Annotated in this window: 57 protein-coding genes (1 of these 57 running past the window's edge); 27 read left to right on the top strand and 30 right to left on the bottom strand. The window is 71.1% G+C overall.

Annotation, left to right across the window (positions count from 1 at the left end; translation table 11 throughout):
* The 6 genes from fni to XM48_RS08815 all read right to left on the bottom strand — a co-directional run.
* On the bottom strand, nucleotides 1-682 hold the 5' portion of the coding sequence (gene fni, locus XM48_RS08840) for a type 2 isopentenyl-diphosphate Delta-isomerase (RefSeq protein ID WP_046455439.1). Its footprint begins 452 nt before the window's first position; only the first 682 of its 1,134 coding nucleotides appear in the window; it begins with the start codon at nucleotides 680-682; its stop codon lies off the left edge, out of view.
* On the bottom strand, nucleotides 672-1,766 hold the full coding sequence (locus XM48_RS08835) for a phosphomevalonate kinase (protein WP_046455438.1): 1,095 nt from the start codon (nucleotides 1,764-1,766) through the stop codon (nucleotides 672-674). Before XM48_RS08835 ends, fni begins: the two co-directional genes overlap by 11 nt.
* Nucleotides 1,763-2,716 (bottom strand): diphosphomevalonate decarboxylase, encoded by a 954-nt coding sequence (gene mvaD / locus XM48_RS08830; RefSeq protein ID WP_046455437.1) that lies wholly within the window; start codon nucleotides 2,714-2,716, stop codon nucleotides 1,763-1,765. The genes XM48_RS08835 and mvaD overlap by 4 nt, the downstream gene beginning before the upstream one ends.
* Nucleotides 2,713-3,726, bottom strand: a complete 1,014-nt coding sequence (gene mvk, locus XM48_RS08825) for a mevalonate kinase (protein ID WP_046455436.1) — start codon at nucleotides 3,724-3,726, stop codon at nucleotides 2,713-2,715. Before mvk ends, mvaD begins: the two co-directional genes overlap by 4 nt.
* Nucleotides 3,727-3,920: 194 nt before the next feature.
* Nucleotides 3,921-4,769: a phosphosulfolactate synthase gene (locus XM48_RS08820; RefSeq protein ID WP_046455435.1), complete on the bottom strand. Its 849-nt coding sequence runs from the start codon at nucleotides 4,767-4,769 to the stop codon at nucleotides 3,921-3,923.
* A 31-nt stretch (nucleotides 4,770-4,800) separates the two neighbouring features.
* Nucleotides 4,801-6,201: an MmgE/PrpD family protein gene (locus XM48_RS08815; protein ID WP_046455434.1), complete on the bottom strand. Its 1,401-nt coding sequence runs from the start codon at nucleotides 6,199-6,201 to the stop codon at nucleotides 4,801-4,803.
* Nucleotides 6,202-6,390: 189 nt separating this feature from the next.
* Between XM48_RS08815 and XM48_RS08810 the strand changes: the two genes are divergently transcribed.
* Nucleotides 6,391-6,594 carry a hypothetical protein gene (locus XM48_RS08810; RefSeq protein WP_046455433.1) on the top strand — a complete coding sequence of 68 codons (204 nt, stop codon included), beginning with the start codon at nucleotides 6,391-6,393 and terminating at the stop codon, nucleotides 6,592-6,594.
* Here the strand turns inward: XM48_RS08810 and XM48_RS08805 are convergent.
* A complete protein-coding gene (locus tag XM48_RS08805; protein ID WP_046455432.1) occupies nucleotides 6,591-6,806 on the bottom strand; it encodes a hypothetical protein in 216 nt (71 codons plus the stop codon). The genes XM48_RS08810 and XM48_RS08805 overlap by 4 nt on opposite strands.
* Nucleotides 6,807-6,911: 105 nt before the next feature.
* Between XM48_RS08805 and XM48_RS08800 the strand changes: the two genes are divergently transcribed.
* The 9 genes from XM48_RS08800 to XM48_RS08760 all read left to right on the top strand — a co-directional run bounded on the left by XM48_RS08800 (nucleotide 6,912) and on the right by XM48_RS08760 (nucleotide 15,422).
* Nucleotides 6,912-7,106, top strand: coding sequence for a hypothetical protein (locus tag XM48_RS08800; protein WP_046455431.1), 195 nt, complete (start codon nucleotides 6,912-6,914; stop codon nucleotides 7,104-7,106).
* Between the two features lie 168 nt (nucleotides 7,107-7,274).
* On the top strand, nucleotides 7,275-7,745 hold the full coding sequence (locus XM48_RS08795; RefSeq protein ID WP_052961401.1) for a MarR family winged helix-turn-helix transcriptional regulator: 471 nt from the start codon (nucleotides 7,275-7,277) through the stop codon (nucleotides 7,743-7,745).
* The gene (locus tag XM48_RS08790; protein ID WP_197074174.1) at nucleotides 7,742-8,509 is read left to right on the top strand and encodes a HEAT repeat domain-containing protein; all 768 of its coding nucleotides are present in this window, start codon (nucleotides 7,742-7,744) and stop codon (nucleotides 8,507-8,509) included. The genes XM48_RS08795 and XM48_RS08790 overlap by 4 nt, the downstream gene beginning before the upstream one ends.
* A gap of 267 nt (nucleotides 8,510-8,776) precedes the next feature.
* On the top strand, nucleotides 8,777-9,754 hold the full coding sequence (locus XM48_RS08785) for a helix-turn-helix domain-containing protein (RefSeq protein ID WP_046455458.1): 978 nt from the start codon (nucleotides 8,777-8,779) through the stop codon (nucleotides 9,752-9,754).
* Between the two features lie 170 nt (nucleotides 9,755-9,924).
* Nucleotides 9,925-10,752, top strand: coding sequence for a MoaF C-terminal domain-containing protein (locus XM48_RS08780; RefSeq protein WP_156174986.1), 828 nt, complete (start codon nucleotides 9,925-9,927; stop codon nucleotides 10,750-10,752).
* A 43-nt stretch (nucleotides 10,753-10,795) separates the two neighbouring features.
* Nucleotides 10,796-11,974 carry an ABC transporter substrate-binding protein gene (locus tag XM48_RS08775; protein WP_046455430.1) on the top strand — a complete coding sequence of 393 codons (1,179 nt, stop codon included), beginning with the start codon at nucleotides 10,796-10,798 and terminating at the stop codon, nucleotides 11,972-11,974.
* Between the two features lie 136 nt (nucleotides 11,975-12,110).
* Nucleotides 12,111-12,986 (top strand): inner-membrane translocator, encoded by an 876-nt coding sequence (locus tag XM48_RS08770; protein WP_046455429.1) that lies wholly within the window; start codon nucleotides 12,111-12,113, stop codon nucleotides 12,984-12,986.
* Nucleotides 12,973-14,730, top strand: coding sequence for an ATP-binding cassette domain-containing protein (locus XM48_RS08765; protein ID WP_046455428.1), 1,758 nt, complete (start codon nucleotides 12,973-12,975; stop codon nucleotides 14,728-14,730). The genes XM48_RS08770 and XM48_RS08765 overlap by 14 nt, the downstream gene beginning before the upstream one ends.
* Nucleotides 14,727-15,422, top strand: coding sequence for an ABC transporter ATP-binding protein (locus tag XM48_RS08760; RefSeq protein ID WP_046455427.1), 696 nt, complete (start codon nucleotides 14,727-14,729; stop codon nucleotides 15,420-15,422). Before XM48_RS08765 ends, XM48_RS08760 begins: the two co-directional genes overlap by 4 nt.
* A 124-nt stretch (nucleotides 15,423-15,546) precedes the next feature.
* On the opposite strand, the gene XM48_RS08755 is transcribed toward XM48_RS08760, so the two are convergent.
* Entirely contained in the window at nucleotides 15,547-16,374 is an 828-nt protein-coding gene (locus XM48_RS08755) for an SDR family NAD(P)-dependent oxidoreductase (RefSeq protein WP_046455426.1), read from the bottom strand.
* A 198-nt stretch (nucleotides 16,375-16,572) separates the two neighbouring features.
* On the opposite strand from XM48_RS08755, the gene XM48_RS08750 reads away from it, so the two are divergent.
* Nucleotides 16,573-18,210, top strand: coding sequence for an amidohydrolase (locus tag XM48_RS08750; protein ID WP_046455425.1), 1,638 nt, complete (start codon nucleotides 16,573-16,575; stop codon nucleotides 18,208-18,210).
* 58 nt (nucleotides 18,211-18,268) lie between these two features.
* Here XM48_RS08750 and XM48_RS08745 read toward each other — a convergent pair whose 3' ends face one another.
* From XM48_RS08745 to XM48_RS08725, 5 genes are read right to left on the bottom strand one after another with little or no spacing between them, the layout of a single operon-like run.
* Nucleotides 18,269-20,584, bottom strand: coding sequence for a sulfatase-like hydrolase/transferase (locus tag XM48_RS08745; protein WP_046455424.1), 2,316 nt, complete (start codon nucleotides 20,582-20,584; stop codon nucleotides 18,269-18,271).
* 3 nt (nucleotides 20,585-20,587) lie between these two features.
* Nucleotides 20,588-21,379: an ABC transporter ATP-binding protein gene (locus XM48_RS08740; protein ID WP_084821075.1), complete on the bottom strand. Its 792-nt coding sequence runs from the start codon at nucleotides 21,377-21,379 to the stop codon at nucleotides 20,588-20,590.
* On the bottom strand, nucleotides 21,376-22,212 hold the full coding sequence (locus XM48_RS08735; RefSeq protein ID WP_084821074.1) for an ABC transporter permease: 837 nt from the start codon (nucleotides 22,210-22,212) through the stop codon (nucleotides 21,376-21,378). Before XM48_RS08735 ends, XM48_RS08740 begins: the two co-directional genes overlap by 4 nt.
* Nucleotides 22,212-22,991 (bottom strand): ABC transporter permease, encoded by a 780-nt coding sequence (locus XM48_RS08730; RefSeq protein ID WP_046455423.1) that lies wholly within the window; start codon nucleotides 22,989-22,991, stop codon nucleotides 22,212-22,214. Before XM48_RS08730 ends, XM48_RS08735 begins: the two co-directional genes overlap by 1 nt.
* A gap of 9 nt (nucleotides 22,992-23,000) precedes the next feature.
* Entirely contained in the window at nucleotides 23,001-24,011 is a 1,011-nt protein-coding gene (locus tag XM48_RS08725) for an ABC transporter substrate-binding protein (RefSeq protein WP_046455422.1), read from the bottom strand.
* Between the two features lie 211 nt (nucleotides 24,012-24,222).
* Here XM48_RS08725 and XM48_RS08720 point away from each other — a divergent pair, with 211 nt between their 5' ends.
* Nucleotides 24,223-24,855: a TetR/AcrR family transcriptional regulator gene (locus XM48_RS08720; protein WP_046455421.1), complete on the top strand. Its 633-nt coding sequence runs from the start codon at nucleotides 24,223-24,225 to the stop codon at nucleotides 24,853-24,855.
* Nucleotides 24,842-25,846 (top strand): formylglycine-generating enzyme family protein, encoded by a 1,005-nt coding sequence (locus XM48_RS08715; protein WP_052961400.1) that lies wholly within the window; start codon nucleotides 24,842-24,844, stop codon nucleotides 25,844-25,846. The genes XM48_RS08720 and XM48_RS08715 overlap by 14 nt, the downstream gene beginning before the upstream one ends.
* 22 nt (nucleotides 25,847-25,868) lie before the next feature.
* On the opposite strand, the gene XM48_RS08710 is transcribed toward XM48_RS08715, so the two are convergent.
* The 3 genes from XM48_RS08710 to XM48_RS08700 form a co-directional block, all read right to left on the bottom strand.
* Nucleotides 25,869-26,609 carry an SDR family NAD(P)-dependent oxidoreductase gene (locus tag XM48_RS08710; RefSeq protein ID WP_046455420.1) on the bottom strand — a complete coding sequence of 247 codons (741 nt, stop codon included), beginning with the start codon at nucleotides 26,607-26,609 and terminating at the stop codon, nucleotides 25,869-25,871.
* A gap of 7 nt (nucleotides 26,610-26,616) precedes the next feature.
* Entirely contained in the window at nucleotides 26,617-28,203 is a 1,587-nt protein-coding gene (locus XM48_RS08705) for a GMC family oxidoreductase (protein ID WP_046455419.1), read from the bottom strand.
* A gap of 135 nt (nucleotides 28,204-28,338) precedes the next feature.
* On the bottom strand, nucleotides 28,339-30,057 hold the full coding sequence (locus XM48_RS08700) for a sodium:proton antiporter (protein ID WP_046455418.1): 1,719 nt from the start codon (nucleotides 30,055-30,057) through the stop codon (nucleotides 28,339-28,341).
* A gap of 101 nt (nucleotides 30,058-30,158) precedes the next feature.
* Here XM48_RS08700 and XM48_RS08695 point away from each other — a divergent pair, with 101 nt between their 5' ends.
* The 4 genes from XM48_RS08695 to XM48_RS08680 all read left to right on the top strand — a co-directional run bounded on the left by XM48_RS08695 (nucleotide 30,159) and on the right by XM48_RS08680 (nucleotide 32,674).
* Entirely contained in the window at nucleotides 30,159-30,815 is a 657-nt protein-coding gene (locus tag XM48_RS08695; protein ID WP_046455417.1) for a TMEM175 family protein, read from the top strand.
* A gap of 31 nt (nucleotides 30,816-30,846) precedes the next feature.
* A complete protein-coding gene (locus XM48_RS08690; RefSeq protein WP_084821073.1) occupies nucleotides 30,847-31,731 on the top strand; it encodes an arginase family protein in 885 nt (294 codons plus the stop codon).
* A gap of 101 nt (nucleotides 31,732-31,832) precedes the next feature.
* Entirely contained in the window at nucleotides 31,833-32,135 is a 303-nt protein-coding gene (locus XM48_RS08685) for a hypothetical protein (protein WP_046455415.1), read from the top strand.
* 8 nt (nucleotides 32,136-32,143) lie between these two features.
* On the top strand, nucleotides 32,144-32,674 hold the full coding sequence (locus tag XM48_RS08680; RefSeq protein ID WP_046455414.1) for a GNAT family N-acetyltransferase: 531 nt from the start codon (nucleotides 32,144-32,146) through the stop codon (nucleotides 32,672-32,674).
* On the opposite strand, the gene XM48_RS18595 is transcribed toward XM48_RS08680, so the two are convergent.
* Together XM48_RS18595 and XM48_RS08675 are read right to left on the bottom strand one after the other, a co-directional pair.
* The gene (locus tag XM48_RS18595) at nucleotides 32,656-32,778 is read right to left on the bottom strand and encodes a hypothetical protein (protein ID WP_255350851.1); all 123 of its coding nucleotides are present in this window, start codon (nucleotides 32,776-32,778) and stop codon (nucleotides 32,656-32,658) included. The genes XM48_RS08680 and XM48_RS18595 overlap by 19 nt on opposite strands.
* Before the next feature lie 41 nt (nucleotides 32,779-32,819).
* Entirely contained in the window at nucleotides 32,820-33,308 is a 489-nt protein-coding gene (locus XM48_RS08675; protein WP_231580848.1) for a maleylpyruvate isomerase family mycothiol-dependent enzyme, read from the bottom strand.
* Between the two features lie 106 nt (nucleotides 33,309-33,414).
* On the opposite strand from XM48_RS08675, the gene XM48_RS08670 reads away from it, so the two are divergent.
* From XM48_RS08670 to XM48_RS08660, 3 genes are all read left to right on the top strand, one after another.
* The gene (locus tag XM48_RS08670; protein ID WP_046455413.1) at nucleotides 33,415-34,698 is read left to right on the top strand and encodes a hypothetical protein; all 1,284 of its coding nucleotides are present in this window, start codon (nucleotides 33,415-33,417) and stop codon (nucleotides 34,696-34,698) included.
* The gene (locus tag XM48_RS08665) at nucleotides 34,695-35,321 is read left to right on the top strand and encodes an N-acetyltransferase (RefSeq protein ID WP_046455412.1); all 627 of its coding nucleotides are present in this window, start codon (nucleotides 34,695-34,697) and stop codon (nucleotides 35,319-35,321) included. Before XM48_RS08670 ends, XM48_RS08665 begins: the two co-directional genes overlap by 4 nt.
* Before the next feature lie 123 nt (nucleotides 35,322-35,444).
* Nucleotides 35,445-36,083: a hypothetical protein gene (locus XM48_RS08660; protein ID WP_046455411.1), complete on the top strand. Its 639-nt coding sequence runs from the start codon at nucleotides 35,445-35,447 to the stop codon at nucleotides 36,081-36,083.
* A 16-nt stretch (nucleotides 36,084-36,099) separates the two neighbouring features.
* On the opposite strand, the gene XM48_RS08655 is transcribed toward XM48_RS08660, so the two are convergent.
* Nucleotides 36,100-36,894, bottom strand: a complete 795-nt coding sequence (locus XM48_RS08655) for an alpha/beta fold hydrolase (RefSeq protein WP_231580847.1) — start codon at nucleotides 36,892-36,894, stop codon at nucleotides 36,100-36,102.
* Between the two features lie 237 nt (nucleotides 36,895-37,131).
* On the opposite strand from XM48_RS08655, the gene XM48_RS16945 reads away from it, so the two are divergent.
* Nucleotides 37,132-39,423, top strand: a complete 2,292-nt coding sequence (locus XM48_RS16945; protein WP_052961399.1) for a cell wall-binding repeat-containing protein — start codon at nucleotides 37,132-37,134, stop codon at nucleotides 39,421-39,423.
* A 72-nt stretch (nucleotides 39,424-39,495) separates the two neighbouring features.
* Here the strand turns inward: XM48_RS16945 and XM48_RS08645 are convergent, their stop codons facing one another.
* Nucleotides 39,496-39,819 (bottom strand): helix-turn-helix transcriptional regulator, encoded by a 324-nt coding sequence (locus tag XM48_RS08645; protein ID WP_046455409.1) that lies wholly within the window; start codon nucleotides 39,817-39,819, stop codon nucleotides 39,496-39,498.
* A gap of 106 nt (nucleotides 39,820-39,925) precedes the next feature.
* Between XM48_RS08645 and XM48_RS08640 the strand changes: the two genes are divergently transcribed.
* Complete coding sequence (locus XM48_RS08640; RefSeq protein WP_084821072.1) at nucleotides 39,926-41,188, top strand: MFS transporter; 1,263 nt, start codon at nucleotides 39,926-39,928, stop codon at nucleotides 41,186-41,188.
* On the opposite strand, the gene XM48_RS08635 is transcribed toward XM48_RS08640, so the two are convergent.
* Nucleotides 41,185-42,120, bottom strand: a complete 936-nt coding sequence (locus XM48_RS08635; RefSeq protein WP_052961398.1) for an endonuclease/exonuclease/phosphatase family protein — start codon at nucleotides 42,118-42,120, stop codon at nucleotides 41,185-41,187. The genes XM48_RS08640 and XM48_RS08635 overlap by 4 nt on opposite strands.
* A gap of 86 nt (nucleotides 42,121-42,206) precedes the next feature.
* Between XM48_RS08635 and XM48_RS16940 the strand changes: the two genes are divergently transcribed.
* The 4 genes from XM48_RS16940 to XM48_RS08615 all read left to right on the top strand — a co-directional run bounded on the left by XM48_RS16940 (nucleotide 42,207) and on the right by XM48_RS08615 (nucleotide 44,128).
* The gene (locus XM48_RS16940; RefSeq protein WP_156174985.1) at nucleotides 42,207-42,650 is read left to right on the top strand and encodes a hypothetical protein; all 444 of its coding nucleotides are present in this window, start codon (nucleotides 42,207-42,209) and stop codon (nucleotides 42,648-42,650) included.
* The gene (locus XM48_RS08625; RefSeq protein ID WP_046455408.1) at nucleotides 42,647-43,084 is read left to right on the top strand and encodes a helix-turn-helix transcriptional regulator; all 438 of its coding nucleotides are present in this window, start codon (nucleotides 42,647-42,649) and stop codon (nucleotides 43,082-43,084) included. The genes XM48_RS16940 and XM48_RS08625 overlap by 4 nt, the downstream gene beginning before the upstream one ends.
* Nucleotides 43,085-43,111: 27 nt before the next feature.
* Entirely contained in the window at nucleotides 43,112-43,519 is a 408-nt protein-coding gene (locus XM48_RS08620; RefSeq protein WP_046455407.1) for a VOC family protein, read from the top strand.
* 96 nt (nucleotides 43,520-43,615) lie between these two features.
* The gene (locus XM48_RS08615) at nucleotides 43,616-44,128 is read left to right on the top strand and encodes a flavin reductase family protein (RefSeq protein ID WP_231580846.1); all 513 of its coding nucleotides are present in this window, start codon (nucleotides 43,616-43,618) and stop codon (nucleotides 44,126-44,128) included.
* A gap of 6 nt (nucleotides 44,129-44,134) precedes the next feature.
* On the opposite strand, the gene XM48_RS17880 is transcribed toward XM48_RS08615, so the two are convergent.
* The 9 genes from XM48_RS17880 to XM48_RS08570 form a co-directional block, all read right to left on the bottom strand.
* Complete coding sequence (locus XM48_RS17880; RefSeq protein WP_046455405.1) at nucleotides 44,135-44,341, bottom strand: hypothetical protein; 207 nt, start codon at nucleotides 44,339-44,341, stop codon at nucleotides 44,135-44,137.
* A 13-nt stretch (nucleotides 44,342-44,354) separates the two neighbouring features.
* The gene (gene ppk2, locus XM48_RS08605; RefSeq protein WP_046455404.1) at nucleotides 44,355-45,311 is read right to left on the bottom strand and encodes a polyphosphate kinase 2; all 957 of its coding nucleotides are present in this window, start codon (nucleotides 45,309-45,311) and stop codon (nucleotides 44,355-44,357) included.
* Between the two features lie 85 nt (nucleotides 45,312-45,396).
* Nucleotides 45,397-46,320, bottom strand: coding sequence for an ROK family protein (locus XM48_RS08600; protein WP_046455403.1), 924 nt, complete (start codon nucleotides 46,318-46,320; stop codon nucleotides 45,397-45,399).
* Nucleotides 46,317-47,516, bottom strand: coding sequence for a glycoside hydrolase family 3 N-terminal domain-containing protein (locus tag XM48_RS08595; protein ID WP_231580849.1), 1,200 nt, complete (start codon nucleotides 47,514-47,516; stop codon nucleotides 46,317-46,319). The genes XM48_RS08600 and XM48_RS08595 overlap by 4 nt, the downstream gene beginning before the upstream one ends.
* The gene (locus tag XM48_RS18490; RefSeq protein WP_231580850.1) at nucleotides 47,444-47,851 is read right to left on the bottom strand and encodes a hypothetical protein; all 408 of its coding nucleotides are present in this window, start codon (nucleotides 47,849-47,851) and stop codon (nucleotides 47,444-47,446) included. Before XM48_RS18490 ends, XM48_RS08595 begins: the two co-directional genes overlap by 73 nt.
* Nucleotides 47,848-48,732, bottom strand: coding sequence for a carbohydrate ABC transporter permease (locus XM48_RS08590; RefSeq protein ID WP_046455402.1), 885 nt, complete (start codon nucleotides 48,730-48,732; stop codon nucleotides 47,848-47,850). Before XM48_RS08590 ends, XM48_RS18490 begins: the two co-directional genes overlap by 4 nt.
* Complete coding sequence (locus XM48_RS08585; RefSeq protein WP_046455401.1) at nucleotides 48,729-49,649, bottom strand: carbohydrate ABC transporter permease; 921 nt, start codon at nucleotides 49,647-49,649, stop codon at nucleotides 48,729-48,731. Before XM48_RS08585 ends, XM48_RS08590 begins: the two co-directional genes overlap by 4 nt.
* 253 nt (nucleotides 49,650-49,902) lie before the next feature.
* Nucleotides 49,903-51,252, bottom strand: coding sequence for an extracellular solute-binding protein (locus tag XM48_RS08575; protein ID WP_046455399.1), 1,350 nt, complete (start codon nucleotides 51,250-51,252; stop codon nucleotides 49,903-49,905).
* A gap of 95 nt (nucleotides 51,253-51,347) precedes the next feature.
* Complete coding sequence (locus XM48_RS08570) at nucleotides 51,348-52,508, bottom strand: ROK family transcriptional regulator (RefSeq protein WP_046455398.1); 1,161 nt, start codon at nucleotides 52,506-52,508, stop codon at nucleotides 51,348-51,350.
* A 259-nt stretch (nucleotides 52,509-52,767) separates the two neighbouring features.
* On the opposite strand from XM48_RS08570, the gene XM48_RS08565 reads away from it, so the two are divergent.
* Nucleotides 52,768-54,081, top strand: coding sequence for a M23 family metallopeptidase (locus XM48_RS08565; RefSeq protein ID WP_052961396.1), 1,314 nt, complete (start codon nucleotides 52,768-52,770; stop codon nucleotides 54,079-54,081).
* Nucleotides 54,082-54,137 lie beyond the last annotated feature (56 nt).

Raw genomic sequence — 54,137 nt, 5'->3', positions numbered from 1 at the left:
TCACGTCGGCGAGGCGCACGCCGATGTCGGAGAGCCGGCGCAGGGTGGCCCGGCTCAGGCCGAAGCCGACCTCCTTGACGACCACGGGCACGGGCGACGCGGCCGCGAGCTGCTCGACCGAGGACAGCCAAGAGGAGAAGTCCCGGGAGCCCTCGGGCATCACCGTCTCCTGCACCGCGTTGACGTGCACCTGCAGCGCGTCGGCGCCGAGCAGCTCGACTGCGCGGGGCGCGTCCGCGGCGGGCCGACCGACGCCGACGTTCGCCATGACGAAGCCGTCGGGGTTCTCGGTGCGGATCACGGCGAAGCCGCGGGCGGCATCGGGATCGTCGAGGGCGACCGAGACGGAGCCGCAGGCCATCGGCATGCCGGTCTCGCGCGCGGCGATCGCGAGCTCGCGGTTGATCCGCGTGGTGCGCTCGGTGCCGCCCGTCATGCCGTTCACGTAGAACGGGGTCCGCCAGTGCCACTCGCCGGCGTCGTGCCGGGCACCCGCGCCGAAGGGGATCGTCACCCCGAGGTCGATGCGGTCGGCGTCCACCCCGCCGAGCGCCTGGTGCACGAAGTCGAGCTCGTCGAACTCGTTGCGCGTGGCCGCGCCGCGCTGGTCGAGGGCGAGGTCGACGTGCTCGTCCTTGCGGGCGGCTCGGGATCCCGGGATCTCGCGGTGATCAGAATGCATCGATGCCTCCTGATGCGGGGTGCGGGGCGAGGCTGAGGCGACGGATGTCGTTCGCCTCCCACTCGCGCAGGACCGGATCGGTCGAGAGCTCTGCGTTCGCGAGCACGATACCGCAGTCGCCGCCGCCGGCGCCGGACGGCTTGCCCGCCGCACCGTGCCGCTCGGCGATGTCGCAGAGCGCGCGCAGCTGCGAGGTCTCGATCGTGATCCCCGACGTCTCGCTCAGGCGCTGCAGCACCCGGCGGGCCCGGCTGATCACCGCGGGCGCTCCCGCGCCGCGCTGCTCGAACGCGGCGACCAGGTCGTCGACGCAGGCCCGGCTGTCGGTGCTGAACTCGGGGTACGGCTGCAGCGGGCGGCGCCCGTCGGAGTGCCGCACCTGCTCGACGAGGCGCTCGGTGGAGGCCGGGGACCCGGTCCAGCCGACGAGCAGCTGCAGGGAGTCCGGGTTCGGCAGGCGCGTGACCCCGCATCCCGCCCACTCGGCCGTCGCCGCGAGCGTCGCGGCGACCCCGTGCACGGCGCGGTGGGTGCGGAGCGCGCCCCGGTCGGGCGAGGAGTAGCGGATCCAACCGCCGAAGGTGCTCGCCGCGAGGTCGCCGCCGGAGGCCGCGGGCGCGACCTCGCAGGTCGCGAGCAGGGCGAGCTTGAACCGCTCGGTGCGGGTGAGGTCGAGGCCGTAGAACTCGTCGAGCGCGGCCACGACGGCGACGGTGACCGCCGCGGAGGACCCGAGGCCGAACTTGCGGCCGCTCACGTCGTCGAGCTCGCTGCCGATGTCGAGATCGTAGTAGCGCGGCGGCAGCCGCAGCTCGGAGCGCAGCTGCTCGACCACGGTGATCGCCGCGAAGACGTAGTCCGACGGCTGGTGCTCGATCACGATCCGGTCGCTCGCGTCGTCGCGCACCCAGACGAGCGGCGAGCGGCCGTACGCGCTCGAGCGCACGCGACCCACCTCGGAGCCCTCGGTGAGACGCACCGTGATGTAGCGATCGACGGCGACGATCACGGCGGGCTGCCCCGGATCCACGACGGCGTACTCGCCGGCGATGTAGAGCTTGCCCGGCGCGCGGTGCTCGATCACGCGAGCACCTCCGCGCCCGCACCCGGGCCCACGAGGCGCACCGAGCCGAATCCCTGCAGCGCGGCGACCAGATCTTCCGCCTGCTCCGGGCGCACGATCACGGCCACGTTGGGGCCCGCGTCGGCGGTCGAGTACGCCTCGAGGCCCATGTCGCGCAGCGCGGCCACGGCGTCGAAGATCGCGATGCTCGCGGGCGCCAGGTAGCGGATGGGCGGATCGCAGGCCTGGATCACGGCGTGCATGCGCAGCGCGTGCGACTCGGTGATGCGGCCCACGCGCGTGAAGTCCTCGGCCGCGCAGGCCTCGAGCATCGCCGCGAGCGACTCCTCGGTCGACGAGATCCACGCGGGGAAGAACGGGGAGGTGAGCGCCGAACGGCGCATGGCCGCGCGGCTCGAGACGGCCTTCTGGGCCGTATCGACCGTGACGATGACCATGCGCATGTCGGGGCCCGTCACGGCCTCCGCGTACGAGCTCGCGTCTTCGCCCGCGTGCCAGACGGCGAGACCGGGCACGAGACTGCGCGAGGCGGAGCCGGATCCGCGGCGGGCCAGCCGGCTGAGGTCGCGCTGGTCGAGGTCGAGTCCGTAGGCGCTCGCCGCGGCGGTCGCGAGCGCGGCGAAGCCCGATGCGGAGGAGGCGAGACCGGCGCCGGTGGGCGCCTCGTTGGTCGAGACGACCGAGGCACGGGTCTCGGATCCCGCGAGCTCGCGCACGCGGTCGAGGAAGCGGGTCACCCGACCGGTCGCGTCGGCGGAGGCCGCGGCCCCGTTCAGCGTGAAGGCGTCGTCGTCCGCCGCGTCATCGAGCGAGACGGTCGTGGTGGTGGGGAACGCATCGAGCGTCAGCGACAGGCTGCCCGCGACGGGGAGGATCAGGTCCTCGTCCTGCTTGCCCCAGTACTTGACCAGGGCGATGTTCGGGAAAGCGCGAGCTGTAGCGGTCGTCATGCGGCGGGTACCTCCACGGTCCAGGTGCGTTCGGCGCCGGCGCGGCGCATGGCCGCCCCGATCCGGTCGGCGTGCGCGGCGTCGTCGGCGACCGCGATCACGCAGCCCCCGAGCCCGCCGCCGGTGAGCTTCGCGCCGGCCGCGCCGGCCTCGCGCGCGGCCTCGGTGATCGCGTCGAGCCGCTCGGAGCTGACGCCCACACGGTTCAGGATCCCGTGCGCCTCGGTCATCGCCGCGCCGATCGCTGCGCGGTCGCCCGCGGCAAGGTCGGCGATCGAGCCCTCGGCGATCTCGGCGAGGCGGGAGAGCAGCGCATCGGTCGTCTCCGGCTCGCGTTCGCGCAGGGCCTGCACCGAACCGACGGCTTTCGCGGTCGAGCCCGGGTGGCCGGAGTCCGCGAAGGCGAGGGTGAGCGGTGCGCCGATGCGGATCGGGGCGACCGCGCCGCGGTTGAAGCGGATGGCGCCCGTCGCCGCGACGGTGCGGGCGTCGATGCCGCTCGGGGTGCCGTGGGCGACCTTCTCGGCGGTCTGGATCAGTTCGAACAGGGTCTCGTCGTCGAGCTCGCTCCCCGCGAGGTCGAATGCGGCGCGCGTGATCGCCGCGGCCACCGCCGCGCTCGAACCGAGCCCGCGCTCGTGGGGGATCGTGCTGCGGATCTGCACGGTGGCGCCCTGCGCGTCGACGCCGCTCGCGAGTCCGCCGAGCCCGGCGCGCTCCAGCGAGGCGCGGATCGCCGTGACCACCGGGGCGAGGCGCGCGGGCGCGTCCTCGACGGGGCCGGTGAAGAGGGAGCTCTCGATGCGGAGGCCCGGTGCGCCGCGCTCGATCACGGACTCCGCGGTCAGGCTGTCGACCGGGATCGCGATCGCCGGAGCCCCGTAGACCACGGCGTGCTCGCCGAACAGGATCGCCTTGGCGTGCGATGCGCCGACCCCGCGGAGCGGTGCGCGTGAGGGGGACGGGGGCGCCGGGGCGTCGCTCGTCTCCGCATCGGGGGTCAGGGGCATTCGGATCCGTTTCAGTCGACCCGGAAGCGCGATTTCACCCCCGGGCACACGTGAAGAGGGCCGGACTGCCCCGTCCCTCTCCGCCTCAAATCTCTTACGATACGCCCGTCTGCCGAAAGATGCGACCCGGCCGGCCACCCCTGCGGGGTAGCCGGCCGGAAAATGCCAGGTCGATGCGGATTTCTCCGACTCGATCAGCTCTCGGCGGACGGGGCCGGATTGATCACCCTGCCCCAGGTGCTCGTGTTGCCCCAGATGTTCTGCCGCAACCCCTCGAGCTGCAGCACCTGGCTGTGGTCGACGAAGAGGTTCACCTCGTTGCCGTAGTTCTTGACGTACCACTCGAACACGGGGCCGTCGGCGGCCTCGAACATCACGTTCTCGAGCCCGAGCCCGTTGATCACGGACGCCGCCGCGCCCGTGTTCCACTCGCGCACGTTCTCGGTGATGCCCTCGGATTCGATCATGATGATCGAGGCGCCCGCGTCGAGCGCTCGGCGGCCGCGGTCGATGAGGTCGCCGATGTCCTTCGCGCCCTCGACGGCGAGTTCGGCCTCACCCGAATCGCCGCCGGATCCGATCTGGATCCCGAGCTCGGGCTTCGCCTTCAGACCGGCCTTCACGACCTTGTCGACGAGACGGAGCAGACCCGAAGTATTGAGCATGATGAAGCCTGTGGAGATCTCGATGACGTCGAATCCGACCTCCTTCGCCTCCTTCAGGTAGTGATCGACCGCGTCGTCGCCGTAGCGGAGCACGGTCTCGATCCAGCCGCCCGACGAGACGTAGGAGCCGTGCTCGTGGGCGATGTCGCTGAAGGCGCGGACCTGATCCTGCGGCAGCAGGGCGAAGGATCCGCCCGCCCATTTGATGCCGTCGACCCACTGGCCGGCGACGTCGAACACGTCCTGCAGGTGCCGGGTACCGAAGGTGTCGTAATAGGGGGCGCGGATCTCGGTGATGCCGAAGTTGCGTGGCTTCGCCGGGCGGTAGGCGCGGGGGACGAAGTTGAAGGAGACGTCGTGGGGGACTGCGGTGCTCATGGGAGCTCCTTTCTGCGGTGGGTCGAGTCGGTCAGTGGGCGCCGCCGGCGCTGTGCGCGCCGCTGCGGGTGCGCGGGACGCGGGCGAGCGCCGCGGTCAGCTCCCGGGTGCTGCGGCGGTCGAGCTCGCGCACGATCCCGGCGATCTCGTCGCGCAGCGCCGCGGGCGCGAAGGGGGAGGCGAGCGCGTCGAACTTCGCGCGTGCGGCCTCCCAGTCGAGCGGGTCGTCGTGGAAGCCGTGGTAGCTGTCCTGCGAGGAGCGGAACACCGTGCCGTCGACCAGCTCGACCTCCAGGTCGGCGGGCATATGCGCGGGGAACCGGGCCGAGAGCTCGTCGCTGGGCGTGATCACGACGCGGGTCATGAGGCCCTGAACGTCGGCCGCGACGATGCGCTCGGGTGCGTACTGCTCGGGCGTCAGCCGGCCGTCGAGCAGCACGACGGCGAGCATCCACGGCAGCGAATGGTCGGCCTCCTCCTTCGTGCGCACCAGCCGCTTGTCGCCCTCCTCGCCGCCGCCGATGATGGAGTGCGCGACGTCGAAGGTCGTGAGCCGCACCTGCGCGATGGCCCGCGGAGTGAAGCCATCCTGTGCCCGGATGTCCTGCGCCGCGTCGAGCGCGGACTGCGAGTGGATCTCGGCGTTGTGCTTCTTGACGATGGTGCGGCGGACCCGCTCCAGGTCCTCCTGCGACCAGTCCAGGTCGAAGGGGCCCGAGACCGAGTCCTCGAAACCCTTGTTCCCCTCGAACACGGCCTCGGGGCCGGTGATCCCGCGACCGGCGAGCAGCGCCGCGAAGGTGCCCGTCTGCGAGACGTGCGGGTAGGCGAGTCCCTTCCAGTGGCTCAGGTTGCCGGTGCGGGTGACGCGGAGGGCGACGTTCGCGGTGCCGGCGATGGCGACCGCGTTCGCGGTCTGCTCCTCGGTGAGGCGGAGCGCCTTGGCCGCGCCTGCGGCGACCGCGAACGCACCCTGCGTGGTGTGGTCGAAGCCGCGGGCGCGCACCGGTGCTTCGTCGGAGAGGCGCGTGTGCACCTGGTAGGCGACCGCGAGCGCCGTGAGGAATTCGGCTCCGGTGGCGTCGACGGATTCTGCGGCGGCGAGCACCGCGCCCAGGTTGTCGGAGGGGTGGTTCGTCTCGCCCGGGGCGAGATAGGAGTCCATGAAGTCGAGGTAGCGGCTGAGCGCGCTGTTGAAGAACGCGGCGCGCTCGGGGCTGGTCGCGCCGCCGCCGATGAGCGTGGCGGTGGGGGTGCCGCCGAGATCCTCGAGCAGCCCGCGGATCGCTGCGATCGGTTCGGCGTCGAGCGCTCCGATCGCGACCCCGAGGGTGTCGAGCACCCGGATCTTGAGCTGTTCGAGCGCCTCCGCGCTCAGGTCCTCGATGCGCGCGCGGCCCACGAAACGGGCGAGATCCTGCACTTCGGTCATGCCTCGACTCCAATCATCCGATGAAAGTTAGGTTTACCTTCATTAGACGCCGAAAGTATCTCGACGTCAAGATACTTTTGCTGTGAGCGCACTCGGGTTCGAGGCGTAGGGAAGAGGCTTCGGTGTGCTCGCCGGATGAAACCGGATGTGGATCTTGCATCGCCGGCCCGGTCGCGAGATGATCGGGGCATGAGTCGGGGTGGCACGCTGGAATCGATCGTGTGGGGGATCTGCGCCTACTTCTGGTTCCTCTGGGTGACGGGGGCCGGTGCTCCGACGGCGCTCTGGCTCGCGCTGGTGTTCTTCGTGCTGGTGGAGCTCGCGAGCCGGACCAGGTCGCAGCCGAGCGCGGTGCGCCCGGTCGTCGTCCAGCGCGTGCGGGCTACGGCCTAGAGCTCCGTCTCCCAGCGCCGCGACCGCCGGGTCGGGGTGGTCGTCGCTTTCAGGAAGAGCCGCACCAGGCTCTGCTTCTTCTCGAAGTAGGCGTGCCGATCGATCTCGCCGGCGGCGTACTGCGCGTCGAGTTCGGCGATGGTCTCGGCGGCGCTTCCCGCGTCGAAGCGGGAGCGCTCGGGGCCGAGGTCGTGCCTCTCGCGGATGCTCACGGCATGGAGTGTAGAGCGCGGATCCGACATTCCTCGCCCCCCAAGGGGTATCCCTGAGAATTCAAGGGGGTGATGCTGAGCCGCGGCGCCCTTAGCGTAGGGCGCATGAACGACACGAGCGAACCCACAAAGCAGCCCGCCGACCGCGACCCGAAGACTTCCGAGACCGTGGACGAGCCCGTCCTGGATGGCGCGACCGAACACGAGGGCGAGAACGTCGACCCGCGCAAGGGCTTGGCCGATCCCGCACTCATCCGCGATATCGACGCCGACAAGAAGACCGCCAACCCCTACGGGTGATCGCCGCCGCATCCGGATCGGTTCGAGTCGGCTTCGGACGGAGATCCGCGTTCAGTCGGACGAAAACGCCCAGAATCTCCGTTTGAGCGCGAATTTCCTTCTCAGCAGCGACCGTGGCAGTGTGAGCAGTAAGTCAGTCACCTGATAGTTTGGTGGCTAATGAACGCGATGATCGACACCAAGCACGCCCTGCTCCTCGAGCGCGCGGGCGGCGGGCTCGCAGCGGAGCTGGTGATGGGACTGCTCACCACGGCGCGCCGCATCGACGCCGAGTGCGCTGCACTCCTCGAACCGTACGGACTCTCCGAGGGGCGCTTCGCCGCACTCCTCGCGATCTCGGCGGAGCCGGGGGCGGCACCCGCGAGGATCGCCGAGCGGTTGGGAGTGACCCGGGCCACGGTCACGGGACTCGTCGACGGGCTCGCCCGTGCGGGGTGGGCGGCCCGCGAACCCGATCCGAGCGACCGCCGCGCGCTCATCCTGCGTTCCACCCCGGCAGGGGAGGCGCTGCTGGCCGAGCTCGCCCCGCGCTACGGGACCTGGCTCCAGCGGCTCACGGATGGCATCGGATCCGATACCGCGACCGTCTGCGTCGATGCCCTCGCCACGATCCAGCGCAACGCGGCGGCCACGGCGTGAGCCTGGCGACCGGATCCCGGAACCGCCCGTCCGCGCCGCGCGACGAGGTGCAGCGCGGCCTCATCGAGTCGCGCACGCTCGTCGAGATCACCGCGCTGGACCATGCGGTGCTGCTCGCGCACGCGATCCCGGACGCGTCCTCCGAGCTCGTGGCCGAGGTGCGAGCGGCAGGAGAGCTCGGCATCCTGGCTCGGATGCGCGCCATCGGCGCAGCGCTCCGCGCCCACCTCGAGGCATCGGCCTGCTCCGACCTCACGCGGCACCCTTCGGACACGGTGCGCGGGTGGGCCTGGTTCGCCCTCGCCGCGGAGCCGGGATCCCCGCGCGAACTCGTCGCGCTGATCCTGCCGGCAGCCGACGACTCGCACTTCGGGGTGCGCGAGTGGGCCTGGATGGCCGTGCGGGATCGGCTCGCCGCCGAACTCGAGGAGGGCATCGCCGCGCTCGCCGAGCTGACGAGCGATCCATCGGAGCGGATCCGCCGCTTCGCGAGCGAGACCCTGCGTCCGCGCGGGGTGTGGGCGAAGCGCATCGCGGTGCTCGGAGCGGAACCGGATCGGGGCCTGCCGATCCTGGAGCCGCTGCGCGCCGACCCGTCGACGTACGTGCAGGACTCGGTCGCGAACTGGATCAACGACGCGGCGAAGTCGAGTCCCGAGTGGGCGCGCGATCTCGCGATCCGATGGGTGCGGGAGAGCCCCGGGCCCGAAACCCGTCGGATCCTGCGCCGCGGTCTCCGCTCGCTCGACGACGCGCGACCGTGACGCTCTTCGGGAGGAGATCCGCGTTCAGAAGGACGAAATCGCTCAGAATCTCCGTTTGAGCGCGAATCTCCTTCCGAACCCGAACCCGCCGCACCCTTGCCTCTCCACGCCGACCCCTTGACCCAGCGGCCCCGGTCCGGCCGCAGCCGCAGACACCGCGGTCGCGTGCGTGTACGCTCGCGTGCACAGCGGCTCCGGCGCCGCGAGGACGCGCGTCGGCGACCCCGCGCCCGCCCTCGGGCGGCGGCCCGAAGGCGGGTGGAGCAGATGCAGCGCACGACCGCACCGCACGGCGCGTGGGGCGGGTCCGGCGTCGCCCAGACCGACAGCCTCGCCGCGTTCCGCAGCATGGTCTCCGCGTCGTTCGTCCCGCTGCGGATCACCACGGAGCGGGAGACGCCGTTCGCGGCGCGCATGCACTCCGTCTCGGCCGGCGACATCGTGTTCACCGAGGTGACGGCGTGCCCGCACCTCGTCGAACGCACGCCCGAGACGATCGCGAACGGCGGCAGCGGGTACTACAAGATCGGGCTGCTGCAGCAGGGCAGCGGGATCCTGGTGCAGGACGGTCGCGAGGCGGCGCTCGGGCCGGGATCCCTGACCATCACCGATACCTCACAGCCGTACTCGCTGCTGCTCGACGAGAGCTTCCGCAACCTCGTCATGATGTTCCCGAAGCACTTGCTGCCCGTGCCGTACGCCGAGCAGCTCACCGCGGTGGTGCTCGGCGAGCGGCATCCCGCGCTCGCCTCGGTCGCGACGGCGTTCCTCGCGCAGTTCCCCGCCCAGCTGACCGCGATGAGCGATCCGCTGCGGGGCAAGCTCGCCCGCACCGCGCTCGACCTCGTCACCACGCTCGTCTCGGGGATCGCCGACACGGATCCGGTGCAGCGGGACCCGCACCACCAGCTGCTGCAGCGCATCTACGCCTACATCGACGACCATCTCGCGTCGCCGGACCTCTCGCCCGGGCGCATCGCGGCGGCGCACTACGTCTCGACGAGCCACCTGAGCGCGGTCTTCCGTCGCACCGGCACCACCGTGTCCGCCTGGATCCGGTCGCGTCGGCTCGACCGCTGCCGCGCCGACCTGCTGGATCCCGTGTTCGCCGACCGCACCGTCGCGAGCATCGCGGCGCGCTGGGGCTTCACCGAGGCCGCCTACTTCAGCCGCACGTTCAAGGCGGCGTTCGGCGTCTCGCCGAGCGAGCTGCGTCTCGGGGAGCGCTCCGCAACCGCTTCGTGACCCGGATTGACCGGAGCGCCACGCCCCTTGTCGCTGCGCGAGCGGTGCGGTCCGGGTCGGCTCACCGCTCCCTACAGTGAGCGCAAGACGAGCATCGAAGCTCTCCAGTCGACGGCTGGGCGCGCGATGCGACGTCCTCATGACCGACGCGCTGAAAGGACCCCGGGACGATGACGACCCCCGCAGCAGCACCCACCGCAGCCGAGCTGACCGCCGCGGATCCGAACGAGTGGCGGAGCTACGACGAGTTCGCGGCCGGGATCGACACCTACCGCCTGCCGAGCATCGATCTCGACGGGCAGACGCTCGCCCTGCTGCTCGACGACGGTACCGAGCTGCGCCTCGCCTTCGAGGACGGCGAGGTCGCCTGGTCGGCGAGCGGCTCCATCACGACCGCGGGCGAGCTGCGGGATCCCTACGACGCAGTGCGGGTGCGCGATGACGTCGTGTTCCTCAACCTGCCCGTCGAGACGCGCGAGCGCGAGGCGATCACGGTCGTCTACTCCGAGCGCACCCACCGGGCGCTCGTGACCCGGTCCGAGATCGCCGAGTCCGAGACCGAGGGGGAGCCCCGGGTCGGGCAGACGTTCTGGGCCGCGACGACCGACCGCGGCACCGCCACCGGCGAGGTCCCCGGCCCGTCGCGCGACCTCATCGGCCGCCGCAACCTGTACCGCTACAGCCCCGAGCACCTCTACGAGCACATGTACGTGTCGAGCGAGCGCTACGCCTGGCAGTGCGTCCAGGGCGTGCAGCGCGGCCACGGCGACATGGACCTGTCGACCGTGTGGAAGTTCGCGGACGGCCTCTACCTGTTCTGCTTCCGCGAGTTCCGTATCGCGGTCGCCAGCGTCTGGCTGCACGACCTCGGCACCCAGCTCATGACCACGGGGATCTTCCTCGGGATCACGGGCGACGGCCGCGCCGAGCACTCCCGCGCCGGCGGGCACATCTACCCCCTCGGATCGGTCGCCTACCCCGACGTGCAACCGGTCTGACTCCCGCATCACCTCACCCTCACCTGTCCCGAGAGGAACCGACATGAAGAAACGACTCCTGGCGGCTGCGGCCCTGACCGCGGCCGCAGCGCTCGCGCTCAGCGGCTGCGCCGGAAGCGACGGCGGCGGTGGCGGGCCGATCAAGCTCGGCTCCGTCAACACCATCAGCGGCCCGGCCACCTTCCCCGAGGCCTCGCAGGCCGCGAAGGCCGTCTTCGACGAGGTCAACGCCAAGGGCGGCATCAACGGCCGCAAGATCGAATACAAGATCACCGACGACAAGGCCGACCCCGCGACGGCCACGGCATCGGCCCGCCAGCTGATCGGCAGCGACGAGGTCGTCGCGCTGGTCGGATCGGCATCGCTGCTCGACTGCGAGATCAACGCGAAGTACTACGAGCAGGAGAAGGTGCGCTCGATCCAGGGCATCGGCGTCGATCCCGGCTGCTTCAAGTCGCCGAACATCGCGCCGGTCAACATCGGCCCCTTCAACGACACCACGCTGACGATGCTCTACGGATCCGAGAAGCTCGGCCTCGACAAGCTCTGCGTGTTCACGAGCGTCATCGGTTCGACCGGCCCCGCCTACAAGGCCGCCGTCGACCGCTGGAGCTCGATCACCGGGAAGAAGCCCGTGCTCGTCGACGACACCGTGCCCTACGGCGGCGCCGACTACACCCCCTACATCGTGAAGGCGAAGAAGGCCGGCTGCACGGCCATCGTGAGCAACGCCGTCGAGCCCGACGCGATCGGCCAGATCAAGGCCGCGAACCAGCAGGGCTGGGACGACGTCACCTTCCTGTTCCTCACCTCGACCTACAGCGAGAGCTTCGCGAAGGCCGTGTCGAACAGTGCGGCCGGCGTCTACGTCCCCGCCGAGTTCTACCCCTTCACCGAGGACAGCGACATCAACGCCGATTGGAAGGCGCTGATGAAGAAGAACGACATCACCCTGACCTCGTTCAGCCAGGGCGGCTACCTCTCGGCGACCTTCATGGTCGAGGTGCTCAAGAGCATCAAGGGCGACATCACCCGCGAGAGCGTCGCCAAGGCGCTCGACGAGATGAAGCCGATCGAGAACAAGATGATCGCCTACCCCTACCAGTTCAAGCAGGTCGCCGCGCAGGACTACGAGCCCGGCGGCTGGCCGGTCGTGCTGAAGTCCGGCACGAACGCCTGGGCCAAGGCCGCGGACGACTGGCTGAAGCTGCCGTCGAAGTAACCGCTCCGCTCCCGCGCCCGGTGCGGCAGAACCTCGGGTTCCGCCGCACCGGGCGCTCCGGTCCCATCGATCCCACCGCAGAGGTTCCCATGCACCACACCCCCGCATCGCGCGGCCCCCGCACCCGGGGGCGCGCATGAACGGCGGCGCGCTCCTCCAGGGCGCGCTCTCCGGACTCGCCGCGGGCGGCGTCTACGCCGTCTTCGCCGTCACGCTCACCCTCATGTCCCGTCTCGTGCGCGTCGTCAACTTCGCGCAGGCGGCCACCGGCATGTTCGCCGCGTTCATCTCCGTCTGGTTCGCGAGCAAGCTCGGGATCCCCGTCTGGCTCGCGACGATCGCCGGCGTCATCGTCGGCGCCCTGCTCAGCGCACTCATCGGCTGGATCGCGGCGACCTGGCTCGCCGAGGCCGACCTGTCGACCCGATCGGCCATGACCGTCGCCCCGTTCCTGCTGCTCATGTCGCTCTCGTACATCATGTTCGGCAACAAGCCCCAGCCCTTCGCCCCGATCTTCGACGGCGCCGCGTTCAGCGTCGCCGGAGTGGTCGTGAGCTGGGTCACCGTCGTCACCGTCTCGCTCGCGATCCTCGTGGCGCTCGCCGCCGCGATCGTGCTGCGCAGGACCACCATCGGCACGAAGCTGCGCGCGCTGTCGGACCGCCCCACCACGGCGGAGCTGATCGGCATCGCGTCGAAGCCGCTGTCGATCGGGGTCTGGGCCGTCACCGGCGCGGTGAGCGCGGTCACGGTGCTGATCATCGCTCCGACGCAGTCGAACGATGCGGTGAGCCTGTCGATGCTCATCATCCCCGCCGCGGCCGCGGCGCTGCTCGGCGGCTTCAAACGGCTCGACCTCGCGGTCGTCGGCGGTCTGCTGCTCGGCCTCGTCGGTGGCATGGTGGCGCAGGTGTCCGAGCTGACGCTCGTGCGCAGCTTCGTGCCGCTCGTGTTCATCGTCGTCCTCCTTCTGTGGTCCCAGAGAAAGGCGGTGTGGGATGCTGCTCGCTAACCGCTCCCTCCGCGTCGCGCTGCCGTTCGTGGTGGCGGTGCTCGCCCTCGGCGTCGGCTGGGCTCTGAGCGTCGGGCTCTCGGGCTACGTCGTCTACCTCGCCATCAGCATGGTGACGGCGACGATCGCGATCCTCGGTCTCGGCATCGTCACGGGCTCGGCGGGCATCATCGCGCTCTGCCAGCTCACCTTCGGCGCGATCGGCGCCTGGATCGTCTCCTGGCTCAACGTGTCGCACGCTCCCGGCGGCTTCATCGTCTGGCTCGTCGCGGGCGGCATCGGCGCCGGCATCGCCGGCGTGATCATCGGCCTGCCCGCCCTGCGCCTGCGCGGTGTGAACCTTGCGGTCGTCACCCTCGGCTTCGCGGCGGCGTTCGACGTGCTGCTCGTGCAGACGCAGTTCCCCGGCCAGGCCGACGGCGCGCAGATCGAGCGGCCCGCCATGTTCTCGAGCGATCGGCAGTTCTTCTTCTTCGCGATCATCGTGCTCGTGATCTGCGCGCTCGGCGTGTTCCTGCTGCAGCGCAGCCGCATCGGCAGCAGCTGGAAGGCCGTCGCGTTCTCGGAGCGCGGCACCGCGGCCGTCGGCCAGAGCGTCAGCGCGGCCAAGCTGTCGGCGTTCGCGGTCAGCGCCGCGCTCGGCGGCATCTCGGGCGGTCTGCTGGCCGGCCAGGTCGGGATCCCGTACGCCTCGAGCTTCACTCCGATCCAGTCGCTCGCCCTCTACATCCTCGCGATCATGAGCGGCGCCTACCTGATCGACATGGCCATCTTCGGCGGGATCCTGTGGGTGCTCGTGCCCGAGCTGCTGAAGCGCTGGGGCGTGCCCCAGGACTGGGGCTTCGTCGTCTTCGGCGTGCTGGGCATCCAGGCGCTCACGAGCGGATCGAACCTCGGCGAGGCGATCCGCGCCGGGATCCGCAAGCGGGCCAAACGACGGAAGGCGGAGGCGGTCGACCCGGGGTCGGTGACGACGAGCGTGCTCGACGTGTTCGCCGTGCCCGAGGCCGAGGAGCCGATCCCCGCCGACGCGCCGCCCGTGCTGGAGGTGCGCGGGCTCGGCGTGCAGTTCGGCGCGCTGAAGGCGCTCGACGACGTGTCCCTCCGGGTGCGCCCGCGCTCGATCATGGGCCTCATCGGCCCGAACGGCGCCGGGAAGTCGACCTTCGTCGACGCGGTGAGCGGCTTCCTGCCGCAGCACACGGGCGCGGTCGAGCTCGACGGCACCGACATCAGCCGGCTGTCCCCGGTATCCCGGGCCCGCAGGGGCCTGCGCCGCACCTTCCAGCAGGACCGGGTGCCGCCCCAGCTCACGGTCGAGGCCTACGTGCGCTTCGTCGCCCGCCGGGCGCTCGACCGCGACGAGCTGGCCGATGCGCTCGCGTTCCTCGGCTGCCCGCCGCCCGAGGAGCAGCTCGCCAACGTCGACGTCGGCACCCGCCGACTGATCGAGGTCGCCGCGGCGGTGCTCTCGGGCCCGCGCGTGCTGATCCTCGACGAGCCGGCCGCCGGCCTGTCGCACGAGGAGCACCTGCAGTTCGGGCAGCGCCTCACACGGATCCCGTCGCGCTTCGACACCGCGATCGTGATCATCGAGCACGACCTCGACCTGGTGCGCACCGTCTGCACCGAGCTCACCGTGCTCGACTTCGGCCGGGTGCTCGCCCAGGGCGAGGCCGGAGCGGTGCTGGAGGATCCGGCCGTCGTGGCCGCATACATGGGAGACGCGGAGGTGACGCAGTGAGCGAACTGCAGTTGAGCGGAACGACCGTGAGCCGGGGAGCCGGCCCCGTGGTCTCGGGGGTCGACCTCGTGCTCCGCGAGGGCGAGATCCTCGCGCTCGTCGGGCCGAACGGAGCGGGCAAGACGAGCCTGCTCGAGTCGGTGTCGGGCGTGATCCCGCACTCGGCGGGCGACATCTCGGTCGACGGCCGGTCGATGGCGAAGTGGGGCCGCGTGCAGCGCGCCCGCGCGGGGATCGCGCACATCGAGCAGGGTCGCGCGATCTTCCCGTCGCTCACCGTGCGCGAGAACCTGCTGCTCACCGCGAAGAACGACGCGGGCGTGCAGGAGGTGCTGGCGTCGTTCCCCGAGCTCGAGAAGCGCATCGACGCGCAGTCGGCGCTGCTCTCGGGCGGCGAGCAGCAGATGGTGGTGCTGGCGCGAGCGTTCGCGTCGAAGCCGCGGTTCCTGCTGATCGACGAGATGTCGCTCGGCCTCGCACCGGTGGTGTTCATGCGGTTGCTGCCGCTGATCCAGCAGATCGCGGCGACCGGGGTCGGGGTGCTGCTCGTCGAGCAGTTCACCCACCTCGCGCTCGGGATCGCCGACGAGGCGATGGTGCTCGCGAGCGGTCGCGTCAGCCACGCGCAGGGGCCGGCGAAGGCGCTGGAGCAGGATCCCGAGCTGCTGCGGCGGGCCTATCTGGGCGGCTGAACGCCCCGCCCTCCGTCATCCTGCGCGAGGAACGAGTCGCAGGATCTCACTGGATCCTGCGACTCGCAAGCTCGCGCAGGATGACGGTGCGAGCTCGCGCAGGATGACGGATTGTTGATGCCGACTACATACCCGCGTGCTCGAACGCGATGGTGGGCAGGTCGACGACGTGGGCGCCGCCGTCGGCGACGAGCACCGAACCGGTGACGTACGACGACTGCGCGGATCCGAGGAAACGCGCGATGGACGCGATCTCGGCGGGCTCCGCCGGTCGGCCGAGGGGGACGTCCCGGGTCACCGCGGCGTACCCGGCCGCGCGGTCCGCGATCTCGGGAGCGGCCTGTGCGAACTCGTCCATCTCGGCATCGGCCATGGGCGTGCGCACCCACCCCGGGCAGATCGCGTTGACGCGCACGCCCTTCGCGCCGTAGTCGCGGGCGAGGCTGCGCGTCAGGCCGATGAGGGCGTGCTTGCCGACCGTGTAGCCCGCGACGGAGGGACCGGCGAAGAGCCCGGCGAGCGATGACACGATGACGATCTGGGCGCCGCCGTGCTCCGCGGCCGCGTCGATCAGCGCGGGCAGCGATTCGCGGGCCATCACGAAGGCCGTCGACAGGTTGACGCTGATCGCGGCGTCCCAGTCGGCGTCGCTCGTCTCGCCGACCGACGAGAATCCGTGGCCGCCGGCGTTCGCGACGAGCACGTCGAGGCGGCCGAAGCGGCGGACGATCTCGGCCACGGCGGCCCGGGCGGACGCGCCGTCGGCCGCGTCGGCGACGATCGCGGTCCCGCCGATGCGCTGCGCCACCGCCTCGATCGGCTCGCGGCGTCGGCCCAGCACCACGACGGTGGCGCCCTCGGCGGCGAACCGCTCGGCGACCGCGGCGCCGATGCCGGTGCCGCCTCCGGTGATGGCGACCACGCGCCCCTGTACGTCCGTGCTTCCGGTCATCCGGCTCTCCCTCTCGTTCGTCGGCGACTCTGCCGTGCCCTCATCCTGCCGCCGCCCGGGGGTCCGCGCGCGGATCGGTCCCGCATGCGCAACAGCGCTGTCCTCACGGTCAACGTCACCGGAGCCGTCGTCGGGATACTGGGGCGGAGTGCCGTTCGCGCGCACCCACGAGCTTCCGAACCCAGACAGGAGTCGACGATGACCCACCCCGATCTGATCCTCACCGGCGCCCGCGTCTACACCGCGGATCCGGCCCGTCCGTGGGCCGAGGCGATCGCGGTGACCGGCGGGCGGATCACGGCCGTCGGCACGGACGCCGAGGTCGCGGAACTGGCAGGACCCCGTACCGAGCGCCGTGCGCTCGACGGCGCGTTCCTGATGCCCGGTCTGGTCGACGTGCACAACCACCACGCGATCGCAGGTCAGGAGGACCTGTTCGAGCTGCGTCTGCCGCTCGGCGCGCACCTCGACGGGATCGCCGACGCGGTGCGCGCGTACGCCGACGGGCTGCCGGCCGACGCCTGGATCGTGGGCGGGCCGTGGGCGAGCGACCGGCTCGGCGAGATCGACACCGCGGAGGGCCTGGCCCTGCTCGACGCCGCCGCGGGCGGACGCCCCGTGATGCTCTCCGACGACTCGCACCACAACCGCTGGGCGAGCTCGCGCGCGATGGAGCTCGCCGGGATCGCCGCGGGCGATGACGGCGTCTCCCTCGACGCCGCGGGGCGGCCCACCGGTGTGCTCATCGAGGCCGCGGGGATCCCGGTCGCGCAGGCGCACCGCGCCGTGGGGGCGCTCACCGCCGAGCAGGATCGCGCCGCCTCGCGCCGCGGCGTGGCGATGCTCAGCGAGTACGGGATCACGGCCTTCCAGGACGCGGGCGTCTCGACGCAGACGCTGGAGGCGCTGCGCGCGCTCGACACCGACGGCGAGCTCGACGCCTGGGTCGTGACCTCCATGCTGGTGAACGACGAGATCTTCGGGCACGACGTGATCGGGGAGGCGCTGGTCTTCGGCGGCGAGCGGTTCCGCACCGAGCACCACCGACCCGACTTCGTGAAGATCTTCCTCGACGGGGTGCCGCCCACCCGCACGGGCGCGTTCCTCGAGCCCTACCTGCCCGACGAACTGCACGGCGACCACTTCCACGGCGACACGCTGCTCGACCCGACGGAGCTGACCGACTGGCTGCGCCGCGTCGCCGAGGTCGGCATCTCGGCCAAGATCCACTGCACGGGCGACGCCTCGGTGCACGCCGTGCTCAATGCGGTCGAGACGCTGCGCGGCGAGGGCTTCACCGAGACGCGGTACCAGGTGGCGCACGGCCAGTTCGTGCACCCTGACGACATCCCGCGGTTCGCGGCGCTCGGCGTCTCTGCCGACATCTCGCCCTTCATCTGGGTACCCGGCCCCATCGTGGAGGCGATCCGCGAGGTGCTGCCCCGGGACCGCGCCGACCGCATGCAGCCGAACCGCTCGCTGATCGATGCCGGGGCGATCGTGGCCGGCGGATCCGACTGGCCCGTGTCGGCCTCGCCGAACGCCTGGGAGGGGATCCACGGGCTCGTGACCCGCGAGGACCCCAGCGGGGAGTACCCGGGCACGCTATGGCCGGAGGAGGCGATCACGCTCGACGAGGCGATCGCGGTGTTCACGATCAACGCGGCCGAGGCGATGGGGCTGGCCGAGGAGACGGGGTCGCTCGAGGTGGGCAAGTCGGCCGACTTCGTCCTGCTCGACCGCGATCCCTTCGCGCACCCGGCGAACGAGCTCGTGCGCACCCGCGTCGACGAGACCTGGTTCGCGGGTCGGCGGGTCTTCGCACGGGAGGCGTAGGCGGGGCGGGAGCAGGCCGGAGGCAGGCGATCGCCGGGCCTGCGGTCGCCGCGATCGCTCAGTCGGCGATCGCGGCGACCGCGGCGCCGATCTCGCGCAGCACGGTCCGGTCGTGCTGCGAACGCGCGCCGGGCACGTAGCGGAGCCGCAGGATCGTGCCGCCGCTGAAGCGGAAGCTCCCGTGCCGTTCGTGCAGTTCCCAGTCGACCGGGCCGCCGTAGTCGTAGCCGACGCTGATGCCGGTGAAGGGCGCCATGCCGAGCAGCATCGGCACCCCCGGGATCTCGGCCACCGTCGCGCCGTCCACGTCGAGGCGCAGGCGCCAGCGCATGCCGTCGAGTTCGTCGACGCGCAGCAGCAGCTCGTGCGGTCCCGGGGAGAGCGCCGCGCCGTGCGCGCGATGCATGTCGCCGTAGGCGTTGTAGGTGAGCAGGGGAGCGCCGTCCTCGAACGCGAGGAGGTAGCCGCCGCCCTGGTCGCCGTGGGCGACGACGACGCCGGCGGCTTCGCGGTCCAGGTCAAGCGACGCCTCCACCGCGAAGGATCGCAGCACCGTGAGCTTCGCCGCTCGGAACCGTTCGAGCGGCGGCCGGAACGGCACGAGCGTCACGGGATCCGAGAGCGGAGCCTCCGAGGCGGGGCGGTTGGCGTGGAGCGAGCCGTCGTCGTCGAGCGGGAACACGGTGTTGCGCCAGGCCTCCTCGTGCCACCGCCCGGCGAGCTCCGCGACGCGTTCGGGTTCGGCCGCGGCCAGGTCGCGGGTCTCGGTCGGGTCCTCCGAGAGCCGGTAGAGCTCCCAGGACCCGCCCGCGGCGCCCTCGGCCGGTGCCGGCGGCACGTTGGACAGCGCCTTCCAGTCGCCGTCGACCATCGCACGGCGGCCCACGCACTCGAAGTACTGGGCTTCCCGCCCCTCCGCCCCGGGATCGCCCAGCACGGCGGCGAGGCTGCGGCCGTCGGGCTGCTGAGCCGGCCGGCCGTGCCGCGATTCGAGGGGCGGAACGCCCACGAGATCGAGGATCGTCGGGGCGAGATCCGAGACGAACACGAACTGGTCGCGGAGGCCGCGCGCGTCGATGCCCGAGGCCGGCCAGGAGACGACGAGCGGTGCGTGCACTCCGCCCTCGTAGGTCGACGACTTGAACGAGCGGAACGGGGTGTTCGAGACACGCGCCCAGCCGCTCGGGTACTGGCTGAAGAGCTTCGGCCCGCCGATCTCGGCGGGATCGCGCGGCACGTCGCGCACCCAGTCGTCGGGCAGTGCGGCGGCGTGCCCGAACTGGGCGAAGTAGCTGCGCGTGCCGCTCGACCCGCCCTCGGCGGTGCCGCCGTTGTCGCTCGCCAGCACGATCACCGTGTTCTCCAGCTCGCCGAGTTCCTCCAGCCGCGCGACGAGGCGGCCGACGCTCTGGTCGATCTCGTCGACCGCCGCGGCGTAGACCTCCATGTGGCGGGCGAACAGCTCGCGCTCCTCGGCGCTCAGCGACTCCCAGCGGGGGATCCGGTCGTCGTCGGCCTGATCGCCGCTCGGCAGCTGGGCGCGATCGGGCACGATCCCGAGTTCGCGCTGCCGCGCGAAGCGCGCCTCGCGCAGGGCGTTCCAGCCGTCCGCGTAGCGACCCCGGTGCCTGGCGATGTCGGGGGCCTTCGCCTGGATCGGGCCGTGCACCGAGGTGTGCGCGAAGTACAGGAAGAACGGCTTCGCGGCGTCGTTGACCCGCAGCTCGTCGATCATGGCGAGCGCCGCGTCGGTGAGCTCGTCGGTGAGGAAGTACCCCTCGGGGAACTCCGGCACGTCGACCACCGAGTTGTCGCGCACGAGCCGGTGCGGATGGTGCAGCGAGGTGAAGCCGTCCATGCTGCCGAAGTAGTGGTCGAAGCCGCGCTGCAGCGGCCACGATGAGCGATCGGCCGCGTCGTGCAGTCGCGACTCCGACGTCAGGTGCCACTTGCCGACCATGAAGGTGGCGTAGCCGCCGGCGCGCAGCGACTCGGCGAGGGTCGGGGCGTCCTCCGGCAGTTCGCAGGTGAAACCGGGATATCCGGGATCGGTGTGCGCGACGTAGCCGAAGCCCGCGCGGTGCGGGTTCAGCCCCGTCATGAGCGCGGCCCGCGCGGGCGAGCACATGGGGGCCGTGCGGTAGTTGGTGAAGACCCAGCCGTCGCCCGCGATCCGATCGATGCTGGGTGTCGGGATCTCGCTGCCGAACGGTCCGAGGTCGCTGAAGCCGAGATCGTCGATGAGCACGACCACGACGTTGGGGGCGTCGGCCCGGGCTGTGTACCGGGGGCGCCACCAGGGTTCGGACTCGGATGCGAACTCGCCGACGCGGCCGCCGAAACCCTCGTACCCCCGTCGTTCCTGTTCCGCCACGGGCTAGCCCGCCTTCCGGATCAGCTCGAAGACCTCGGTGCGCAGCTCGGCGAACTCGGGCCTCGCGCGGGTCGCGATCTGATCCCGCGCGCCCTCGAGACCGACGTCGATGATGCGGGTCACCCGGGCCGGCCGCTCGCCGAGCACGACGATCCGGTCCGACAGGTACACGGCCTCGTCGATGTCGTGCGTGACGACGACGATGGTCATGCCGAACTGCTCGCGGACGCGCAGGCAGAGGTCCTCGAGTTCGAAGCGGGTCTGCGCATCGACCGATGCGAACGGCTCGTCCATCACGAGCACCTCGGGGCGGTAGGCGATGGCGCGGGCGATCGCGACGCGCTGCTGCATGCCGCCCGAGAGCTGCCACGGATACTTCGCCTCGGCGCCCGAGAGCCCCACGGCGGCCAGAGCCGAAGCGATGCGCTCCGCCTGTTCGGCCTTCGGCAATCGGAGGTGCTTGAGCGGGAGGCGCACGTTCTTCTCGACCGTCAGCCAGGGCATGAGCGAACGCGTGTACTCCTGGAACACGAGCGCCATCTCCTCAGGCGGCCCGTCGATCGGCTTGCCGTCGATCCGGGCCGAGCCCGACGAGATCGACTGCAGCCCGGTCAGGCACTTCAGCAGCGTCGTCTTGCCGATGCCGGACGGACCGACGATGCAGACGATCTCGGCGGCCTGCACGTCGAACGTGAGGTCGGCGATGACCGGGACCGCGCCCTTCTTCGTCTCGTAGGTCTTCGCGAGGCCCGAGACGCTGAGCCGCGCGGGGGCGTCGAGTGCGGTGGCGTTCATAGGTTCTTCTCCTGCTGTCGGATGGCGATGTACCAGCGCAGCACGCGGCGCCGGAGGAGTACGAGCAGGGCGTTCGCGACGTAGCCGAGGACGCCCAGGACGAGGATGCCGACCCACATGTCGGCGATCATGAAGGACTGCTGCGCGAGCAGGGTCATCGCGCCGAGGCCGAGCGATGATCCGAGCATCTCGCTCGCGATCATGACGACGAACGCCGTGATGAGGCTCACCTGCACGCCGGAGAGAATCCGCGGGCTGGCCTCGGGCAGGGCGATCGTGACGATCCGGTCCCACCGACCGATCCGGTAGATCCGGCCGACGCTCACGCGCTCGGGATCGAGTGCCCGGATGCCGTCGATCGTCGAGATGAGCACCGGGAACACCGCCGAGAGCGTGATCGCGAGGATGCGGGTCTCGTTGCCGAAGCCGAGCAGCGACACGAAGATCGGCACGAGGGCGACCGGCGGGATCGCGCGGAAGAAGTGGATCGTCGGCTCGAGGAGCCACGACAGCCAGCGCACGGTGCCGAGGGCGATGCCGAGCCCGACGCCGATCGCGCAGGCGAGCAGGAAGGAGAGCAGGAGATTGCCCACGGACGAGCCGACGTTCGTCCAGAACGCCGGGGTCGCGGAGAGCTCCGCGAGCCGGGTCAGGATCGTGCGGAGCGGCGGGAAGAACGTGTTGGTGGAGTTCGCCGAGGCGAACCACCAGGCGGCGAGCAGCAGGATCGGGACGGCGATCTCGGCGCCGATCAGCGCCCATCTCGGCACACCGGAGCGGCGCTGCCTGCGGGCCTCGCGCGTGCGGACGAGGACGGTCGAGGTGAGGGTCATCAGGCCACCTGCTTCCGGTGCTGGGGGTGCCAGTGCAGCAGCCGGCGCTCGCCCCACTGGCTGAGGCCCTGCACGATGAGCCCGAGGATCCCGAGCACGAGCACGTAGGCGAAGAGCTTGCTCTGGTCGCCCGCGATCTGGGTGAGCAGCAGGCTCTGGCCGAGGCCGGGCCCGCCGCCGAGGAGGCCGGCGACGACCGCGACGATGAGCGCGGTGGGTGCGGCGACGCGGATCGCGGTACCGATGTAGGGGAGCGCGCTCGGCAGCACGATCCGGGCGAGGATCTCGCTCCGGCCGAGACCGTACGAGCGCCCCGTCGCGGTCGCGACCGGATCGGTGTCGAAGACCCCGGCGGAGGCCTGCACGACGATCGAGACGAAGCAGCCGATGAAGACGAGGAAGATCCCCATGCCTGCGGTGGGGCCGAGCACGAGCACGACGATGGGCAGGATCACGATCGGCGGGATCGGCTTCAGGAATTCGAGGGGAACCCGGGTCGCGTGCATCGCGAGCGGGGAGACCCCGATCCCGATGCCGAGCAGGATGCCGGCGACGGCCGCGATGACGAGCCCGGCGAGCGCCATGGCGACGGTGTCCCACGTGGCGATCCACATGGCGGGCGTGCCGAGCAGGCCGAGCAGCGCGGCGATCGCCTCGGTCGCGGTCGGCAGCGGGGAGTCGGCGAGCGGCCCCGTCGTGGCGGCGAGCTGCCAGAGGCCGAGCGCCGCCACGACGCCGAGGGCGCCGGTGCCGAATTGCAGAAGTCGGGGTGAGCGCATGGTGCCGGATCAGCCTCCGAAGATCACGCCGTCGAGCTGCACGGGCTTCTGGAGGAAGCCGAGCGCGACCATCTTGTCGTTCGGGCGCTGCAGATCCTCGAGCTTCACCGCGGTGGGCCAGACGGGCACCTTGACCTCATCGACCGTCAGCTTCGATCCCGTGTACTTCAGCCCCGCCTCGATGGCCTCCTTCGGGTGCGCGGTGGCGTACTCGTTGGACTTGACGATGGCCCGCTGGAACGCCTCGATGGCCTGCTTCTTCTGCTCGACCGTGGAGCTGCCCGCGGTCCAGAGACCGGTCGCGCCGGTCTCGAAGAATCCGATGGAGGGTGCGGCGAGCTGCTTCGCGCCGAGGGACGCGGCCTCGGTGGTGAAGGGGCTGACGAGCCCTGCTGCGTCGACCTTGCCGCTCTTCAGCGCGGCGACGGCGGAGGTGAAATCGAGCACCACCCAGTTGACCCCGGTGGTGGGATCGATCCCGGCCTTCTCGAGCTCGCCGGCGATCACGACCTCGAGCTGCGCCTTGCGGGCGGGGATCGCGATGGTCTTGCCCTTCAGGTCCTTGACCGAGGTGATGCCGCTCGCGGGGCTCGCGAAGAGGCCGGTGTCGTCGAACGCCGCGGGGTCCTTCACCGCCGACGCGTCGGCGGGGTAGCCGTCGGCCGCGCCGATCACCTTGATCGGGACGCCCTGGCTCAGCGCGTTCAGCAGCGGGATGCTCGGCGAGTAGGCGATGTCGACCTGGCCGCCCTGCACCGCTGCGAGGCCTGCGGGCGGGTTCGCGACGATCGAGGTCTCGATCTCGAGGCCCTCGTCCGTGAAGAAGCCCTGCTGGATGCCGGTGAGGAGGCTGCCGTCCGACGTGAGGCCGATCGTGGCGACCTTGAGCTTCGTCAGGCCGCCGGAGCCGCCGGAGCCCTCGGCACCCGCGTCGCCGCTGCCCGAGGCGCAGGCGGTGAGCGCGAGCGCGACCGCGGGGATCAGGGCGAGTGCGGCCAGCAGGCGGTTGGACTTCTTCATGAGCGACTCCTTCGTCGACGTGGGGGAGAGCGGCGAGCTCGCACCCTTTTAATCACCAGGTGGCGACTCAAAGAATAATCTCCAAGTGGCCGCGAAAGATTTCGGTCCGGTAACGTTTCGTCACCAATTGGTGACGAAAAGCCGTTCGCGGGCCGAAACTCGGTCGTACCGGGGACCGGGTTCCCTATGATCGATGCATCGGGAGGGACGCATGCCGAAGATTGTCGATCACGACGAGCGCCGTACGCACATCGTCGAAGCGGTGACCCAGATCATCATCAACCACGGCTTCGAGCGCGTGACGATGCGGGAGATCGCCGCCGAGGCCGGGTACGCGCACGGCGCCATCACCCGCTACTTCCCCAACAAGCAGAGCCTGCTGACCGCGGCGTTCCTGCACGTCTTCAACGGGTCCCACGAGCGCACCATCGCGCGCTGCGCCGGGGTGCGCGGGCTCGAGGCGCTGCGGCGGATGTCGGAGGAGCTGCTGCCGTTCGAGGAGGCCGGCCCCCAGAAGTCCCGCGTCGTGCTCTCGTTCTGGGACCGGGCTGCGCAGGACCCGGAGCTCTGGGAGATCCACCACGACAACATCCTCAAGCGGCGCGATCTGATCCGCCGCTTCCTCGCCGAGGCGCGGGAGGACGGCGAACTCGCCCCGGACCACGACATCGAGAACGAGGTGAACCGCGTCTCGGCGCACAACGCCGGCTGGCAGATGATGGCGGTGCTGACGCCCGAAGCCGCGACCGATCCCGCCATGCACGCGAGCATCGACGCAATGATCGCCGAGCTGCGCGGCGAGCGCCCGGCAGCGATAGCGGGGGCGCGGGATGCCGCAGCCTGAGCCGCACGGATCCTGCTGCTCGCCGCGCGCTGCGGAGGGCACCGGAGCCGCGGTCGGCCACGCATCGCCGACGGTGCCGCTCCCGGCCCCCGCGATGCCCGGAACGGGCACGGCGGCGCACGACTCCGAGCAGTGCGCGATCCCGGCCGGGGTCTTCGCGATGGGGGATTCCTCCGGCGACGGCATCGAGGCCGACGGGGAGCACCCGGTGCACGCGGTCGAGCTGGGCGCGTTCGAGATCGACGCGACCGCCGTCACGAACCTGCAGTTCGCCCGCTTCGTCTCGGCTACCGGCTACGTCACCGAGGCCGAGCGGCTCGGGGCCTCCGCGGTGTTCCACCTGCTCGTCGACGCGCCCACCGCCGACATCACTAGGCCAATCCCGGGCACGCCGTGGTGGATCGGCGTCCGCGGCGCCGACTGGCGGCATCCCGGCGGCCGGGCCTCCTCGCTCGTCGGGCTCGAGGACCATCCCGTCGTGCACGTCACCTGGAACGACGCGAACGCGTACTGCGCCTGGGCCGGGCGGCGCCTGCCCACGGAGGCGGAGTGGGAGCGCGCCGCCCGTGGCGGCCTCGAGGGCGCCCGGCACCCCTGGGGCGACGCGCCCATCGACGGCAGCGACGGGGTGTGGCGGGCGAACGTCTGGCAGGGATCCTTCCCCGCGCACAACACGGCCGAAGACGGCTGGATCGGCACGGCGCCGGTGCGCAGCTACTCGCCCAATGGCTACGGCCTGTGGCAGCCCGTCGGCAACGTCTGGGAGTGGTGCGCCGACCGCTTCGACCCCGAGACGTACGCGGCGCGTGTAGCCGGGGCCGAGCCGGTGCGGGACCCGCGCGGCCCCGAGAGCGGCTCCGAGCGCGTGCTGCGCGGTGGCAGCCACCTGTGCCATCCGTCGTACTGCAACCGCTACCGCAACTCCGCACGCTCGCGGAACACCCCGGGGTCGTCCATGGGCAACGCGGGCTTCCGCACGGTCGGCGTCTGAGCCTCCGCTCAGATCGCGACGGTCAGATCGCGACGGTCAGATACCCGCCGTCCACCGGCAGCACCGCTCCGGTGATGAAGGACGCCGCATCGGACGCGAGGAACGCGATCGCTGCGGCCACTTCGTCGGCCGCGCCGAAGCGGCCCAGCGGGGTGCGCGACAGGATCCGCTCCTTCGTGGGCTCGTCGAGCCCGGCCGCGAGCGGCGTCTCGATCCACCCGGGAGCCACCGAGTTCACCCGGATCCCGTCGGCGGCCCACGCTTCGGCGAGCGACTTGGTGAGCTGAACCACGCCGCCCTTCGCCGCCGAGTAGGCCGCGCGCGATCCTCCGCCGAAGAAGGCGAACATCGACGCGATCGTGATGAGCGATCCGCCCGAGGCGCGCAGCAGCGGGCGGGACAGCTCGGCCACCCGGTACACGGCGCCGAGCTGGATCGACAGCACCCGTTCGAACGCCTCCCACTCCAGCTCGCGCTCGCCCAGGCTGATCCCCGCGGCGGGCACCAGCACGTCGAGCCGGTCGAGCCCGTCGATCACGGCGCGCACCGCGGCCTCGTCGGTGACGTCCACCTCGTGCAGCTCGATCGGAACCCCGGACGGTACCGGGGTACGATCGGCGCCGAGGCCGATCGCGATCACCCGGGCGCCGAGCCCGGCGAACAGCTCGGCCGCCGCGAGCCCGATGCCCGAGGTCCCTCCGGTGACCAGCACCGTGCGCCCCGCGAACAGTCCGGGCGCGAACGCCGCTGCACCGCCGTCCATCGCGCGCCTACCGCTCGCCGGCGAGCACGAAGCCCGCGCCGAGCTCGCCGATCAGCACGGCGGGCGCGTTCGTGTTGCCCGTGGTCACGCGGGGCATGATCGAGGCGTCGATCACGCGCAGCCCGTCGACGCCGTGCACCGCGAGGCGGGGAGAGACGACGGCGAGCTCGTCGACGCCCATCTTGCAGGTCCCGACCTGGTGGTGGTAGGTCGCGAGGGTGCTGCGCACGTAGTCGACGAGATCCTCGCCGTCGCCGATCCCCGGACCGGGGTAGATCTCGGTCGCGCCCCAGCCGCCGTCCTCGGGAGCCGCGGCCAGCGCCGACTGCGTGCCGATCCGGCGGCACTGCCGCACCGAGGCGACGAGCGATGCGACGTCGTCCTCGTGGCTGAGCGCCTGCGGGTCGAGGCGCAGCGGATCCGTGGGCGCCGGCCCCGACAGGGTGATGGAGCCGCGCGAGCTCGGCGTCACGAGCCCGCCCATGAGCGAGAATCCGTTGTCGCCCGCGGGCTCCAGGAAGTCGCCGTACATCGGCACCGAGAACAGGATCGGCTGCGTATCGGGCCGGTCGAGTTCGGGGCGGCTCTTCCAGAACAGGTGCGACTGGGTCACCGAGACGCCCTCGCGCGGCGGGTCGATGGGGCGCTCGGCGGCGAAGATGACGGGCGCGAGGTAGTGGTCGTGCAGGTTCTTCCCGACGCCGGGCAGATCGACCCGCGGCTCGATCCCGACCTCGCGCAGCTCGTCGGCCGGGCCGATGCCCGAGCGCAGCAGCACCCGCGGGGAGTCGATCGCGCCGGCCGAGAGGATCACCTCGTCGGCGAACAGCTCCCGCAGTTCGCCGGCCTGGGCGAAGCGCACGCCGATCACGCGCGGACGCGCGGCGGGGTCCGCGTTCGCATCCTCGGCGAAGATCAGCTCGTGCACGTGGCAGCCGGTCTCGACCGCGACGCGATCCCGCACCGGCTTCAGATAGGCCATGTAGGTGTTGAAGCGGCGGCCGTCGCGGATCGTCACCTGCTGTTGCGAGACGCCCTCGATCTCGGCGCCGTTGTAATCGGGGTTGAGCGGCAGCCCCTCCTCGACCGCGGCGTCGATGATCGACCGCTGGATCGGGGAGAGGGGGTACTCGTCGGTGACGTCGAGCAGGCCGTCGGTGCCGTGCAGCGCCGGGTCGCCCGATCCGTGGAAGTTCTCGATGCTGCGGTAGACGGGCAGCACGTCGTTCCAGCCCCAGCCGGGGTTGCCGAGCGATTCCCAATGGTCGAAGTCCTGCGGGGTGCAGCGCACCCAGATCATGGCGTTCAGCGAATGGGATCCGCCGAGCACCTTGCCGCGCGGCCAGTGCAGGCGATGCCCGTTCGCGCCGGGCTGCGGTTCGGTGAAGTAGTCCCAGTCGTCGGGTCCGTGCCAGAGCTCGCCCATGCGGCTCGGATCGTGGATCGCGGGATTGCCGTCCTCGCCGCCCGCCTCGAGCACCGTGACCGCGACCCCGGCGTCCGCGAGCCTGCGCGCGACCACCGACCCCGAGGATCCGGCTCCGACCACGATCGCGGTGCGAGGCTGCACGCCCTCGCCGAGCTGCTCCGACATGAGAACTCCTCTCCGTCGCGGCACCCTTGCCGCGCACTCCCTTCGAGGCTGGCATCCGGGCGCGCGGTGCGTCGAGGCCGGCGCGCGGGTCGTGCCCGCTCAGACAAGCCGGCCGCCCCTCAGGTCAACGCGTCGTCACCCGATCGTGCCGTTCTGCGAGGTGCGCGCGAGATCGGTGTCGAGCACCATCTGCGCGAGCTCGAGCGCCTCCGACGAGTACTGCCCCGAGGCCCGGGCATCGATGAGCGCCGCCTGTTCGGCGCTCAGCATCTCGCGGAACAGCGCGTTGCGCTGCGCGGCGGATCCCGACTCGGGCGCGTACCGGATCTCCCAGAAGTCCTGCGCCAGCTGGGCCCGGCGCGCGGTCACGTCCTCGATGTGCTCGGGATCGTAGGCCTCGCCGTCGGCGCGTCGTAGCTCGGGGCTGTTCAGCCGCTCGGATCCCGCGGTGATGAGCAGGTCCACGAGCTCCTGCACCTCGGTGTTGCGGGCCTCCTCATCGGGCCCCGAGATCCCGAGCCACCGGATCACGAGGGGCAGGGTGGAGCCGTAGAACACGAGCGTGAAGACCGCGACCGTGAACGCGATCAGCACCAGCTGCGGACGGAACGGCACCGTGTCCGGCAGCGACTGAGCTGCGGCGAGCGTGACCACGCCGCGCATGCCCGACCACGCGATCACCGCGCCGCCCCGCCAGCCGAGCCCCTCGCCCGCGAGCGCCTGCCACTCGGTGCGCCTCCGCTGCAGGCGAGCGCCGAAGCGCTCCCAGCGCGGGCCGCGGTCGGCGAGGTCGATCTGCGCGGCGTCGATCCGCTGCAGGAACTGGTCGGCGCGCTCGAGGTGCCGTTCGGCCTTGCGCTGCTGCCTGCGTGCGGAGAGCAGCAGCGGCCAGGTGAAGAACATCCGGATGATGAGCAGCGCGAGAACGACGATCAGACCGATCCCGACGGCGGCCCACACGCTCAGACCGTCCCGCTGCACCTCGGCGATGATCGTCGAGATCTCGTACCCCATCACCAGGAACACGCCGTTCTCGAGCACGAGCTGGATCGTGCGCCAGTTCATCCGCTCGCTGATCCGGTCCTGGGCCGTGAGGTGGCGGGTCGCCTTGAAGCCGGTGACGAGCCCCGCGACGACGACGGCGAGGACGCCGGAGGCGTCGAGCGCCTCGGCGGGGAGGAATGCGAGGAAGGGGACGACGAACGAGATCGCGGTGGTGAGCGTCGGTTGGTCGATGCGCGAGCGCACCCAGACCGTCACGACGCCCACGACGGCGCCGATGAGCAGGGCGACGACCACCGAGAACGCGAAGTCGGAGGCGACGTCGAGGAACGCGAAACCACCGGCCGCCGCGGCGACCGCGGAGCGCAGCAGCACCAGCGCGGTCGCGTCGTTCACGAGCCCCTCGCCCTCGAGCACGGTGACGAGGCGCGGCGGCAGTCCGAGGCGCTTGCCGATCGAGGTCGCGGCGACCGCGTCCGGCGGTGAGACCACCGCGCCGAGCGCGATGCCGATCGGCAGGGGCAGCCCGGGCAGCAGCCAGGTGAGCAGGAAGCCGATGAGCACGGAGGAGAGCACGACCAGCACGACCGACAGGCCGCTGATGGCGCCGAAGTTGCGGCGGAAGTCGGTCATCGGCACGTTGACGGCCGCGGCGTACAGGATCGGTGGCAGCACGACGGTGAGGATCAGCTCCGGCGGGATGTCGAGCGGCTCCTGCCCGGGGATGAAGCTCGCGCCGATGCCGAGCACTACGAGGAGGATCGGCGCGGCGATGCCGATCTTCGGCGCGAGCCAGCTGCTCCCGATGACGAGCAGGGCTCCGAGCACGAACAGCAGCGCGATCGATTCCATGGGCGGCCTCCTCGGTGTCGCGCCCAGCATGGCACCGAACACGGGCCGGATCCAAGCGGGGCTGCCGTGCGATGCGGACGGCCGGTGCTAGCATCCGTCGCATGAGCGAGGGTCGTCCCGACGAAGAATCCCGCAACTACGCCGCCGAGCGGCCGAAGGCCTTCGTGGACGCCGTCGTCGCGATCGCCATGACGCTGCTGATCCTGCCGCTCATGGAGAGCGTGGGCGAGGCCTCATCCTCGGGCGAGGACACGCTCGAGTGGCTCGGCGGCCATCGCGACCAGCTGCTCAGCTTCGGCCTGAGCTTCGTGATCATCGCGATGTTCTGGATGAGCCACCACCGCCTGTTCGCGCACGTGCACCTCGTGTCGAACCGGCTGCTGTGGCTGCTCGCCGCCTGGATGCTCTCGATCGTCTGGCTGCCGGTCGCGACAGCGATCTCGGGGCAGATGTCGGGGGAGGATTCACTCGCCCGCGTGCTCTACATCGGCAGCATGATCGTCACCGCGCTCCTCTCGCTCGTGATCCGGCTCTATCTGCGCCGCAACCCCGAACTGCACACGACCCCGCTGGCCACGCTGCGCGACGGCACGGCCGTCGACCTGGCGATGGCCACGCTCTTCGGGCTCTCGCTGCTCATCGCGGTGCTGTCGCCCCCCATCGGCTACTACTCGATGGTCATCATGTTCGCGATGGGGCCGCTGGAGGCCCTCTACGCGAAGCTGATCGGTCGGGCGTTCTCGGGTTCCGGGTCTTGACCGGTTCGTCGCGGACTGGTTGCGTGAACGCATGATCATCGACGGTGTCATCGGCATTCCCATGGACTCCTCCGGCCGATTCGCGGGGTGCGAGCTCATGCCCGCGGCGCTGCGGGAAGCCGGCATGGCGGGCTGGCCGGTGCGGGATCGGGGCAACGTGCAGGCGGTGCTCGCTGATCCGCGCCGCGACCCCGACACCGGGATCATCGGCTTCGCCGACCTGGTGAACGCCTCGGTGGTGGTGCGCGACGCGTTGGAGCCCGTGCTGCGGACCGGCGAGCGTCCGCTCGTGACGGGTGGCTGCTGCAGCATCCTGCTGGGCACCTTCGCCGCGGTACGGCGGATCCGACCGGACGCGGGGCTCGTGTTCATCGACGGGCACTTCGACATGCACGAGCCGCACCGCAGCGAGACGGGCGAGGCCGCCGACATGGAGGTCGGGATCCTGCTCGGAGCGGGCCCGGCCGAACTCTCGGGGCTCTCGGGCGCGGAGCGGTCCGTCGAGGACGAACGGCTCGTCGTCATCGGCCCCCGCGACCACGACGAAATGCGGGACTCCGGTTCCCCGCTGCCCGCCGAGGCGCACCCCGTCGTGCTCGTGATCGACGAGCCGGAGCTCCGAGGGGGCGGAGTCGACGAGGCGGCGTCTCGGACGCTCGCCCGGCTGGGTGCCTCGGAGTCCGACGGGTTCTGGGTGCACATCGACTTCGACGTGCTGAGCACCGCGGCGTTCCCGGCGATCGACTACCCGCTCGCGGGCGGGCTCGACTGGGAGCAGCTGACGAAGATCGTGCGCCCGCTGGCGCTCGACCCCGGGTTCCTGGGGATCAGCGTGTCGATCCTCAACCCGCGGCTGGACCCCGACGGCGCGACCGCCGCGCGCACCGAGCGCTGGCTGCGCGCGGTGCTCGACTGAGCCCGCCCCGGCCCGCGCGCCGAGGTGCGCTACCGTCGAACGGTGCCTGCCCCATCCACCCGAGCGAACCCGTCCCGTCCCGCGAACCGAGGGCGTGCGGCATGAGCGGATTCGGGCCCTGGGCGACCGCGTTCGCGGTCGGCGTGTTCCTCGTCTTCTTCCTCCGCTACGTACGCGCGATCACCCGGGACGGTCGGCCCGATCCCGTCGCGGTGGCGGCGGCCCGGGGTGCGGCGATCCTCCCGGCGCTCCTCACGGTCGGCGTGCTGATCGGCGAGCTCGCCGTGTCGCTCCTCGTGCCGGGCATCGCGGGCTGGGTCGCGTACGGCATGGGCGCCTCCGCGCTCGCGGGCGGGATCTGGGCGATGGAGCGCGGGGTCCGCGCCGCGCGCGCGTCTGCTTGACTGGTCGCATGGCCGTCACGCTCGTTCGCCCCACGATGGATCTCTGCGCTGCCTGGGCGGAGGCGCTCGCGGAGTTCGGCGGCGCGGACGTGCACGGCATGGGCATGGACGCGAGCACGGTTCCCGACCGCGCGAGCTGCGCGGCGCTGGTGGAACTCGCGGAACGCTTCGCGGATCCCGACGCCGAGATCCCCGCCGACAAGGTCCACGCGGACCACTTCTGGATCGTCGACGGCGACGAGGTCGTCGGGTTCATCGGACTCCGCTGGGAGCTGAACGCGTACCTCGCCCACGCCGGAGGCCACATCGGCTACTCGGTGAAGCCGTCGAGCCGACGGCGCGGCTACGCCGGTGCGGCGCTCCGGCTCGCGCTGGACCAGGCGCGCGAGCGCGGGATCGACCGGGTGATGATCACGTGCGACGACGACAACCCGGGATCCGCGCGCACCATCGAGGGCGCCGGAGGCGTGCTGGGCGACCTCATCGATGCGTCCGACGTCGGGCACCCGCGACTGCGCCGCTACTGGATCGAGCTCTGAGCCGAGCGGGCGGCGAGCAGCTCGGCCCCGGGGCCGTCGAACGCTGCGACCGGCACGGGGCGTCCTGACACCGCCATCAGCAGGTCGAGCTCGGTTCCCCGCACCTCGGGTCCCTCGCCCCGGGCTGCTCCGGAGTCCGCGGAGATCAGTCGGAGACCGGCGGCGCGTTCCGCTCCACCGCCGAACGAGACAGGGTGCGCAGCTGGTAATCGAGCGCGTCCCGCACGGCCGGGGCCGGGGAGTCGCCCGAGAGACCGCGCGGTCGGCGCACGTCCTCGCCGTGCACGATCGCCTCGACGAGTCGGGTCGCGAGGTTCGCCGGGGGAGTCCGTCGGAGTCCTGCGGACGCGCGGAACTCCGCGAGCGTCCGCGCGGGGTCCGGATCCTTGCATCGACGGATCCCATCGGCGTTGGCGCGGTCGAAATCGCCTCGGGCGGCGATCATGCTCCGCACGAACGCGATGCGTCCGGTGCGAGCGGTGTCGAGCAGGTGCGCCAGGACGTCGTGGACGCTCCAGCCGGGGCAGAGGGAGGGCCGCTGCCAGTCCGCCGCCGCGATCGTCGCGAGGTCGTCCGCGAGCCGCACACGCTCGTCGTGCACGATGTCCCACACCTCGTTCTTCGAGAGACTCATCTCTGCTCCTGTCCGGCGCGGGCGATTCCCGATACCGAGGGTCGGTCCCCTCATCCTGCACGCTGCGCGGCACAGGGTCCAGGTCGGGCTGTGTAGTGTCGCTCTCGTGAGCACCGCATCGTCATCGCCGCCGAGGACCGGCGCACGGGCCGCCGGTCGCCGGATCGACCGGTGGTTCCGCGAGCTCGGTCTCCCCACCTTCGTGCCGCTGCGCCGATGGTTCATCGACCTGCCGCGCCGCGTCGCGCCGCTCGTCACCGCCGTCACGATCCTGGCGGCGCTCAGCGACGACCAGTTCGAACGCGCGATCGACGAGGCCGTGCGCCTGGTGCCCGAGGTCGACGACGGGCAGTGGATCGTCGTCACCATCGTGCTCGTGGTGCTCGCGATCCTCGCGCTGCTCGCCTGGGCCGGATACCGGTTGGTGCGCGCGGCGATGCGACGACTCTCGCCCGCGGTCGGCAATGCGGTCGGCGTCGCCCTGATCCTCGTCTGCCTGGCGCTGCTGATCGTCGGCGGATACCTGGCGAAGCCCGGTGCCACCGTCGGCCCGGCCTTCTCCGCGATCGCGACGGTCCTCGTCTGCATGCTCATCACCGGCATGGGCGGCGGTGCGCTGCTGTCCTGGGGCACCCGGCTCGCGGTGCGCAACGCCTCGGCGGTGGGGCACATGGCCTCGATCGCGCTTCCCGTGATCCTCATGCTCGTCGTCTTCGCGTTCTTCTCGGCCGAGGTGTGGCAGATGTCCTCCGCGCTCCACTGGGGCAGCATCGCCCTGGTCGGGCTGGTCGTCGGCGCACTGGCGCTCGTCGTCGTGCTCCGCGTCTGCGCCTCCGAGATCGACGACATGGGTCGCGTGCTCAGCGCGGATGAGCGCGGGCATCTCTTGACCGGAACCCCGGTCGAGGGGCGTCCCGGCGCGGAGCAGGCGCCGACCCGGCCGCTGCGCCTGATCCAGCGGATCAACCTGCTGCTCGTGATGGCGGTCGCCCAGCTCATGCAGGCCCTGCTCTTCGCCGCGCTGCTCTGGTCGCTGCTCATGATCATCGGCGGGATCGCGGTTCCCGTCGGGGTGGTGGAACTGTGGGTGGGGCCGGGGACTCCCGCGCACCCGCTGCGCGTAGAGCCGCTCGTGGTCGGCGGCGCGACGCTGCCGATCACCGTCAACCTCGTCAAGTCCGCGGCCGTGCTGTCGATCATCTCGACGCTGCCGTTCGTGTTCTCCGCGGTGAGCGAGGCGCGCTACCGCGAGCGCTTCTTCGACCCGATCATGGCCGACATCCGGCGCGCTATCGTGGTGCGTGACGCGCTGCTGGCGAAGCCGGGGGCGTCGGGCCCCGCCGTCGCACTCGAGGCGGGCGATGGAACGACTCCGAGGAACGATCGATGACCCAGCCTCAGCTGCCCGAGGGCGTACGCCCGGCGACCGCGGACGACGCCGACGAGATGGCACGGATCCTCAGCGCCGCGTTCCTCCCCGATCCGGTCTGGGGCCCGCTGTTCCCGGAGCCCGATCCCGCCCGCCGTGAGGCCCAGACCCGCGCCTACTGGCGATTCATGGTCGACGAGGCGCTGCGGCACCCCGACTCCCTCGTGCTCGAGGGCGAGGCGGGCGGGCTGCGCGCGATCTCGGTCTGGCTGCCGCCCGGGGCCGACGAGGTCGCCGAGGACGCGCACGACGCCTACGAGACGATGGTCGTGGATCTGCTCGGGCCCGAGGCGGCGCCGGCGATGTTCCGCTCGGGCGAGCAGTTCGGCGCGGCCCGGCCGACGGATCCCCACGCCTACCTGACGCTGCTCGCGGTGGCGCCGGGCGCGCGGGGCGGCGGGTACGGCATGTCTCTGCTGCGGGCCGGCCTGGAACGGTACGACGCGGCGGGCATCCCCACCTACCTCGAGTCCTCGAACCCGGCGAACGACGCCCGCTACGAGCGTCTCGGGTACGCGCCCTACGCCGTGGTCCGGCTCGACGACGGCGGGAGCGCGCAGACCTACTGGCGCGATCCGGCCTGACCTGTCCCGGTGGGAAGCCTGAAATGCGCGTCGGAATTGGCGCTTTTTCGGCGGTCATATCAACTGGATAACGTGACTATTTTGTAATATCGGAATGCGATCGCGCGCTCATATGATTCGAACATGATCTCAGTGCGTGGTTCTCGCCGTCGCGTCGCGGCAATCGGTGCGGTTCTGGTGTTCGGTGCGGTCCTCGGAGCCGCGGGGTGCGCCGCCGATCCGGCAGGGGGAGCGGCGAAGCCGGCTCCGAGCGAGAAGCCGACGACCTCCGCGCCCGCGACGCCCGCGGTGGATCCGAGCCCGACCGGCACCGCGAAGCTGCCCGGGTGCGAGGAACTGCTGCCGTTGGAGGACGTCCGCCGCATCTCCGGCGACGATCGGATGGTGTTCCTGTCCGACAGCGCCCCCTACCGGGCCCTGGTCGTGGAGCACGAGTTCCGTCCTGTCGCGGCGGCCGCCTACGGCTCGGCGGCCGAGTCGGAGGCGTGCGCCTGGGGCGTGCCCAACACCGGTCAGGTCACCTCGTTGCTGGTCGCGCGGCTCTCGGACGCGCAGCGCAAGGAGGTCATCGCGGAACTCGAGGGCGCCGGATTCGAGCGATCCGAGCAGAACGGCAATCCGATGTTCACGCGGCACGAGGAGACCGGCCTCTCGGGGTGGCTCCGGGCCTACCTCTTCCGCGGGGATATCTGGTTCACCGAGGTCTCGAGCGAGCAGACACCGCAGTTCGCCCTCGACGCCGCAGCGGGAATCCGGGACTGATTCCGGGCCGCCCGGCTCATCGGTCGGGGGAATCGAATTCGGCCGTGAAATCGAGAATCATCGATGCGACCGGCTCCGCGCTACGGATCATCGCCTCGTGACCGCGACCCGGAATCTCCGCCATGGTGGAGTCCGGAATCGCCGCCGCGACCTCCGAGACCCAGTCGCGCGGGCACACTCGATCGGTCTCGCCGCGGAGAACGAGGGTCGGCGTGCGGATTCCGGGGCAGATGCGCTCCAAGTGATGCGCGAGCATGAAACGGAGCTTGTTCGCGAACCAGATCGGGCTCGTCTTCGCGTACTGCCAGAGGCCCATCAGCAGAACCTTCGGTTGTTCTCCGGTGAGATCCTGCACCATTCGTGCGGCCTGTCGGAACGCCGTGCGTTCGTATCGGTTGACCGTCGGGGCGATCAGCACGAGCGCCGAAACGAGCTCGGGGTGCCGCAGTGCGATCTCGGCGACGACCTGGGTGCCCATGGAGTGCCCGACCAGCACGACGGCGCCGGCGGTCTCCGCCGAGATGAAGCGGGCCACCGTCTTGGCGGTCTGCTCGAGCGTCGCGGCGCTGCCGGGCTCGGGGGAGTCGCCGAAGCCGGGCAGGTCGAGCGCGAGCACGCGGCCGTGCCCGGAGAGGGTCTCCGCGACTCCGGTGTAGACCGCGCGCCCCATGCCGATGCCGTGGACGAGGACGAACTCGGTCGGCTTCGGACCGAGGGTCTCGGTATAGGCGATGGTGACACCGTCGTGCCGATACCGGCGGTCGTAGCGCACCGGTGCCGGGTCGCGTCGATCGTTCGAGTCTGAGGCCACGGCCTCAGCGTACCGCCGGGGTTCCGGAAGGCGCGGGGAAAGTTGAAACTGATTGCAATTCAGTTGAATCTGATTGCAAATACCGAATGCGCCGGGCGGGATATTCGAGCGCAAATTACTTGAATCTGATTCGACTCTGTGATCTGCGATTTCGTCGCTTAGGCTGCTCCTGACATTCCGGCTCGCCGGGCCCTCACGGGCGCCTGCGCGGCCGACCGAACCAGGTGGGGACAGAATATGCAGATCAAGAGCACGAACGACGCGCGGGGAAGCGCGCCGCGTCGGCTAATCGCGCGCGGCGCATTCGCGTGGGCGCTGGGAGCGCTCCTCGCGGTGAGCGGTATCGCGACGGGCGCAGGCGTCGGCATCGCTCCGGCGCACGCCTCGGACCCGCAGATCGCGAAGATCACGACGATCTCCGGCAAGATCGTGAACTCGGCCGGGCAGCCGGTCTCCGGCGCGAAGCTCACCGCGAGCCCGAACATGGGCGACACCTTCTCGCCGCCTCCGCGCACGGCGACCACCAAAGCCGACGGCACCTTCACCCTGGTCAGCGACCTGTCGACCCGCTTCGTGCTGACCGTCGACGGTCCGGCCCCCTACGCGGGATCGGTGCTCGACACGAGCGGCAAGCTGGCGGCGGGCGATTCGAGCCAGATGCGCGTCTTCGACGGGGGCGGCACCTTCGCGCTCGGAACCCTGACGCTGCAGTCCGGAGTGAAGGTCTCGGGCAACTTCACGCTCTCGGGATACCCGACCCCCACGCGGGCCTGGGCCGCGTTCACCGGCAAGAACGGCAGCGCCGGCAAGTACTTCGGAGGCATCGAGGCCCAGGCTGCGAACGGCTCCACCGCGTGGAGCGCGTACGTTCTGCCCGGTGACTACACGCTCGAAGGCTGGGTCGGCGGTGCGAGCAGTGCCTACTCGGGCGGCAGTACCTTCACTGTGCCCGCCGGCGGCCGCAGCGGCCTCGATCTCGTCTTCGCCGGCACCGGTATCGTCGCGACCGGAACGGTCACCGATCCCGACGGCAAGCCCGCCGCCGGGATCTACGTCGGTGCGGATGACATCGCCAGCACGAACAGCGGTCAGCACACCGCGGTGACCGATGCGGCGGGCAAGTGGAGCATCATCAACCTGCCGGCCGCGAACTACCGCATCTCCTTCCAGAACGGCCGCGGGGATTACGGCTTCTGGAAGAGCGGCTCCGCGACGGTCGTCCCGGACCAGGCGAGCAGCAGTGCTCTGAACGCCACCACCCCCGGAACGAAGACGGTGCCGAACATCACCATGCGCCGCGGCGGCCCCAACGCACCGGCCGCGGTCTCGGCGACCGCGGGCAACGCGCAGGCCACCGTCTCCTGGACCACCCCGACCGACCTCAACGGCGCCGTCGTCTACCAGTACTCCGTGACCGCCTACTCGGGTGCGACCGCGGTGAAGACGGTCACCACCACCGGCGCCAAGAGCGTCACCGTGACCGGTCTCACCAACGGGACCGCGTACACCTTCAAGGTGCAGGCGGTCACCGGGTACGGTGCGTCGGGGCTCTCCGCCGCCTCCGCCGCGGTCACCCCGAAGGCCCCGCCGGTTCCCGGGGTCGCCACCCGGCTCTCCGGGGGCTCGCGCTACGAGACCGCGGCGAACGTCTCGAAGGCGTCGTTCACGCAGACCGGCGGCACGGTCTACCTCGCCAACGGCTTCGGTCTCCCGGACGCGCTCGCTGCGGCACCCGTCGCGGGCCACGGCAAGGCTCCGATCCTGCTGGTCGAAGCGAACACCATCCCTGCGGCGACCGCGGCCGAACTGAAGCGTCTGAAGCCCGCGAAGATCGTCCTGCTCGGGGGCTCCGGGGTCATCTCGGACGCCATGATCGCCAAGGTCAAGGCGGCCTCGGGCGCGAGTGCGGTCGAGCGCTGGAACGGCAGCGACCGCTACGCGACCGCGGCGGACGTGGCGAAGCGCGCCTTCCCCGGGGCGGTCGACACGGTCTACATCGCCAACGGCTTCGGTCTGCCCGATGCGCTCGCTGCGGCGCCCGTTGCCGGAATTGGGAACTCGCCGATCCTGCTGGTTTCCGCTACCGCGGTGCCGAGCGCGACTGCGACGCGGCTGGCGGCGTTGAAGCCGAAGAAGATCGTGCTGCTCGGCGGCACCGGCGTGGTGCCGAAGGCGCTCGAGTCGAAGCTGGCGTCTGCCGCGGGTTCGAAGCCGAGCATCGCCCGATGGGCCGGCAGCGACCGCTACTCGACCACGGCGACCGTGACCACCCAGGCGTTCGGTTCGGGCGCGGCCACCGTCTACGTGGCGAACGGGTTCGGTCTGCCCGACGCGCTGGCTGCGGCTCCGGTCGCGGCGGTGCAGAACGCCCCGATCCTGCTCGTCGAGGCGGGTGCGATCCCGTCCAGCACTGCGACGGCGCTGCAGACGCTCAAGTCGAGGCGCAAGATCGACAAGATCGTCGTGCTGGGCGGTTCGGGCGTGGTGTCCGATGCCGTGCTCGCGCAGCTGCGCGGCTACACCGGCTGACCTGAGCGGGGCTCCGCTCGCGAACGGCGCCGATCCCTCGTGGGTCGGCGCCGTTCGCGCTTCGTGCGCGGCTCAGCCCTGCTCGGGGTCGCGCAGTACGGCGTCGAGGAGCCCGGGGAAGCGGGCGTCGAGGTCCTCCCGGCGCAGCGTCAGCCGTCGGCGGCGCCCGTTGGGCTCGTTGCGGATCACGCCGGCCTCTCGCAGCACCTTCATGAGGTGGGACTTCGTCGACTTCGGCAGGTTCGGGTCGGTGGCGTGGCAGGACGCCATGTCGAGCGGCCCGTCGGCGAGCTGGCGCGCGATGGCGAGCCGGTCGGGGTCGCTGAGCGCGAACAGCACCTCGGGCAGGGCGATCTGCGCCCGATCGGGGTGCGCGAGGTCGCTGGGATTCGACATGGTTCGATAATACTTGAACCATTCGCTCGCGTCGACTACGCTCCAATCGTTCGAGCATTTTCGAACTGAATGGCTGGCCGACCGGTCGACCGAGCGAGGGGATCCCATGACCGCAGACACCGCATCCGCGACCGGATCCGTCCCCGTCGCCGCCGCGCGCCCCGCAGGCTCCGCGGTGCGCGGTGAACGCGCCGCTCGCGCGCTCTCGGTCGTCTCGCTCATCGCGATGATGGCCGGAGCGAGTGCGCCCTCGCCGTTCTACCCCGTGCTCGCCGAGTCCATCGGCTTCGGCCCATCGACCATCTCGGCGGTCTTCGCGGTCTACGCGCTCGCGCTGCTGCTCACCCTGCTCACCGCGGGATCGATCTCCGACCACATCGGGCGCCGCCCGGTCGCGATCGTCGGCCTGCTGGTGCTGGCCGGGGGACTCGCCGTGTTCTGGCACGCCGACTCGGTCGCCCTGCTCGTCGTCGCTCGCGTGATCCAGGGGGTCGCGAGCGGCCTCCTGCTCTCCTCGCTCTCGGCCTCGATCACCGACCTCGAACCCGCCTCGCGACCCGGATCCGCCGCGATCTGGAACGCACTCGGGCCCGGCATCGGGCTCGCGCTGGGCGCGCTCGTCTCGGGGATCGCGCTCGACCTGACCCGCGAGGCCATGGCCGACGTGTTCGGTCCGCTCGCGGCGCTCTACGTGCTGCTCGCGCTGCTCTTCGTGTTCGCGCCCGAGACCGCGCCCCGCAGGCCGGGCGCGCTCGCCTCGCTCGCGTTCCGGCTCTCGCTGCCGCTCGGCATCCGCGCCGACTTCTGGCGCAGCGCGCCCGCCATCGTCGCGGGCTGGGCGACGGGCGGCCTCTTCCTGTCCTTCGGCGCCAGCATCGTGCGCGCGCAGCTCGGCGGCACCGCGCACCTCGCGCAGGGGCTCTCGGTCGCGCTGCTCGCGGGTACCGGCGCCGTCGCGGCGCTCGCGATCCGGCGCCGCAGTCCGCGCACCGTGACCGTGTTCGGCACCGCGGCCCTCGCCCTCGGCACCGCGCTCTCGCTCGTCGCGCTCGGCCTCGGCTCCCTGCCCGGGTACCTCGCCGCGGCGGCGGTCACTGGCGCCGGCTTCGGCACCGCGTTCTTCGGCGTCGTGAGCGCGCTCGCGCCGAACATCCCCGCGACGCAGCGCGCCGACGTGTTCTCGGTGATCTTCCTGTTCTCGTACCTGGCGTTCGGGATCCCGACCGTCGTCGCGGGCCTCCTGGTGCCGGTGCTCGGGCTCGGGCCGGTCGTCGCGGGGTACGGCGCGTTCGTGATCGTGCTCGCCGTCGTCGCGTGCATCCTCCGCATCCGGAGGAGCTCGGCCGCGAGCGCGCGCCGCGCTCGCTAGACGGACGGCCGCAGCGTCGCCACGACCGCGAGGTGGTCGCTGTCGCCGAGCTCGACGGTGCGCATCGCGCGCGGATCGAAGCCGCGCTCCAGCACGTGGTCGAGCCGCACGAACGGGAACTCGGCCGGCCAGGTGAAACCGAAGCCCCAGCTCGAATCGCGCGGCTCGCGGAGCAGCTCCAGCAGCGGGGCGAAGGCCCGATCGTCGGTGCCCGCATTGAAGTCGCCCATCGCGATGATCCGCGAGGCGCCGTCCTGCTGGATCTCCTGCCGCAGCTCGTCGAGCATCCGGTCGCGCTCCTCGTGGGCTCCGATCCGGGCGGAAGCCGCGTGCACGGCGTAGACCCGAACCGGCCCGCTCGGCGTCTCGGCGGTGACGCGCAGCGCCCGCTTCCACCCGAGCCCCAGATCGAGGGGCTCGAGGTTCGACAGCGGGAATCGGCTCCACAGCGACACCGTGCCCACGCGGACCGCGTGCGGATACGCGCCGCCGAGCACCTCGTCCACGGTGCCGCGAGCGGCCGCGTCGACCTCCTCGAACGCGACGATGTCGGCCTGCTGCCCGATCGCCGCCCGGGCGCTCTTCTCGGGCGAGCCGTCGACGCCGTGCAGGTTCTGGCTGAGCACCGTGATCGCGGCCGCGCCGCTGCCCGAGACCGGTTCGAGGGGCAGCACCCGCGGGGTGAACACGATGCTCCACGCCGCCACCGCGGCGAGGCTCATCAGGATCCCGAACCAGGCCCGACGGAACAGGGCCGCGAGCAGCAGCAGCGCGATCGGAACGCCCAACCAGGGGAGGACCGCTTCGAAGGGCAGCGCCAGCCCCAGCAGGTCGGGAACCTGGGCGTGCCAGAGGATCGCAGCGCCGAGCAGCGCGGAGCAGAGCGCGATCAGGATCCCGGCAGGCCGGCGACGTCGAGCGGGTTCGGGCATCGGGGCTCCTCGGGGCTGGCGGCGGACACGAACCCCCGATGCTACCCGCCGTGGCGAAGCCGAAGCTGGACGGATAGCCTCGAAGGGTGAGCGCCCCCTATCCCTCCAGCGGACCGAGCTGGGTCCCGATGCCCCCGCAGCCCGTCCTCCCGCCCACCCGGGCGGCCCGGCCCGCGGGCCTCGGCATCACCGCGCTCGTGCTCGTGCTCGTCGCGCTGGCCGCATCGGCCGGAACCGCATGGATCGGAGCCACCCGGATCGTCGACCTCACGTACCGCTACAGCGCCTCCGGAGCGATCCCCGATGCCGAAGCATCGGCCCTCGGCTGGCTCGGTCTGTCCCAGGGGCTGTGGGCGCTGCTCGGCCTCGCCGCGCTGATCCTCGGCATCATCGCGACCGCGACCGGACGCGGTCGATGGTTCGGCGTGGCCGCGATCGTGCTCGCCGTGCTCGGGCCAGGGATCACCTTCGGGGTGTTCTTCGCCGTCGCGAACACCGTCGCCGAGCACGGCCCGGTGCTCGGCACATGACCGACCCCGCTCCGGGACCCGGGGCGAAACCAGCCGACCTCGCGACGCTCGTCGCGCTCCGCCGTGTGCGCGATCGCATCGACCGCGAGTTCGCGAGCCCGCTCGACGTCGAGGCGCTCGCCGCGGGAGCCCACATGTCGGCCGGGCACCTGAGCCGGCAGTTCAAGCGCGCCTTCGGCGAATCGCCCTACTCGTACCTGATGACCCGGCGGATCGAGCGTGCCATGGTGCTGCTGCGGAACAGCGAGCTCAGCGTGACCGACATCTGCTTCGAGATCGGGTACTCGTCGCTCGGCACGTTCAGCCTCCGCTTCGCCGAGCTCGTCGGCGTGCCTCCGAGCGAGTACCGGGCGAGCGGCGCGGAGGCCCTGCCGGGCATGCCGCCGTGCATCGTGAAACAGATCTCGAGACCGATCAGGAATCGAGAAGCGTGAGCTCGTCGGCGTGCCTACGCTGAAGCCATGAGCATCACCATCCGTTCCAGTTTCCTGCCCCTCGTCGACGCCGAGGCCTCGCTGGCCTTCTACCGCGACGCGCTCGGCTTCGAGGTGCGCCTCGACGTCGGCCACGAGAACATGCGGTGGATCACGGTCGGTCCGGTCGACCAGCCCGACACCGCTATCGTGCTGCACCCGCCGCTCGCGAACCCCGGACTCACCGAGGAGGAGGGCCGCACGCTGATGGAGCTGATCGCCAAGGGCAGCTACTTCGGCGCGAACCTCTCGGCCTCCGACCTCGACGCGACCTTCGCCCGACTCGAAGCGGCCGGCGCCGAGGTCGTGCAGGAGCCCATGGATCAGCAGTGGGGCGCGCGTGACTGCGCCTTCCGGGATCCCGCGGGCAACATGCTGCGCATCCAGCAGGCGTAGTCCTGACGGGTCCTCGCGAGCTCCAGGCCGACGGGACCCGGAATACGCAGGCTCCGCTCGCGGTTCATCCAGATGAATACGCGAGAATGGAGCACCGTGACCGATACCGCTGCGCAGACCGAGACGACCGACCGATTCAAGAACGCGTTCCGCCTGCACCCCGCGGGTGTGGCGCTCGTGTCGGGCGTCGCGCCCGACGGACCGGTCGGCCTCACGCTCTCGTCGGTGGCGTCGGTCAGCGCGGAACCGCCCGTGCTGTCGTTCTCGGTCACGCGCGCTACCGGCAGCGCCGGCGGGATCCTCAGCGCGCCGAGCTTCGTCGTGCACTTCCTGACGAGCGGCCAGCGCGAGGTCGCCGAGGCGTTCGCCCGCACCGGCGCCCCCAGGTTCACCGACGCGCAGGGCTGGGAGACGCTGCCGACCGGCGAGCCGTACCTGCCGAGCGCCGCGGTCGCACTGCGCTGCGTCGCCCGCGAGGTGCACCCCGTCGGACCGTCGAACCTGATCCTCGCGGACGTGCTCGAGGTGCTGCCCGGGGCCGATGGCGCGGCGCCGCTGCTCTACCAGGATCGCCGGTTCCTGTCCTGGGACTCCGTGGTCGAGCTCTGATCGGGCTCAGTGCGGGCTGAGCCTCCGGGCGGCCCACCGCACGATCGCGGGCTCCTCCGACTCGAAGTAGTCGACGATCTCGCCGCCGTCGCAGCGGCAGAGCGCGATGCGACAGCGGCGATCGTCAACCGACTCGACCCGCCAGGTCCCGCCGAAGCCCTCCCAGCGCTCGATCTCCATCGGGGTCGGATCCGGCGGCGCGGGGCGGGTCATCGCGGGATCCCGATCAGCTCCGGCCCGACACCACGGGGAACGTGCCCGAGGGGGTCTCGCCCTCGTCGTACACGCTCGCGGGCGCGCCGATGATCCGCGGATCGGGGGTGCCGACCACCTTGCGGTCCTTGTCGGGGTAGTCGAACTGCGACAGCACCCAGCGCATCGCCTCGAGGCGGGCGCGCTTCTTGTCGTTCGACTTGACGACCGTCCACGGCGCCTGCGGGGTGTCCGTGTAGAAGAACATGGCCTCCTTGGCGGCCGTGTAGTCGTCCCACTTGTCGAGGCTCGCGAGGTCGGTGGGCGACAGCTTCCACTGCTTCACCACGTCCTGCGATCGCGACATGAAGCGATCGTGCTGCTCGGCGCGACCCACCGAGAACCAGAACTTGATGAGGTGCACGCCCGACTGCACGAGCATCCGCTCGAACTCGGGCGCGGAGCGCGTGAACTCGAGGTACTCCTGCGGCGTGCAGTAGCCCATGACCCGCTCGACGCCCGCCCGGTTGTACCAGGACCGGTCGAACATCACGATCTCGCCGCCCGAGGGCAGGTGCTGCACGTAGCGCTGGAAGTACCACTGGCTGCGCTCGCGGTCGGTCGGGATCTCGAGCGCGACCACGCGGGCGCCGCGGGGGTTGAGGTGCTCCATGAATCGCTTGATCGCGCCGCCCTTGCCCGCGGCATCGCGGCCCTCGAACAGGAGCACGATCTTCTGGCCGCTCTCCTTCACCCAGGCCTGCAGCTTGAGGAGCTCGATCTGTAGCTTGCGCTTCTCGCGCTCGTACGCGGACCGCGAGAGCTTCACGTCGTACGGGTAGCCCTGCCGCCAGGGCGCTTCCGGAGACACGTCGAGGCGACGCGGAGCACCTGCCCGGCGCAGTTCGCCGAGCTCGTCGATCTCGGGCGTGACGTCGATCTGATCGGGGCCTGCGGCGACGAAGCTCGCGGCGTCCAACGGTTCGCTCATGGGGGTCCTCACGGTCGGGATTCCAGCCTATGCCGATCCCGTGCGTGCGCGCGGCGTGTTCCGGTGAACGGTCGGCGACGAGTCGTCAGCGGTCGGCGGACAGCGCGGCGCCGACGGCGGCAGCGGGGGAGTCCCCGTCGAGCAGGCGCACGCGCTCGGCGAGGGCCGCGCCGGCGAGGAACGGCGACGTCGCTGCGCGCGCAGCGAGCTCCGCCCGGATCCCGTCGAGCAGGGGAGCGCCGAGCAGGCGCAGTCCGCCGCCGATGACGATGGCCGAGGGGTCGATCGAGAGCGCGAGCAGCTGCACGCAGTGCGCCGCTCCCGAGACGAGCCGGTCGAAGGCGTGCCGCGCGTCCGGATCGCCCGCCGCGATCGCGGCGAGGAGCACGCGTCCGGGATGCTCGCCGCCGGCCGGCCAGGTCCGTTTCAGCGCGGAACCGCTCGCGGCGGTCTCGAGGCAGCCGCGCTGGCCGCAGGCGCAGGGGAGCCCGGCGGAGTCGAAGGGCAGGTGCCCGATCTCGCCGGCGATGCCGGTGCCGCCCCGCCAGGGGACCCCGTCGACGACGATCCCGGCCGCGAGGCCGGTGCCGAGGTTGAGATAGGCGGCGGTGCCGCGCAGGCCCAGCAGCGACACGGCGCCGACCGCGGCAGCGGTCACGTCGTTGTCGAGGGTCACGGGCAGGCCGATCCGGGCGGAGAGGTCGGGTCCCAGCGCGAGCGATCGGACACCGAGGTTCACGGCGTCGTGCACGATCCCGCTGCGCCGGTCGATGCGTCCGGGGATCCCGATCCCCACCGATGCGAAGCCGTCGAGCGGCACGCCGGCGCGTTCGGCCAGCGTGCGCACGGCGAGCTCGCTCGACCGCAGCACCGCGGCCTCGCCGGGCTCGGTCGGCAGGCGCAGGCTTCCCGTCACCGCGCCCGCGGGATCGATCGAGATCGCCTCGAGCTTGGTGCCGCCGATGTCGAGACCGATGCGCGGCCGGGCGGATGCGACGCCGACGCTCATGCGGCCGGGGCTTCGAGCACGGAGAGCAGCGCCGCTCCGACGAGGCGGGACGAGCCGTAGGTCGAGAGGTCGGCGGGCACCTCGGCGTCGGGCCACCCCATCTCGACCGTGAGCACGGCCGTGCCGCGCTCGCGGAGCGCCGCGATCCCGGCGACGGCGAAGGGGTGCCGGTGCAGCTCCCGCCCGATGACGATCGCCGCGGGCGCGTCGGTCCAGATTCCGGGGGTCTCGGCATCGACGAGGACCTCCGGGCGGGCGCGGAACGCCTCGGCGGACGGGCCGGTGCCGTCGATCGGCGTCGCGGCCGCGGCGAAGGGGCCCCACGGGGCGAAGCCGACGGCCATGTTCGCGACGGTCTCGACGCGCACCACGGCGGCGCCCGGGTGCGCGCGGAGCCAGCCGTGCGCACGGTCGGTGCCCGAGAAGGAGTCGGCGACGCGCAGCAGCTCGTCCGCGGTCACCGCGTCCCTCGCTTCGGCCTCTGCAGCGAGGTCAGCGAGCGCGTCCCCGGCGATCGGGGGTACGGCCTCCGCGAGCGCGCGAACCCGAGCTGCGGCGTCGCGCACGCGCGCCGCCGAGAGTTCGCCGGCCTCGACCGCGGCGAGGATCCGATCCTCGATCTCGGCGAGCTGGGCGGGGGTCGTGCCTGGGCCGATGCAGAGCAGATCGCAGCCGGCCGCGAGAGCCCGTGCGGCCGCGGCCGGGATCCCGATCTCGCCGCTGGCGCCGCGCATGTCGAGCGCATCGGACACCACGACGCCGTCGAAGCCGAGGCGCTCGCGCAGGATCCCCTGCAGGATCGTGCGGCTGAACGTCGCCGGAGCGTCGGGGTCGATGCGGGGGAGCAGGATGTGCGACGACATGATCGTCTGCGCGCCGGCCGCGATGGCCGAGCGGAAGGGGACGAGCTCGCGCTGTACGAGCACCTCGGGCGCGACGTCCACCACCGGCAGTGCCAGGTGGCTGTCCTGCGCGGTGTCGCCGTGCCCGGGGAAGTGCTTGGGGCAGGTCGCGACGCCCGCGGCCTGCGCGCCGCGCACCCACGCCGCGACGTGCGCGGCGGCGCGCTCGGGATCGGACGAGAAGCTGCGGGTGCCGATCACGGGGTTGCGGGGGTTCGCGTTCACGTCGGCGTCGGGAGCGAGCACGAGCGAGGTGCCGGCGCTGCGCACCGCGCGGGCGACCCGGGCGCCGATCTCGGCCGTGTAGTCGAGGTCGTCGATGCGGCCGAGGACCGCGGCCCCGGGTAGGGAGCGCCGTCCACGTAGTGCAGGCGGGTGACCTCGCCGCCCTCCTCGTCGATGGCGACGAGCGCGTCCGGGCGGGCCTCGCGCAGCGAGCGGCCGAGCGCGCGCAGTTGGTCGGCATCGCGCACGTTCTCGCCGTAGATGCAGACCGAGTGCAGGCCGTCGCGCAGCGCGTCGCGGATCCACTCGGGCGCCTCGAGGCCCGGGAACCCCGGCATGAGCGTCGCGCGCACCTCGGCGCGGAGCCCCTCGGCGGGCGGGAGGACCGTGCTCCGCTCGCTCATCCCTTGACCGCCCCGCTGACGAGGCCGCTGGTCATGCGGCCCTGCACGAACAGGAAGAAGATGATGACGGGGATCGCGACGAGGGTCGACGCGGCCATCACCTGACCCCAGTCGATGGTGCGCGAGGCCGACTGCTGCACGAAGCCGCGCAGCCAGAGCGGCAGCGTGTGCGACTCCGAGTTCTGCAGGATCACCAGCGCCACCGTGAACTCGTTCCAGGCCTGCAGGAACGCGTAGACACCGCTCGCCACCAGGCCCGGCGCGAGCAGCGGGAAGGTGATGCGCAGGAAGGCCTGCGTGCGGCTCAGACCGTCGACCATCGCCGCCTCCTCGAGGTCGGCGGGGACGCCGGCGACGAAGCCGCGCAGCATCCAGATCGTGAACGGCACCACGGCAGCGATGTAGATGATGCTGACGCCGATCACCGAGTTGAGGAGGTTCAGCGAGTCCATCAGCTTGTACTGCGCGATGAACATGCCCTCGGCGGGGAGCATCTGGATGAAGAGCACGGCGAGCACGAAGCTGCGGCGGCCCTTGAACCGGAAGCGGCTGATCGCGAGCGCCGCGAGGAACGCGAATGCGAGGCAGACGATCACGGTGACCAGCGCGATGAGAACGCTCATGCCGAGCGCGGGGAAGAACGTGCCGCCCTCGAGGATCTTCGCGAAGTTGGCGAAGGAGCCGCCGAACGGCAGCAGCGTCGGGGTGGTCTGATCGAGCGTCACCGCCGGCAGCAGCGACGAGTTCAGCATCCAGTAGACGGGGAACACCCAGATCGCCGAGAGCACGACGCCGAGCACGGCGAAGAGCGTTCGGGCGGTGCGGCGGCTGGTGCCGCGACGGGCGGGGGCGGTGGCGCGGCGGGGCGCTGCGATGCTCATCGTCCCTCGTCCTCCTTGATCAGATTGCGGACATAGGCCCAGCTGAGGGCGATGGTGAGCAGCAGGACGAAGATCGACATGGCGCTCGCCATCGCGAAGTCGCTGGATCCGATCCCGAGCTGGTAGATGTACGTGCCGAGCACGTCGGTCTGGCTGGCGATCGAGCCGCGATCCTGCAGCATCTTGATCTGGGTGAAGACGCGCAGATCCCAGATGATCTGGAGCAGCATGACGATGCCGAGCACCGGCTTGATGACCGGGAGGATGATGAGGCGCAGGCGCTGCCAGGCCGAGGCGCCGTCCATCTGAGCGGCCTCGAGCACCTCGCCGGGCACCTGGGTGAGGCCGGCGTAGATCGAGAACGCGACGAAGGGGACGCTCATCCAGACCACGACGATGAGCGCGACGAAGAAGAACGAGAGCGGGTTCTGCAGCCAGTTGTGGCCGTCGAACGGGAGTCCGAGACCGGTGAGCACCCAGTTCACGAGGCCGCGGCGCCAGTCGAAGATCCAGTTCCAGATGGTCATGGCGGCGACCACAGGGGTGGCCCAGGCGAGCAGCAGCGAGATCTGCAGGGTGATCCGCACCCAGGTCGCCGCGGCCTGCATGAGCAGGGCGAGTCCGAGGCCGACGGCCATGGTGACGGCGGCCGTGATGAGGCAGAACAGCACCGAGCGGATCACGACGATCCACGTCTCGGCGGAGGTGAACAGCTCGGCGTAGTTCGCGAACCACACGAACTCCGGCGGCTTGCCGAACTGCTGCGCGAGGCCGAAATGCTGCATCGAGGTGATCAGCTGCCACACGATGGGGTAGCCGAGTGCGAGCAACACGATGAGGGTCGCCGGGAGCAGCAGCGCGTACGGCACGAACGTCGACGGACGGCGCGGCTTGCGAACGGTGGGTTCGGAGCTCATCGAGCGGCCTTTCTTGATGTGGGGGAGGGGAGGGGGTCGTCATCCTGCGCGACGGGGCCCGTCATCCTGCGCGACGGGGCCCGTCATCCTGCGCGACGGAGGAGTCGCAGGATCTCGATCGGATCCTGCGACTCGTTCCTCGCGCAGGATGACGGTTCGTTCCTCGCGCAGGATGACGCTGAGGGCTACGCCCTCGGGATCCTGCGACTCGCTTCGCTCGCGCAGGATGACGCTGAGGGCTACGCCCTCGGCGTCACTTCTGGTTGAGCAGCGCGTCGAGCTTGGCGTTGGTGTCCTTCGCCAGCTTCTCGAGATCGTTCGAGTCGCGGATCTGCGAGAAGAACTCCTCCATGATGTTCTTCGCCTCGATCGACGCCCAGCCCGGCGCGGCCGGGGTCAGCTTCGAGTTCGAGGCCGACTCGACGAGGGCCTTCGCGAACTGGTCATCGCCGAGCGAGGAGGTGTACTCCTGGTTCGCCGGGCCGAGGCCGTTCTTGCCGAGCATCTCCTGGTACTCCTTGGAGAAGATGATCCGCATCAGGTCCTTGGAGAGCGCGGGCTCCTTGGTCGCGGCCGAGATGCCGATGTTCGAGCCGCCGGCGAAGACCGGGGCGGGCTTGCCGTCGTTGCCCGGGAGCACGAAGGTGCCGAAGGTGGCGTCGTTCCACACGCGGGTCGGCTCGCCCTTGTCGTCCTTCTTCAGGTCGCCGATCGACCAGTGCGCCCAGCCCGGCGCCATGATCGTGGCGGCGCTCAGCGACAGGTTCTGCGTGACCTGGCCGGCCTCGTCCTTGACCTCGTCCGAGTCGTTGAGGAACTGGTACTGGTTCGCGTCCTTGGCATCGTTCGGTGCCTTCGAGGCGGTGCGGTAGAGCTCCTGCAGCTGCTGGAGGCCCTTCAGCGACTCGGGGGAGTCGAGGGTGGCCTTCCACTTGCCGTCCTTCAGCTGGGCGATGTCGCCGCCGTTGGCGAAGATCCACGAGACGCCGTCGCGCCAGTCCTGGCCGCCCAGGTAGAAGCCCGAGAAGTTCTTGATGCCCTTCGGGTTCTTCTCGGCGATCGTCTTGACCGCCGCGTTGAACTCGTCGAGGGTCTTGGGCACCTGCTGGCCCGCGGCGCTCCAGATGTCCTTGCGCATGAACATGTAGCGCGACCCGAAGTAGTAGGGGAGCGTGTAGTTCTTGCCGTCGACCTTGCCGGCGTCGACGAACGACTGCAGCAGGTTCTTGCCGCCGAGCTCGTCGGTGATGTCGCTCACGTCGAGGAACGCGCCGACGTTGGTGAAGGTCGGCGACTGGGTGTTGCCGATCTCGGTGACGTCGGGGGTGTTGTTCTTGTCGGGCAGCGAGGTGGTCAGCTTGGTGACGATGTCGCCCCAGGTCTGCTCCTCGATCTTGAGCTCGGCCCCGGTCTTCTTCGTGAACTCCTTCTTGAGGTAGTCGCGGAGCTCCTTGGGGGTGTCGGCGCCGATGACCCACATGGTGATCGACTTGCCCTTGTTGTCGCTGCCAGCGGTGTTCGCGCTGCCCTGCGAGCAGCCCGAGAGCACGAGAGCCGAAGCGACGGCCGCGGCGGCGAGGCCGACGAGCGTTCTCTTCTTCATGGTGATTCCTTTCTGGGGTGCGGTTCCGGCGGTGCCGGTCCGCGAGGTGTTGCGTCGGTGAGGTCTGCGCCCGCGGCCGGGGCCCGGGCGGTGGATCAGGTGATGCCGAGCTGCGCCTGCAGCACGAGCGCCGTGGCGCCGCGCAGGATCAGGTCCGCGCCCTGGGAGCTGGTGCGGATGACGAGCCCGCGGTGCGATTCGGGGAGCGTGCGCCGCTGCAGGATCTCGAGGGTGGCGTCGGCGAGCACGTCGCCGACGAGCTCCTGGGGGCCGGAGAGGACGATCTCGGAGAGGTTCAGGGCGCCGACGACGGGCGCGAGCACCGTGCCGAGGCGCTGCCCCGCCTCGCGGAGCACGCGCTCGCGCCCGTCGTCGCCGGCTTCCGCGAGCGCGGCCGTGAGTCCGGGGACCGACAGCCAGTGCTCGAGCACCTGCTCGCGGGAGTAGGGGGCGTCGAGCGGGAGGTCGGAACCGACCATCACCTGCCCGATCTCGCCGCCGGCGAAGCTGCTGCCGACGACCGGCACGCCGCCGACGATCAGCCCGGAGCCCAGGCCGTGGCCGATGGCGATGAGCATGAGGTCGTCGCCCGCGCCGCCGAAGTTGTGCTCGGCGAGCACGCCGGCGTTGCCGTCGTTGGCGACGACGGTGGGGAGGCCCGTGCGCTCCTGCAGGATCCGCTGGAGCGGCACGTCGGCCCAGCCGAGGTTCGGGGCGGTGCGCACGGTGCCCGCGTCGTCGACGACGCCCGGAGTACCGACGCCGAGCCCGAGCAGCGAGAGCTCGGTGCGTGCGATGAGCTCACCGGCGAGGGCGACGGTGCGCTCGACCGCGGCGTCGCCGACCGCACCCTCGAGCGGCGCGTCGGCGCGGTGCAGGATCCTGCCGTCGAGGTCGAGCACGGCGCCGCGGAACCGGCGGTGGTCGCTGAGGTCGAGGCTGACGATCGCGCGCGTGGTGCGCGCGAGATCGACGAGCATGGCGGGCTTGCCGGGGCCGGTGACCTCGCGGGTGCCGAGTTCGAGCATGAGGCCCTCGGCGGTGAGCTCGGAGACAAGGTCGGAGACGGTGACCTTGGTGAGCTGCGTCGCCCGGGCGATGTCGGCCCGGCTGGCGGGGCCGCTGCGGTAGACCGTCTGGAGCACGAGGGTCCGGTTGTGCCGTCGCGCGTCGCCGGGGAGCGCCTTCGCTCCGACGCGGAGCGCGCCGGGAGCACGCCGAGCGGGTGCGGAAGAGCGCTGCGTTGCGGGGTCCATGCGAGTTAGTAAAGCGTACAAACTAATATTGAGCAATATCGGTCGCGGAGATTTCTGATCCGTGACCGAACCGTGACCGAGGCGTGGCGTTCCCGGCGCCGGCCCCGAAGTTTCACCTTGAACCTGAACGTGAGCCGAGAGTGCTGCGGCGAGGGGTCTCGGCGGGCAGCGGGGCCGTTTGATACCGTGATCGGGTGTCTGCGTTCGCTTTCGGCGTCCGCGGATCCGTGTACGACGAGCAGTTAGAGGTGGGTTCCGCATGACCGAGCGCCGCAAGGCCAAACGCGCCCGCTGGGGGATCCTCGGCGCGCTCGTCATCGCCGCGACCCTGCTGACGGCACCGCCGGCGACCCCGCCCGCGGCGCACGCCGTCGACCTGCCGACCTGGGACGACGTGCAGCGCGCCAAGGCGAACCAGGCCGCGACCGACGCCAAGGTCAAGGAGATCGAGCAGCTCATCGTGAGCCAGAAGAAGGAGCTCGACCGGCTGCGCAACCTGCACAGCGACAAGATCGAGGCCAGCCGAGTCGCGGAGCAGAAGCTCGCCGAAGCCGCGGGTCGGGCGAAGACGCTCGAAGATGCGGCCGCGGCGAGCAAGAAGGAAGCCGATCGGGCGAAGGAGCAGGCGGCCGCGCTCGTGTCGCAGATGTACCGCTCGGGCGGCGTCGACCGCAACCTCGAGCTGTTCCTCGACTCCAACAAGGACACCGCCGACGCGCTGCTCGGTCGCCTCGCCTCGATGTCGAAGGCCACCGAGCGCAACACCGTGATCTCGGAGCAGGCCGAGCAGAGCACCAACAACGCCGACTCGCTGAGCAAGCAGGCCGAAGCCGCGAAGGCCGAGCGGGACCGCCTCGCCAAGGAGGCGGACGTCGCCGAGAAGGCCGCAGCGACCGCGGTGCAGAACCAGGGCGAGGTCGTGCGCAAGCAGGAGGCGCAGATCCAGGTCCTCGAGACCCAGCTCGCCGCCCTGCAGGACAAGACCACCAAGACGGTCGCCGGCTACCAGGAACGCCTGCGTCAGGAAGCCGAGGCGGAGCGCAAGCGGATCGAGGCCGAGAACCGCCGGCTGGCCGAGGAGGAAGAGCGGCGGCGCCGTGAGCAAGAGAACAACGGCGGGAACAATGGCGGCAACCCGCCCGTCAACCCCAACCCCGGGGGCGGCGGCAACAACGGCAGCAGCAACGGCTGGCTGATCCCGGTCACCGGCTACTACGTCTCCGAGGGCTTCCGCCCGCCGGGCCGCCCCGACCACACCGGCATCGACCTCGCGACCGCGTACGGCACCCCGATCCGCGCCGCGATGTCGGGTACCGTGGCGTCCGCCTACTGGGATCCCTGCGGCGGCAACATGGTCAGCATCAACCACCCCAACGGCTGGCAGACCCGTTACGCTCACATGGCGAGCTGGTCGCTCGTCGGCAACGGCCAGACCGTGCAGCGCGGCCAGACCGTCGGCTACGTCGGCAGCACCGGCTGCAGCACCGGCCCGCACCTCCACTTCGAGATGCGACCCAACCAGGACAACGGCTGGTACGACTTCGTGAACCCGGCGTTCGTCATCAACTTCTAAGACGGGCGGGTACGTCGAAGGGGGCGGGGATCATCGATCCCCGCCCCCTTCGACGT

This window comes from Leucobacter sp. Ag1 (genome assembly GCF_000980875.1).
Lineage (GTDB): Bacteria > Actinomycetota > Actinomycetes > Actinomycetales > Microbacteriaceae > Leucobacter > Leucobacter iarius.
The sequence above is the reverse complement of the archived record's forward strand: the minus strand, read 5'-3'. Positions and strand labels throughout refer to the sequence as shown.

Excerpts from the sequence above, each read along its gene's own strand:
- XM48_RS08620 (WP_046455407.1), top strand. The coding sequence starts at position 43,112 with ATGAGCATCACCATCCGTTCCAGTTTCCTGCCCCTCGTCGACGCCGAG.
- XM48_RS08795 (WP_052961401.1), top strand. The coding sequence starts at position 7,275 with ATGATCGACACCAAGCACGCCCTGCTCCTCGAGCGCGCGGGCGGCGGG.
- XM48_RS08570 (WP_046455398.1), bottom strand. The coding sequence starts at position 52,508 with ATGGACCCCGCAACGCAGCGCTCTTCCGCACCCGCTCGGCGTGCTCCC.
- XM48_RS08565 (WP_052961396.1), top strand. The coding sequence starts at position 52,768 with ATGACCGAGCGCCGCAAGGCCAAACGCGCCCGCTGGGGGATCCTCGGC.
- XM48_RS08640 (WP_084821072.1), top strand. The coding sequence starts at position 39,926 with ATGACCGCAGACACCGCATCCGCGACCGGATCCGTCCCCGTCGCCGCC.
- mvaD (WP_046455437.1), bottom strand. The coding sequence starts at position 2,716 with ATGACGACCGCTACAGCTCGCGCTTTCCCGAACATCGCCCTGGTCAAG.
- XM48_RS08725 (WP_046455422.1), bottom strand. The coding sequence starts at position 24,011 with ATGAAGAAGTCCAACCGCCTGCTGGCCGCACTCGCCCTGATCCCCGCG.
- XM48_RS08660 (WP_046455411.1), top strand. The coding sequence starts at position 35,445 with ATGATCTCAGTGCGTGGTTCTCGCCGTCGCGTCGCGGCAATCGGTGCG.
- XM48_RS08590 (WP_046455402.1), bottom strand. The coding sequence starts at position 48,732 with ATGAGCATCGCAGCGCCCCGCCGCGCCACCGCCCCCGCCCGTCGCGGC.
- XM48_RS08770 (WP_046455429.1), top strand. The coding sequence starts at position 12,111 with ATGAACGGCGGCGCGCTCCTCCAGGGCGCGCTCTCCGGACTCGCCGCG.
- XM48_RS08735 (WP_084821074.1), bottom strand. The coding sequence starts at position 22,212 with ATGACCCTCACCTCGACCGTCCTCGTCCGCACGCGCGAGGCCCGCAGG.
- XM48_RS08815 (WP_046455434.1), bottom strand. The coding sequence starts at position 6,201 with ATGACCGAAGTGCAGGATCTCGCCCGTTTCGTGGGCCGCGCGCGCATC.
- XM48_RS08715 (WP_052961400.1), top strand. The coding sequence starts at position 24,842 with ATGCCGCAGCCTGAGCCGCACGGATCCTGCTGCTCGCCGCGCGCTGCG.
- XM48_RS08755 (WP_046455426.1), bottom strand. The coding sequence starts at position 16,374 with ATGACCGGAAGCACGGACGTACAGGGGCGCGTGGTCGCCATCACCGGA.
- XM48_RS08730 (WP_046455423.1), bottom strand. The coding sequence starts at position 22,991 with ATGCGCTCACCCCGACTTCTGCAATTCGGCACCGGCGCCCTCGGCGTC.
- XM48_RS08685 (WP_046455415.1), top strand. The coding sequence starts at position 31,833 with ATGAGCGGATTCGGGCCCTGGGCGACCGCGTTCGCGGTCGGCGTGTTC.
- XM48_RS08780 (WP_156174986.1), top strand. The coding sequence starts at position 9,925 with ATGACGACCCCCGCAGCAGCACCCACCGCAGCCGAGCTGACCGCCGCG.
- XM48_RS08635 (WP_052961398.1), bottom strand. The coding sequence starts at position 42,120 with ATGCCCGAACCCGCTCGACGTCGCCGGCCTGCCGGGATCCTGATCGCG.
- XM48_RS08600 (WP_046455403.1), bottom strand. The coding sequence starts at position 46,320 with ATGAGCGTCGGCGTCGCATCCGCCCGGCCGCGCATCGGTCTCGACATC.
- XM48_RS17880 (WP_046455405.1), bottom strand. The coding sequence starts at position 44,341 with ATGACCCGCCCCGCGCCGCCGGATCCGACCCCGATGGAGATCGAGCGC.
- XM48_RS08785 (WP_046455458.1), top strand. The coding sequence starts at position 8,777 with ATGCAGCGCACGACCGCACCGCACGGCGCGTGGGGCGGGTCCGGCGTC.
- XM48_RS08645 (WP_046455409.1), bottom strand. The coding sequence starts at position 39,819 with ATGTCGAATCCCAGCGACCTCGCGCACCCCGATCGGGCGCAGATCGCC.
- XM48_RS08675 (WP_231580848.1), bottom strand. The coding sequence starts at position 33,308 with ATGAGTCTCTCGAAGAACGAGGTGTGGGACATCGTGCACGACGAGCGT.
- XM48_RS08720 (WP_046455421.1), top strand. The coding sequence starts at position 24,223 with ATGCCGAAGATTGTCGATCACGACGAGCGCCGTACGCACATCGTCGAA.
- ppk2 (WP_046455404.1), bottom strand. The coding sequence starts at position 45,311 with ATGAGCGAACCGTTGGACGCCGCGAGCTTCGTCGCCGCAGGCCCCGAT.
- XM48_RS08800 (WP_046455431.1), top strand. The coding sequence starts at position 6,912 with ATGAACGACACGAGCGAACCCACAAAGCAGCCCGCCGACCGCGACCCG.
- XM48_RS08695 (WP_046455417.1), top strand. The coding sequence starts at position 30,159 with ATGAGCGAGGGTCGTCCCGACGAAGAATCCCGCAACTACGCCGCCGAG.
- XM48_RS08705 (WP_046455419.1), bottom strand. The coding sequence starts at position 28,203 with ATGTCGGAGCAGCTCGGCGAGGGCGTGCAGCCTCGCACCGCGATCGTG.
- XM48_RS08810 (WP_046455433.1), top strand. The coding sequence starts at position 6,391 with ATGAGTCGGGGTGGCACGCTGGAATCGATCGTGTGGGGGATCTGCGCC.
- XM48_RS08690 (WP_084821073.1), top strand. The coding sequence starts at position 30,847 with ATGATCATCGACGGTGTCATCGGCATTCCCATGGACTCCTCCGGCCGA.
- XM48_RS08765 (WP_046455428.1), top strand. The coding sequence starts at position 12,973 with ATGCTGCTCGCTAACCGCTCCCTCCGCGTCGCGCTGCCGTTCGTGGTG.
- XM48_RS08680 (WP_046455414.1), top strand. The coding sequence starts at position 32,144 with ATGGCCGTCACGCTCGTTCGCCCCACGATGGATCTCTGCGCTGCCTGG.
- XM48_RS08575 (WP_046455399.1), bottom strand. The coding sequence starts at position 51,252 with ATGAAGAAGAGAACGCTCGTCGGCCTCGCCGCCGCGGCCGTCGCTTCG.
- XM48_RS08665 (WP_046455412.1), top strand. The coding sequence starts at position 34,695 with ATGACCCAGCCTCAGCTGCCCGAGGGCGTACGCCCGGCGACCGCGGAC.
- XM48_RS08710 (WP_046455420.1), bottom strand. The coding sequence starts at position 26,609 with ATGGACGGCGGTGCAGCGGCGTTCGCGCCCGGACTGTTCGCGGGGCGC.
- XM48_RS08775 (WP_046455430.1), top strand. The coding sequence starts at position 10,796 with ATGAAGAAACGACTCCTGGCGGCTGCGGCCCTGACCGCGGCCGCAGCG.
- mvk (WP_046455436.1), bottom strand. The coding sequence starts at position 3,726 with ATGCCCCTGACCCCCGATGCGGAGACGAGCGACGCCCCGGCGCCCCCG.
- XM48_RS08750 (WP_046455425.1), top strand. The coding sequence starts at position 16,573 with ATGACCCACCCCGATCTGATCCTCACCGGCGCCCGCGTCTACACCGCG.
- XM48_RS08820 (WP_046455435.1), bottom strand. The coding sequence starts at position 4,769 with ATGAGCACCGCAGTCCCCCACGACGTCTCCTTCAACTTCGTCCCCCGC.
- XM48_RS08585 (WP_046455401.1), bottom strand. The coding sequence starts at position 49,649 with ATGAGCTCCGAACCCACCGTTCGCAAGCCGCGCCGTCCGTCGACGTTC.
- XM48_RS16945 (WP_052961399.1), top strand. The coding sequence starts at position 37,132 with ATGCAGATCAAGAGCACGAACGACGCGCGGGGAAGCGCGCCGCGTCGG.
- XM48_RS08700 (WP_046455418.1), bottom strand. The coding sequence starts at position 30,057 with ATGGAATCGATCGCGCTGCTGTTCGTGCTCGGAGCCCTGCTCGTCATC.
- XM48_RS08740 (WP_084821075.1), bottom strand. The coding sequence starts at position 21,379 with ATGAACGCCACCGCACTCGACGCCCCCGCGCGGCTCAGCGTCTCGGGC.
- XM48_RS08625 (WP_046455408.1), top strand. The coding sequence starts at position 42,647 with ATGACCGACCCCGCTCCGGGACCCGGGGCGAAACCAGCCGACCTCGCG.
- XM48_RS18490 (WP_231580850.1), bottom strand. The coding sequence starts at position 47,851 with ATGAGCGAGCGGAGCACGGTCCTCCCGCCCGCCGAGGGGCTCCGCGCC.